Origin of the sequence: Tranquillimonas alkanivorans, assembly GCF_900115595.1 — a bacterium.
GTDB classification, from domain to species: Bacteria; Pseudomonadota; Alphaproteobacteria; order Rhodobacterales; family Rhodobacteraceae; genus Tranquillimonas; species Tranquillimonas alkanivorans.
Map to the genome: position 1 here is coordinate 55,068 of NZ_FOXA01000008.1, position 55,468 is coordinate 110,535.

The window sequence follows — 55,468 nt, forward strand, 5'->3', positions numbered from 1 at the left end:
GATCCGCGCGCTCGAGGAGTCGCTGAACACGACGCTTTTCCACCGGCACGCCCGCGGCCTGATCCTGACCGAACAGGGCGAGCTTCTGTTCGACGCGACCTCGGCCATGCGACGCCGCGTCGACGCCGCCGCCGCGCGCATCCGCGACAGCGAGGAAGAGGTGTTCGGCGAACTGCGGGTGACCACCACCACCGGCTTCGGATCGCTATGGCTCGCCCCGCGCCTGCCCGCGCTTTACGAGAAGTACCCCGATCTGAAGATCGACCTGATGCTCGAGGAACGCGTGCTCGACCTGCCGATGCGCGAGGCCGACGTCGCCATCCGCATGAAGGAGCCCAGCCAGGCCGACCTTATCCGCCGCCGCCTGATGACCGTGCGCATGCGGCTTTACGCGTCGCCCGAGTACTTGGCGCAGAACGGCACGCCCGAGCGGCTCGAGGACATGAACCGCCACCGGCTGATCTGCCAGAACACCTCGTCGGCGCAGGTTTCGGCCGGCGCCCGGATGGTGCAGGAGCTTCTGACCTACGACATCCCGTCGATGCTGACCGTGAACAACTATTTCGGGGCGCTTCAGGCGGTGATTGCCGGCCTCGGCGTCGGCGTGCTGCCCGACTACGTGATCGAGGATTTCCCCTCGATCGTCCGCGTCCTGCCCGACTACGAGTCGGGCGAGGTCCCGGTGTTCCTCGCCTATCCCGAAGAGCTGCGCCAATCCAAGCGCATCGCCGCCTTCCGCGATTTCGTCACCGAGGAGATCATCGCGCACCGCAAGCGCCTCAAGGATGAGCACGCCGTCGCCTGACCCTCCTCGCCATGCAGGACGCGCATAGCGGGCTTGCAGCACTGCCCGGTCTTTTTTCTTGAACCGCCCAGTTCGCAGGCATAAATCCCGTTTCGAAAGCGGTTCAGAGATTTCTTGCCGCTTTTTACCTCCCTGTTGGACTTAGGCCGGGCTTAGTGCTCGGCCTTTTTTTCGCGCGTCGCCGAATTGTCAGGCAGATGATGTCGCCTGTCGGAACCGCGACGGGCGCGGCGGGGCTTTTCCTTCAAACCCTCCCATGCGACTCCATGCCCATGACACGGAGAGACACGATGCACCTGCCGCTTGCCGCCACCGCCCTCCTGTTCGCGCTGGCCCTTCCGCTGTCGGCGCAGGACACCGCCGGCCCCGCCACCGAACTGGAGGCAGAGCCCGACGTCCCGGCCGAAGAAATCGCCGCGGCACGCAACGGCGCGCCCGTCTACACCTCGGACGGAGAGGCTGTCGGAACCGTCGACGGTCAGAACGCGCTGGGTCTGACAGTTCGGCTGGACGAGCCGCTTGAGGACGGGATGGACACGATCATCGTGCGCAGCGACATGGAGGCCGCCGCCGACGGGTCGGTGACGCTGCCCATGACGCGCAAGGTCTTCCTCGAGCGGGCCGCCGTCGACGGAAAGGTCGAGGATTAGACCGGGGTCGGAGTTGCCGCGGGGGCTTTCTTCCCCGCGCCACGGCCTCTAAAAGCCTCCTCGACATCGCCAGGGGGCACAGATGGACGAGCCGAGCATCACCGGAGACCTGATCGCCGCGCACGGGCTGAAGCCCGACGAATACCAGCGCATCCTCGATCTTCTGGGCCGTGAGCCGACTTTTACCGAGCTTGGCATCTTCTCGGCCATGTGGAACGAGCATTGTTCCTACAAATCCTCGAAGAAGTGGCTGCGCACGCTGCCCACCAGCGGCCGCCAGGTGATCTGCGGGCCGGGCGAGAACGCGGGCGTCGTGGATATCGGTGACGGACAGGCGGTGGTCTTCAAGATGGAGAGCCACAACCATCCCTCCTACATCGAACCCTACCAAGGGGCGGCGACCGGCGTGGGCGGCATCCTTCGCGACGTCTTCACCATGGGCGCGCGGCCCATCGCCGCGATGAATTCGCTGAGCTTCGGAATGCCCGACCATCCCAAGACGCGCCACATCGTTTCGGGCGTGGTTGAAGGGATCGGCGGCTACGGCAACGCTTTCGGCGTGCCCACGGTGGGCGGGGAAGTCCGCTTTCACCCTGCCTATAACGGCAATTGCCTGGTCAATGCCTTCGCCGCCGGCCTGGCCGAGACCGACAAGATCTTCTACTCCGCCGCCTCCGGCGTCGGCATGCCCGTCGTCTATCTCGGCGCCAAGACCGGGCGCGACGGCGTGGGCGGCGCGACCATGGCCTCGGCCGAGTTCGACGAGACGATCGAGGAAAAACGTCCGACGGTTCAGGTCGGCGACCCGTTCACGGAAAAGCGCCTGCTCGAGGCCTGCCTCGAACTCATGCAGACCGGCGCGGTGATCTCGATCCAGGACATGGGCGCGGCCGGCCTGACCTGCTCGGCCGTCGAAATGGGCGACAAGGGCGACCTCGGCGTGCGCCTCGACCTCGAAAAGGTCCCGACCCGCGAGCGCGGCATGACCGCCTACGAGATGATGCTGTCGGAAAGCCAGGAGCGGATGCTCATGGTCCTGCGCCCTGAGAAGGAAGACGAGGCAAAGGCGATCTTCGACAAGTGGGACCTCGACTTCGCGATCGTGGGCGAGACCATCGCCGAGGACCGCTTCCTCATCATGCACAATAACACGGTGAAGGCCGACCTGCCGCTCAAGGCGCTGTCGGGGACCGCGCCCGAATACGACCGCCCGTGGGAGCCCACTCCCTCGCCGGAAGGCTTCTCCGAGGCGCTCGAGATCGACCCGATCGAGGGGCTGCGCGCGCTCATCACCTCGCCCGACCACGCATCGAAGCACTGGGTATGGGAACAGTATGACACTCAGGTGGGCGCCGACACGGTGCGCGCGCCGGGCCTCGGCGCCGGCATCGTGCGCGTGCACGGCACCGGGAAGCTCTTGGCCTTCACCTCCGACGTGACGCCCCGCTACGTCCGCGCCAACCCGGAAGAAGGCGGCAAGCAGGCAGTGGCCGAAGCCTACCGCAATCTCGTCGCCGTGGGAGCCACGCCTTTGGCGGCAACCGACAATCTGAACTTCGGCAACCCCGAAAAGCCCGAGATCATGGGCCAGCTCGTCGGCGCCATCAAGGGGATCGGCGCGGGCTGCGCGGCGCTCGACATGCCGATCGTGTCCGGCAACGTCTCGCTCTACAATGAAACCGACGGCCAGGCGATCCTGCCTACGCCGACCATCGGCGCGGTGGGCCTGATCGAAACGTCTGACGATATCATCGCGGGCCAGCCCACCGACGGCTGCCTCGCGCTTCTGATCGGCGAGACGAAGGGCCATCTCGGCCAGTCCGCCCTTCTCCAACACGCCTTCGGGCGCGAGGAAGGCGACGCCCCGGCCGTCGACCTGGACGCCGAGCGGCGGAACGGCGAATTTCTTCTGGCCCACCGCGCCTGGATCACGGCAGCCAGCGATCTGTCTGACGGGGGTCTCGCGCTCGCCGCGTTCGAGATGGCCGAAGCTGCGGGCATTGGTGTGACCCTGGACGTCACCGAAACGGCACAGCTTTTCGGCGAGGACCAGGCGCGGTATCTCGTTGCCTGTTCCTTCGACGCAGCCGAGGCGCTGATGCTCGAGGGCGGACGCGCGGGCGTCGCGGTGACTATGGTCGGACGTTTCGGCGGCGACGAAATACGCATCGGACGCTCGGCGCTGCCGCTCGAAACACTGTCGGGCCTATACAGGACGAGCTTCGAACAGGCACTCGGGTTCGCGGGTCCCGGAGCCGCACTGGCCTGACCAACACTTGCGGCGCTTCAGCGCCGTATCTACATCTGGACCAAAGGACGGAGGGTGCACCCATGGCGATGCAGGCCCACGAGATCGAGGACCTGATCCGTGAAAGCTTCCCGCAGGCGAAGATCACCATCACGGACCTCGCGGGCGACGGAAACCACTATGCCGCCGAAGTGATTGACGAAAGCTTTCGTGGCAAGAACCGCGTACAGCAACAGCGTGCGGTCTATGCCGCGCTGAAGGGCAAGATGGACGGCGCCAACGGCGAGCTGCACGCGCTCGCGCTGACGACAAAGGCGCCGGATTGACGGATCACCGCGTCCTCATCATCCTTATCCTTCTTCCTTTCGTCGTCATTTTCGCCCGTGCGATGTATCTCGAAGTTCGACGATATCTGAAGTACGGAGCGTCTCAGAACAACCGCGCCTCGTTTCCCATCGACGAGAACGCGCCGAGCTACCAGCCTCCGCCCGAGGAGGCAGAAGAAGACACCGACCCGGACGCCCACCAGGCACCGGACAAGAAATAAAGGCCAGACACATGACCGCAGAAGACCAGATCAAGGAAACCGTCACCAGTAATGACGTGGTGCTGTTCATGAAGGGCACGAAATCGATGCCTCAATGCGGCTTTTCGAGCCGCGTGGCCGGCGTGCTGAACTTCATGGGCGTCGAGTACCAGGACGTGAACGTGCTTGCCGACGATGCCATCCGCCAGGGGATCAAGGACTATTCCGACTGGCCGACGATTCCGCAGCTTTACGTCAAGGGCGAGTTCGTCGGCGGCTGTGACATCATCACCGAGATGACGCTGTCGGGGGAGCTGGACAAGCTGTTCGAAGACAACGGCGTCGGCTTCGACAAGGACGCCGCCAACAAGATCCGGGAACACAACGCCTGATCTGTAAGACGTTTGTTCGAAAGGCCCTGCCGCCCTGCGGCGGGGCCTTTTGTGCTCCTGCACGTCGCCGTAAAACCCGGACATGCACCTCGCGGGCTTGAGCCGCAGACCGCCCGCCGCTATCTCAGGGCTTCGCGCCGACCGAGGACCTTCCGCTCATGCCGATCAAGCTGCCCGCCGACCTGCCCGCCTTCGACGTGCTCAGCCGCGAGGGTGTCATGGTCATGTCCGAGGAGCTCGCCGCGCGGCAGGACATCCGGCCTCTGCGCATCGGGCTGCTGAACCTGATGCCCAAGAAGATCCAGACCGAGAACCAGTTCGCCCGGCTGATCGGTGCCACACCTCTGCAGATCGACCTGCAGCTGATCCGGATGACGGAACATCAGACAAAGAACACGGCCGCCGACCACATGGAGGCTTTCTATCGCCCGTTTCAGGACGTGAAGGAGGAAAGGTTCGACGGCCTGATCATCACCGGGGCCCCGATCGAGCACCTCGAGTTCGAGGAAGTGACGTACTGGGACGAGCTGGTCGAGGTGATGAACTGGACCCAGACCAACGTGCACTCGACCTTCGGCGTCTGCTGGGGCGGAATGGCAATGATTAACCATTTCCACGGCGTGAAAAAGCACAGCCTTCCAGAAAAGGCGTTCGGCTGCTTCCGGCATCTCAATCGCGCCCCAGGCAGCCCCTACCTGCGCGGATTCTCGGACGATTGCATTATCCCGGTCAGCCGCTGGACCGAGATGCGGCAGGACGAGATAGATGCCGTTCCCGCGCTGAGGACGCTGCTGAGCAGCGACGAGGTTGGCCCGTGTCTTGTAGAGGATCCGGATCACCGCGCGCTCTATATCTTTAACCACTTCGAGTACGACAGCGACACGCTAAAGCAGGAATACGATCGCGATGTGGCCGGCGGCGCGCCGATCCGCGTGCCGCTGAACTACTATCCGGACGATGATCCTTCACGCACGCCGCTGAACCGGTGGAGAAGCCACGCGCACCTATTGTACGGCAATTGGATCAACGAAATTTACCAGTCGACGCCCTATGACCCTCTCCAGATTGGTCGCTAGCGCTCTTCTGACCGCCGCGCTCCTGCTGGGCGGATGCGGCATGATCGTCGACGGGCGCGCCGACCGGCGCGAGATCGCGGCGCACACGCGCTTCCCGCCCGGCGGCGCGTTCACCAGGGTCAACGGCCAGCGCGTACACTACGTGCAACGCGGAACCGGCCCCGACCTCGTCCTCATCCACGGCGCGAGTGGGAATACTCGCGACTTCACGTACCGCTTCCTCGACCGTCTAGCCAACCGTTACCGTGTCACGGTGTTCGACCGTCCCGGGCTGGGATACACGGACCGAGTGTCCGACGAATTTGGCGGGCCCTACAACACGCGGGCCGAGAGCCCCGCGGAACAAGCCGCATTCCTTGCCGCCGCGGCAGAGGGGCTGGGAATCGAGCATCCGATCGTCCTGGGCCATTCCTATGGCGGAACAGTTGCACTGGCGTGGGGGCTGAATCATGACCCGGCGGCACTGGCTCTGCTTGCTCCCGCCACGCATCCTTGGCCGGGCGGCCTTGGCTGGGTGTATGACCTTGCCTCCTCCTCATTTGGTGGCGCAAATGTCGTACCATTGGCGACGGCATTCGTCGGACAGAAGCAGATCGATACCGCTGTTCGCGCGATCTTCTATCCTCAGGAGCCGCCCGAAGGCTATTCAGATTATGTTGGCGCCCAGCTGACCCTGCGCCGCGGCAGCTTCCGCGCCAATGCGCGGCAGGTAAACTCGCTTCGGCCGCACGTCGTCGAGATGTCGAAGCGGTACGCCGAACTCGACCTGCCGGTCGAGATCGTCCACGGCACCGCAGACGACATCGTCCCGCTCAAAATCCATTCCGCGCGGCTTGCGCAGGACGCGCCCGGAGCAACCCTGACGAAGCTTGAGGGCATCGGGCACATGGTTCACCACGTGGCACCCGACCCGGTGGAACAGGCGATCGATCGGGCCGCAAGGCGGGCCGGATTGCGCTGATCCGGCCGCCCGCCTACCCTGCTTCGACCTGTACGGGAGAGCAAGAATGCCCCTGCCCTTCGACGGTGCCATCACCCGCTTCTTCGAGGAGGAGGCCCCGGACCACGTGCGCGCGGCCATTAAGGGAGCGGCGAAGCACGACATCCTGTCTGACACTTATCCATACGACAGACGTATGCACAGGGACCGCTACGACTCCGAGATGGAGGCGCTGCAACTCGAACTGGTGAAACTTCAGGCCGATGTGAAGGCGACGGGTAAGCGCGTGGTCGTGGTTTTCGAAGGGCGCGACGCCGCGGGCAAGGGCGGCACGATCGCGCGCTTTCGGCAGAACCTGAACCCGCGCGTGGCCCGCATCGTGGCGCTGTCGAAGCCATCGGATACCGAGAAGGGACAGTGGTATTTCCAGCGTTATCTCGAGCGGCTGCCCACAGCCGGCGAAATGGTGTTTTACGATCGCTCCTGGTACAACCGTGGGGTGGTTGAGCACGTCTTCGGCTTCACCTCGCACGAGCTGCGCGAGCAGTTCTTTCACCAGGCACCGCAATTCGAAGACATGCTGGTCAACGACGGGATCCGTCTGGTGAAGCTGTGGCTAAACGTCAGTCGTGCAGAACAGTTGCGCCGGTTTCTCAAGCGGGAGCGCGATCCGCTCAAGCAATGGAAATTGTCCGACATCGACGTGGAGGGGCTGAAGAAGTGGGACGCCTACACCGACGCCATCGGCGAGACGTTGGAGCGGTCGCACACCGAGCACGCCCCGTGGACCGTCGTTCGGTCTGACGATAAGCGCCGCGCGCGGATCGCCGCCATCCGGGCCGTGCTGTCGCAGCTCGACTATGGCGGGAAGATCGGCGCTGTTGCCGATGATCCGGATGCGAAAATCTGCGGAGGCCCCGACCGCTGGGATGCCTAAACGCGGTTATCACCACGGCAATCTCAGGCAGGCGCTGGTCGACGCGGCGCTGGAGCTGATCGAGGCCAAGGGTCCGACAGGGTTCACCCTGTCCGAGGCGGCGAAGCAGGCGGGCGTGACGCCGGCGGCCGTGTATCGTCACTTCGAGGGGCGCGAGGACCTGATCGCCGAGGCCGCGCGGCAGGGCTACGAGATCTTTGCCGATCTGATGGAATACGCCTACGAATCCGGCCAGCCCTCCGCGCTTGCCGCGTTCGAGGCGACGGGCCGCGCATACCTTGCCTTCGCGCGGCGACATCCGGGCCATTACGTCGCGATGTTTGAAAGCGGCATCTCCGTCAACAGAACGCCGGACCTGGCGCGTGTGGCGCGGCGGTCGTTCGACGTGCTCGAGAAGTCGGCGGTACGTCTGACAGAACATATTCCGGCGGAAAAGCGGCCGCCGCCGCAGATGGTGTCGGCGCATATCTGGGCGATGAGCCACGGCGTTGTCGAACTTTTCGCGCGTGGTTCGCCGGGCACCAAGTCGCCTTTCCCGCCCGAGGATCTGCTCGAGACCGGGATCGGCATTTATCTGCGCGGACTGGGACTCGTCCCGCCGGACGCCTAGAGCCCTGTCGGGAACAGGTCGGCGGCGCCGCCTTTCGGAGCAGCGTGTCCCGCGTCGACGGCGCGCGTCTCGTCGAACCAGATCCAGGCGTCGAACTGGCGATCGAGTTCCGCTTCGAAGTAGTGCGACCACCGTTCGGTCGAGGGGCGGTAGACGACCCCGATGGCGCGCTGCAGGTGGGGCCGCGAGAGCGCCGCACCCTCGGCGCGGTGCAGGTCCAGAAGGAACCGCGGCTGACCGGTGGCATGGGCGTGTGCTTCGTGGCTGTCGGCGAGCCCGGGGCGCACCCGCTTGATCTCCATCGGGTCGTCCCAGTCATCGGCCGCGGCGACCTCGCCCGTGTTGGTCGAGAAGCCGATCAGCGCAGCGCGGTCGCCGTAGGCCTCACACACCAATTGTCCGATGTTCAGTTCGCCGCGACGCTGTCCCATCTCGGTGGCCGCGGCGTTGCCGATGTGAGAGTTGTGCGCCCAGACCACCGCCTTCGCGTCGGGGCCCTCGCGCGCGAGCAGCCGCTGCAAAGTGTCGAACATATGCTCGTCGCGCAGGTTCCAGGAGCTGACATCGGAGTAGTACATGCTGCGGTAGTAGCGTTCGCCGTCGACGACGATGCGGGCGTTCTGCTCGGCGTCGAACAGCGCCATGCCGTCCATCCGCTCGCGCAAGAGGTCGGTCAGCACCTGGACCGCCCCGTCCTCGCAGTCGGAATGGCCGCGGGCCACCTCGTTGCGCAGGTAGGCGCCAGGGTCGCCACAATAGGGCTTGAGGCAACCATAGAGGCTGCGTGCCTCATCGGCCGCTGTCGGGTCCACCTCTTCGAGGTAATCCACCACCGCATCGATCGAGGCGCAGAGCGAGTAGACGTCGAGCCCGTAGAACCCGGCCCGCCGTGCGCTCGGGCGTTGGCGGTTGGCGTCGCGCAGGGCGTGCAGCAGGTCCCACGTCTCCTGATTGCGCCACATCCACCGCGGGAAGCGCGTGAAAGGGCGCTCGGCGTGCCGGCGCTGATGGTCGGAGCGGATCGCGGCGTCATAAACCGCCGCGTCCGGCCAATCGGCCTCGACAGCGACGATGGTGTAGTTGTGTTCGCGGACCAGGCGCTCCGTGATTGCGGCTCGTGCGGCGTAGAACTCGTGCGTCCCGTGGGTCGACTCGCCCAGGCAGATGACCTTCCGGTCGGCGAAGCGGTCGATCAGGCAAGCAAGGTCCGACATATCGTCGATTACCTCGGCGTAGCGTGCCATGATGTCTGACATTTCGCTCATGGTCACTCTCCCCCATCGTCGGCCACCGATGCGATCAGGGGCACGAAGCGCACCGGTTCGCCGCGCTCGACCTCCCACGTCTCCTCTCCGGTCCGGTGCAGGACGGTAAGCACCTGCCAGTCGCCCTCGGGCAGGGGAACGACGATGCGCCCGCCCACCGCCACCTGCGCCTTCAGCGCCTCAGGCAGATCGCCCCCGGCCGACACCACCACGACGTCGAATGGCGCCTGGTCGGGAAGGCCCTTCGTGCCGTCGCCGTGGATGAGGTGGACGTTGTCGCAGCCGATTTCCGCCAGCGTCTCCTGTGCGTGGCGCGCAAGCGGACCGTGACGCTCGATCGCTCAGACCTCCTGCGCAATCTGGCTCATGACCGCGGCGGCGTAGCCCGACCCACCTCCGACCTCGAGCACCCGGTCGCCGGGCTTGAGCTGGGCCGCCTCTACGAAGCGGGCAACGATGTATGGCTGAGAGATCGTTTGCCCGGACCCGATGGGCAGCGGTCGATCGGCATAAGCGTGGGTGCGGTGCTCGGGCGGCACGAAAGCGTGCCGGGGCACCTTGCGCATCGCGTCAAGCACCCGCTCGTCCTCGACCCCTCGCCGCGCGATCTGAAACGTGACCATCGCGCTGCGATCTTCGGCATACGGTGCGTCGTCCTGCATCGGGCCCTCCCTCAAGAACGCCTGAGGGAAACGAGCCCGTGTCGAGCCGGGTTCCGGATGGTCGGCAGGAGAAGGCGGTGTGAACGTCGTCCCGATCGTCAGGATGCACCAAGGCAAAGAAGTCGGGCGCCGGCAGCGTGCCTTCTCGCTCGGTGGCCTGCCGCCAGAAAAGTGGCCCTTCCTGAAGTAGGCTTTCGAGCCAGATCGAGGACGGCCAGATGCCCCAGAAGAAGCACGAGCCCGAAGAGATTGTCGCGAAGCTTCGGCAGGTCGATGTGTTGGTGTCGCAGGGTACGCCACCGCTTGTCCAACGGGCCTCAGGGATCGTGGAACGTCCAGATGGTGACGGTGGCCCGCCGGTCCTCGGCCGCCTCCGTTCCGTCGGGCCGGCCGGAGGCGAGTTCGCCTTCCGCCTTGCCGGTGAACGTGATTCCGCTCCCGATCTGGTCGGTCAGAAACGCCATGGCCGCTTCGCGCCGGTCGCGCGCCAGCGCCTGATTGTCCGAGACCGAGCCGGTGGTCGAGGCGAACCCGTCCACCACCACGGGCACCCGGCCTTGGCGTACCAGGTCGAGATCGGTGGCGGGGATCGTACCGATGAACGCCTTGAGCGCACGCGCCTGATCGTCCGAAATCTCCGCCTGCTTGGGCTTCTCGAACATCACGGCATGGGTGCGGCCGCGGCGGATCTTGGCCGGCAGCGGCCGTACCGAGATGCGCTTGGCACTCACGATGCGGACCACCTTGACCTTCTCGCTGCCGAAGGTGGAGCTGTCGGTATCGCTGCGCATCTGCTGGAAGTGCACCGAGCCGTCGGCCCAGACGTCGACCGTGCCATCGAAGGTGTAGTCGCCCGAGCCTGCGGGGTCCCACCGGCCTGCGAAGTCGTAGCGGATCTTGCACATCGCCTCCTTCGGCAGGCTGAGCTCGGAGGCGGTGAAGCCGACCGAGAAGGAGGAGGCGTAGAGCTCGTCTGACTCGTCGCCGACGAAGTTGATCTTGGCGGTCCGGATGTCGTTGTGGTTCACCTCCACGGTCAGGCGCATCTTGAAGCGCTGGTTGGAGACGCCCACGCGCGGATGCAGCGCGAGAAACACGAAATCGCTCACCACCTGGGTGAAGCGGCTGTCGGGCGGCGTGTTGGGATGGACGTAGCGCGACGGCTGGGCGGAAACCTCGATACTACCCTTCGTCACCTCGGCCCTGAAGGCCTCGAACACGGCGAGGCCGAGCCCGGCCGCCTCGATGCTCGCCCCTCGCGCGCCAAGCTCCTCCGGCGGCGGCACGACCGCGTTGAGGACCACAGGCGTCGCGTCGGGGGGCACGTCGTCGTAGGACGCCTCGGTGTCGCCCGCGCTCATCTCAACGATGTCGGCGATCACGTCGACCGGGTCGACCTCGACGGCGCGGCCCTCCAGCGCCTCGTCGGGGCCCGGCGGGGAGGGCGGACGGTAGGTGCGGTCGATCATCGCCAGGAACTCCTCCACCGCGGCGTCCCGGCGGTCCTCCTGGGACGGCGGGCGGCGGGGCTCGTTGATCAGGCTGACATCCTCCTCGAGGGAGTCCTCGCCGGGCATCGCGCCGCCGTCCTGAACGCTGAAGCTTCCCGCCTCCACGAGGGGCATCTCGTCCTCGGCGCGGTCCGCCTCCGGCGCGGCTCGATCGTCGGCGGTCGCGGCGGGGTCCGGGCCGGGGGCCGGATCGGGGGGCGGTGACGGCGCGGCGGCAGGTTCCGGCCCGGCATCGCCGGACGGTGCGGCGTCCCAGTCGCGGACCACCCGCTCGCGGAGCACGCTGCGGCCCTCGGGATGCGCCCGGTCGGCCGTGGCGGCGCGCGTCAGCGTCTCGACCGCGGTATCGTCACGGGCTTCCTCGCCGCCGTCCCCCGTTCCGTTCCCGCCCTCGCCGACGCGGGGGGCGCGACCGTATCGGCTCATCAGGCGGCGCGACCTCTCGCGCCGGTAGTGCGAGTCGAAACTCTCCAGCGGGCTGGGCGCGTCAGACTTGCCGAAGAGCCCGGACTTGTAGCGCGTCATTGCTTCCCCCTCAGTTCAGCGTCATCCTGATGCGCTCGCGGCCCCGGCTCCGGAACTCGAGCTCTCCGGCGGCCTTCGCGGCCCCGTCTGCCATCGCGTCGAGCGTCAGCATCCGGGCCTCGGCCCGGGCCGGTACCGGCCGCCCGTCCACGCGGACGCTGTCGGGCGCGACCTGGTCCATGTGGCGGCCGAACACCACGAGGCTCAGCCCGCCCCCGCGCCGGAAGCGCACCACCCGCTCGGGCTCGGGGCGTCGCTTGGGGGCGCTGGCCTGAGCCATGCGTCGGGCGAGATCGGCGAAGTCCACGCCCTCGACCCGCACCCCGCGCCGACCCAGTCGGGCCACGTCCTCGGCGGTGTCCACCCCGTAGCGGCGCAGGCGCCGGGCCTCCTCCGGGCGCATCGCCTCGGGCGCGACCTGCTCTAGCGGCGTGCGCTCGCGCAGCGCATCCTCGCTGGTGGTCTCGGCCACCACCCTGTCGGTGATGGAACCGAGTTTGAGATCCATCTTGGAGGCGCCTTGCTCGCCCGGCTGGGCCGTGCGGAAGCGCACCCGGTCGCCGTCGTAGTCGGCGAACACGTTGAGCGAGAGGCCCATGTCCTCCACCGTGTAAAGGCGCTTGCGCTGCATCGCCTTGACCCGCGCCACCTGGTGCACGCGCTCCAGTTCGTCGGCGAGCGACTCGATGAACTCGCGCAGGTCCCACGATGTGTGCCCGCCGTTCAATCGCCTGGGCCCTCCCCGTCCGGTGGAGCGCGCCGCGCCCCACGCCCGCCAGGCCGGCCGTGCCATCGGACCCGCAGCTCCAGCCGATGCAGAACCGGCATGACGCTCGTGCGGTAGTGCTGGCTCGTTGGCTCGCCACGAATCTCGGGCACGGTGCCGACCCCGCCCGGCCGGCGGACCGACATCTCGAGCGGCAGACCGAGGCGCAGCCGCTCGGTCTCGAAGCCTCGCGTCCCGGACTCGGCAAGGTCGAGCATCTCGGCCAGCACGTCCGAGAGCCGGCCGATCTCGGGAAGGTCAGTCACCGATCCGCATCCCGACCGGGACCGGAAGCTGGATTTTCCTGACCTCGCGGCGTGCCGGGTTCCCATTCTCGTCGATGTCGACGAAGCTGACGAGATGTACCTCCTGGGCGTGGAGCACCGGCTCCACGGTGAGCGGGCCCGTGCCTACGGGCAGGCGTTCGACCGTCTCGATCATCAGGCGGGCGCGCAGCGTCGGATCGGCGGCCAACGCGCCGGCGACCGCGGCGGCGGCGAGCGGATCGGTCGCCCCCGGGGCGCCGCGCCGCGTCAGCTCTGCATAGCCCTCGGGCGTGATCTCGACGCCGCCGGCGAGGTAGTCGCCGGAGGGGCCGGGGCGCGCCACGAGCGGCAGGTGGCGGGCGAGGCCCGGCCCCTCGGCCAAGCCGATGCGGTATCGCAGATGCGCGGCCCCGGACCGCGCCTCCGACGGAATCCGGAGCAGGAGGCCCGGCGCGTCCGTGGCGGTGTCCCGCTCCCTGAGCGGCTCGGCGCCGTCGAGGATGATGCGGTTGGGCGCGGTAACATGGGCGCAAAGGCGCAGCTCGTTGCCGAAGAAGGGCGGCCCCGAGCCCCCCTCGCGCCGCTGCACCAGCCGGATCGCAAGGCAGATGCGGCCGCCCGCGCGCTCGGCCTGCATCAGCACGTCCGGGTCAAGCTCGACCGCGGCGCCGGCCGAGGCGCCGGCCTCCAGCGGCGCCATACGCCAGACGCACCGCTTGAGCCCGGTCCGCGGGGTGCCGTCGCACGACACCCGAACGTCGAGGAACGGCGCGTCGAGACGCTCGGGTCCGGCAGTGAACGCGACGGGGATGCGGCAGGTCCGGTCGGACACGAAGATCCAGGAGGTCTCGCCGTCGCCCAGGTCGGTCAGGGCGCGGCGAGGCAGCGCGACCTCGATGCGCCGGTCGGCCTGGATCTGCTTGCGGCCCGGAACGAAGAGCTGGCCGACCATGCCGGCCGCGTCGCCGAGCGAGAGCACGGCCGACCAAGGGATCGTTGAGACGAACTGGTCGTGGTTGATCTCCGGCACCCAGGCGCGGGCGTCGAACATCTTCTCTACGGGCAGGCGCTCGACCACGGACTTGAGCAGCTCGTGGCCCGGCCCGCCGAGGAGCTGATTGATGCCGCCCGCGTTGCCGGCGATGCCCTGGATCAGCCCGGTGACGGCCTTGGGGTCGATATTCTTGAGGATCCCCGCGATCATCGCCGGGTCGAGCTTCACCCCGCCGCCGCCAGTCCCGGCGGCGGCTTCGGCCGCGCGAGCGCGCCAGCCTTGCGCCACGGCCGCTTCGGGGGCGTTGCCGGCGACGGCCGCGGGCTGCACCGGCACCACGGGGGCGGCGGGCGCCGCGGACCTGAGCGCGCCGACGAGCTGGCCCACGACGCCCGGGGCGGCATCGGCGATCATCTTGGCGAAGACGGGGGCCAGCTCGGGGATCAGGTCCATCAGGAGCTTCACCAGGCTCTCGACCGACTGCTCGCCGGCAATGCGGCCGTCCGGGCCGAGCCCGTGGGCGACGTCGATCCCGCCCATGGCCCGGCCCTTGAGCGGGGGCCCCACCGCCATGCTCTTGCCGCCCGCGAGCCCGCCCAGAAGGCTGCCGAGCAGCGGGGCCAGGGCGGGGATCAGGCTCGGCAGCAGGCCCTTGAGCATCGGTAGGAGCGCGACGAGGGCGGGGAACGCCTGCTCGCGCGCAACCGCAGCATTCAGGCGGCCATCGGGCGCGCGCATCCGCTCTGCGGCACGCATGATCGTGTGCTCCAGCGCGCGTCCGCCGGCGACCGGCGCGCGTCCGCCGCGGATGCGGGCGTTGAGCTCGGCGGCCAACGAGGCCCCGGACCGGCCGGGTACCTGGTCGAGGCAGTGGCTGAGGATACGCGCCATGGACCGCTGCGAAGGGCGGCCGGGGATCTCGGGGTCGCGGGCGCAGATCGCCTGCATCCGCGCGGTCAACAGCGCCAGCCCTTCGGCGAGCTCCGGCTCCGGCGCACGACCGCGCCGCCCTCCCGTCCCCGATCCGGCCGTCCGGCGCGCCGAAAGGGCGCCCGCGCGGCTGGCCGAGGTCGGCCCCAGATCCGCCAGCACGCCCTCGAAGTCGTCGCCGTGCCGGGACATCTCGTCCTCCATCATCTCTGCCACCGCCACGTCGACGCCCCAGCGGCGCTCCATGGCCCGTTCGATGGCCGGGCCGCCATCGCGCAGCGCGTAGGGCCGCCGGAGCTGCACCTGGATGTGCGGCCGCCCGCTCATGCCCGCGCCACCACTGCGCCCCAGTAGCCCTCGGACCAGACGGGGGTGTCGAGCGATGGGAAGTCCTGCGGTCCGCCCCAGCTCCAGACGCGCACCGGCTTGGTGTCGTCGGTGACAGGCTGGAGCAGCGGCGCCCAGTGGTTGGGGAACATGGCGAGGCCCTTGCCGATAATGCCCTGCGACTTCGCGGACTTCTTCTCGGCCCGCTTCGTCTTCTTGTCGCTCTTGCCGCGCAGCACGCCGCTGTTGACGAGGAGAACGGGCTGAAGGTCGGGCGCGACCTTGAGGCCCCGCAGGTGGTCCAGATCCTTGTTGAAGGCCAGGTTCGTCTGGGCGTCCGCCTCTGCGAAGCCCACGCCGTCCTTGAGCCAGTGCACCATCTCGCCGGGTGTGGTGATGGCCGAGAGGTCGTCGTCGGGGGTCCCGTCGAAGAAGGCGCTGTCGTTCTTGCGCAGGCTCGCCAGGATCATCCAGTCGAGCAGCAGATGGCCCGGCGTCGCGTTGCCCGCGAAGGCCTGAGGGTCGATCCCGTCGAGGTCGTCCGACCGGAGCCCGATCTTGCCGAAGGCGGCCTTGCCGTCGTCGTAGAGTGTCATCACCATGTTCGCGAACGCCGCGAAGTCGCGCGTGGCGTGCAGGTGCATGGCCGCCGCGGGCCCGCAGGCATTGAGGTTGTACTGCCGGATGTTGTCGGGCCTGCTCTGGAGCGCCGCGAGCCGCTGGGCGATGTTCGCGCGGGGCAGCTTGGGCCAAGCGCCGTTGCCCGTGCGGGCCCCGAAGGCGGCGATCCGCTGCGCCACCGTGCCGCTGAGCGAGCCTGCCCGGCGGCCCATGCCGCGCGGCGACGGCAGCAGCGTCTCAAACGGGTCGGTGCCCGGCCCGAAATGGGGCTCGAAGGGCTTGGGGCTCCGCGCGGTCCTATGGCCCGTCTGCATGGCTCATCCCCCTCACGCCGGCGGCGCGGCGCCGTTCTGGCGCTGCTCTGCCTCGGCGACCAACGCCTTGGTGCTCTCGTCACCGAACAGGTCGGCGAAATTGTCGAGCTTGAAGTAATCGCTCTTGAAGTTGACCTCGACGAAGCCGCTGATCTGGGCGTTGAGTTCCGTGTTGGTGACGAGCTCGCGCGAGGACACGGTGATCTTGGTGTTCTTCTTGCCGCCGCCGAAGCCTCCAAAGAACGGCAGGTTGAAGCCGCCCTGGCCGCCGCCCTGCTCAATGTCGGTCGTCCGATCCTTGGCCTGGCCTGCCTCGGTGCCGCGGACGTTGAACAGCAGCGCGGCGCGGATCGTGCCCTTGTCGACCACCAGCCGCTGCTGCCCCGCCAGCATCACCTCGCGCCGGGCGAAGCGCATCTCCTTGGCGAGCTTGAGCTGCGCCTCGTACATCAGGCGCTGGATCTCGTCATTGGACGTGTCGACGGACATGCCCGTCTCGGCGTCCTTGAGCTCGCCCTCGGGGCTCATGGTGAAGCGCAGGGGGTCACTCGCCGCCATCTCGGCCAAGGCGTCGAGCGAGGAGATGTGGTCGCGCGCGATCACGCCGAGCGGCTTGCTCAGCTCCTTGAACTGGCGGACGAAGGCGTCGGTCTGCTCGATGGTGGAGTCGACGATGGCGCCGTAGGTGCCGGTGATCAGGTCGCGCACGAAGTCGACGAAGTTCACCTCGGCCAGAAAGTCGCCCGCCAGAGGCGCCAACTCGTCGAGCCGGGTCGGGTCAGTGGCATCGGTGTTCAGGCCCCGCGCCCGCCGGCTCTGGGCCGTGGCCGGATCGGTGCGCCTGCAGGCCCTCTCGATCCCGCGGGAGAGCATCTCGCGATACATCTCGACCTGCTTGTCGCGCGGCAGGGACAGAAAGGTCGGGTTCTCGGAGAGGTACTTCTTGAGGTCGGTGCGGACCCGGTCCACGACCTCGCGGTCGATCTCTCTGTTCTTCCCCGGGGCTCGGCCCGTGCGGGGCGCGGTAATGGTGTCGGCGTTCGGCGTCATCGGCTCGTCCCCTCAGAGCATGTCGGCGTCCTGAAGCGCGTCGCGCTCAGCCTCGGCGGCGTACTCATCGCCGATGTCGGTCGGCGCGTCCTCGCCACCGTCATAGAAGCTGTCGTCATCGATCCAGTCGCCCACCGTGTCGGGGCGCCGGAACGCGGCGAGCCAGTTCTGCAGCACGGCCAGGCCGCGGTCGATCTCGGCATCGGGCGCGGTCTGCAGCGTGGAGGCGTTGTCGGCCAGCCAGTCGAACAGGTCGTGCCCGAAGACGGCCAGCGTACGCGCCCGGTCGGTGAGTTGGGTGCCGTAGACGCGGCGTCGGTCCTCGCGGCTGTCGCCGATGGCTTCGTTGAGCAGGCCCTCGACCACGGCCCAAAGGCCCGAGTTGAACCGCCCGCCCCAGTACTGCTGCACCTCGGGCCGCTCGAGAATCGAGAAGCAGAAGTGCAGCTGGTGCCAACAGCGATCGACAAGGTCGGGCATGTGGTAGCCACCGACGTCCGAGAGGAACCGCTGAAGGTTCATCCCCGCGCGCACGAAGCGGAAGCGGGCGTAGGAGTAGCCGCGCCCGACATCGCCCGAGAAGTAGGCACCGGCGTTGTTGACGCGCTGCAGGTCGATCCCGGCCTCGCCAAGCGCGCCCAGCAGGTTGCGGGATGCCTCCCCGCGCGGACCCTCCTCGAACACGGCTGCGAAGGTGCGTCGCCGGTCCTCTGCCGCCGGATAGACGATGCGATAGACCTGCCGGTAGTGTGACATGAGCGCGTTGGCCGGAGAGTTGCCCAGGTCGTAAGAGAAGCTGCGCTGACGGGCGATCAACTCCTCGACCATGTCGATGATGCCGAGCCGGTCGAACTGGTAGATGTAGTAGGCGCGCGCCATGGTGCGAATGCGGTCGCCCTCGATCCCGGCGGTGAACTCGTCCTCGAAGCGGCGCATCCGGACCGGCGGCAGGTGGGGCGGCGAGGCGAGCCCGCCGAGCACCCCACTGAAGGTGCCGCCCGAGCCGCCCGAGCCGTAGGCCCCGCCGGAGCCCACGCTCGACAGCGCCGCGCGCGCCCAGTCGTTGTCGAGCGTGTCGGGATTGACGTTGAGCGAGTTCAGCAACGAGATGGCCGAACGTTTGAGCCCCGGCGGCAGCGGCTGCCGGAAGTCCTGCATCGGCGCCGAGGGGCCGCTGTCGCGGAGTGTCGAAAAGAGCGGCTCGTAGTTCTCGTAGACGCGTAGCTCGGGCAGGCTCTCGATCAGCTTTTCGGCGAAATCGGGGTCGTTGAGCGGCACGCGCCGCTCACGCAGGAGTTCGTAGGCCGCGTCGACCCGCCCGGCGTCGGCATCGACGTAGCGCTCGGCGAAGACGGCGGCGATCCGGTCCTTGTAAAGCACGGCCTGGTTCTGGCGGAAAAACTCCTCCACGGCGGCGCGGACCGTCTCCTCCTCGACCTCGGCGGGCTTGGCCTCGCCCTTGAGGGCCTCGTAGAGCGCCGCGCCGGCGAGCTCGTCAAAGCCGTAGACGGCCAGCACCGAGGCGCCACCGTTGGCTGAAATGGCGTTCTTGGCCACCGTGAGAAGGCGGTGATAGGCCGTGGAAGGCAGGGTGGCGGCGATTGCCTCGCGCTGGATGGCGAGCGGGTTGACCACGCCGCGTGCGGCGAGGGCGGCGGCGATCTCGTCCTGGCGGCCCTTGCCGAGCGCCTTGACCGAGCCGACCAGGGGCCGGATGTCTGCGGCCTTGACCGGGCGGGTCACGGCGGAGGTCACGTAGTTCCCCGTGGCGTCCAGCGCATCGATCACGTGATCGGCGAAGTCGGTTCCGCCAGGCTGCGTGCCGGCGGCGTCGAGCCGGTCGAACACCCCCTCAACCGTGTCGGCGGCGGCGGTGAGGCCGCGGGCCTCCAGCGCGTCGGCGATCATGTCCTTGAAGACCGCGGCGCGGTGGCGGCGGAACAGGGTGGCGGCGCGTTGGGCGGCCTGGGCCGGCGTCTCGCTCTCGAGGTCCGCTTTCGACTTTCCCTTCATCAGCTCGAAGGCGAAGCTGGCGGCAAGCTCGGGCGATTGTGCCAGAAAACCCTGGCCGTTCTCGTCGCGGATGCCCTTGCGCGCGGCGGCCAGCAGCTTGCGGCGGATCCCCGTGTCTTCAACCTCGTCGACAATGAAGACGTGTATTCGGACGGGGGTGCGCAGGGTTTCGTCGCGCTCGGCCTCGTCCCGCGCCCCGTCCCGGTCAGAAAAGATCGCGGCGTCGATCTTCTCCACCTCGGCCCGCCGCGCGTCGCGGTCGAGCGGGCGCCTCATGATGGACCGTCTGTAGGCCATGTCAGTTTCCTTTCACGTGTCCATCCCGTTTATGCCGCCGCCGCGGCGCCCTCCGGGCCGAAGCCGAAAGGCCACGGCGGCCGCCGTTCGTCCGTGCCGCGCCCGCGCCGATGCGCCTCGATCAACGCCTCGGCCGCCCGCAGGGCGCGGCCCATATTGAGCACGCCCACGCCGCCGCGCGGATCGGGCGACCGCCCCTCGATCCGGGCCGAGTCCCGGATCAGGCGGCGGATGGTGCTCTCCCGGAAGGTCGCGCCCCGCTCGTGCCCAAGCGCCACGATCAGCGCCGCGGTGGCGCTCACGAAGGGAGCGGCGTGCGAGGTTCCGTCGCGGTAGCGGTAGCCGCCGTTCAGATCGGCGGAGTAGATGTCGGCGCCCGGCGCGGTGACGTCGAGATGCGGCCCCCAACCGGAGAACGGCGCCACGCGGCCGAACTGGTCGATCGCGCCGACGGTGATGACGCCAGGCACCGCACCCGGGTAGACCGGCGTGTCGCTGCCGTGGTTGCCAGAGGCGGCCACGGTGACAACGTTGCGCAGCCGCGCGTAGCGGATCGCCCGGGCATGGGGGGCCAGCCCATCCTGGGCGCCCAGCCCGAGCGACAGGTTGATCACGCTGGCACCGCGGTCGGCCGCCTCCTTGATGCCGGCTTGGATGTCGGCCTCGGAGCCCACGGCGATCCGTGCGCCATTCTCCAGCGCGGTGCCGAGCACGCGGTAGCCCAGGAGCGAACAGAGCCCGGCCGCGCCGACGGGCATAGCGAGGCCGAGCGCGCCGATGGTGCCGGCAACGTGGCTGCCATGGGCGGCGGGGCCGTCGTCCCAGTCCGGGTCGCGGCCGGTAACGTCGCCAATCAGGAGCCCGCCGCTGCTGCCCCCGTCCCCGAGCGACACGAAGTCGTAGCCGCCCGCGACCTTGCCCTCGAACTCGGGGTGGTCGCGGGAGATGCCGCTGTCGAGCACGGCGACGCGGATGGCGGGGTGGCCTGGCGACAGGGCGAGCGCTGTGCCCGCGTCGACCGCCTCGAGCGCCCAACTCCCCGGCCGGCCGCCGACCTTCAGAACGGGGTCGCTCCAACGATCGAGGCGGAACGCGAACGTCCGGACCGGGCTGATCTCCGCGACCATGCCACGGCTGCGGAGGCGTTGCAGCGCGTCGCGCGCCGCTTCCGGGTCGTGGGCTCTGAGGCGCACCATGCGGTCGAGCCCCGCCGCGTGCTCGGCCCGTGTCACGGCCTGGGCGGGCGACGTCGGATCGCCTGGATCGGCCCGCCGCGCGGCGGGCAGCGGCCGGGCCAGGCGGACCTCGGACGCCGCGCCGACCGCGGCCAAGGAGGACGAGACGTCGCGCATTGGAACGTCGTCACGCGCGGTCCAGTAGGGCAGCGCGAAGGCCCCTCGCCTATCCGGAAGCGTCCTCGTTAATGTGACGTCGAATGCGGGCATGAATGGTCCTCGCCCGAAAGCAGGACGTTCACGTCGCCTTCGAGGCTGCACACATGGCTTTTGGAGCTTGTTCCGATCGTAGCGGAATATTGACGTAACGGCAATGTAATTGCTCCCGAGCCGGTGGCCTGCCGGCGCTTCTGACGGTCGTGGGGCTGCTGGCGATCCGGCGTTCCCGCAGCCCTTGTTGCCGTCACCGGCGCGGGTTTCGCGGGTACCGTGCCGGGGTCCGAAGGGCTGATCTCACCTCATATGGCGAGCGGCCTGACCTTCAGCGGAACTAAGGGTGATAGTGGCGGAGAGACAGGGATTCGAACCCTGGAGACGGTTTCCCGCCTACACGCGTTCCAAGCGTGCGCCTTCGACCACTCGGCCACCTCTCCGTGAGGCGGGGCTTAGCCCAAAACCGGCGGGGGGTGCAAGCGCTGTCGGCCGCGAAAAACGCCGGTCGTGTCGCGGCCGTCGTGTCCCCCGGGTGCCACTTGCGAGGCGCGACCGGAGGAACCGACGCGCGGGCCGGTCAGCCGTCGAGGTGGATGGTCACCCGGCGGTTCTGCTTGCCCTTCTTCTCGATCTTGCCCAGCCGGACGGCGCCGATCTCGGCCGTGCGGGCGACGTGGGTGCCGCCGCAGGGCTGGAGGTCGACCTGCGCCGGCCCGTCGCCGATGCGCACCAGCCGCACCCGGCCCGCGCCGCGCGGCGGCTGCACCGACATCGTCTTGACCAGCGTGGGGTTGGCGTCGAGTTCTTCGTCGCGGATCCAGTCCTCGGTCACCGGCAGGTCGCGCGCCACCAGCTCGTTGAGCTCGGCCTCGACCGCGTCCCGATCCTCGGGCGCCTCGGGCATGTCGAAGTCCAGCCGACCCTTGCCCGCGCCGATGGACCCGCCGGTGACGGGCAGCGGAAGGACCACCGACAGCAGGTGCAGCGCCGTGTGCACGCGCATGTGCGCGTAGCGTCGGTCCCAGTCGAGCGTCTGCATCACCAGGGCCCCCTCGGGAGGCAGGTGCTCGCCCTCGGCCGGACGAAGGACGGACTGCCCCCCCGCGCCCTTCACCGTGTCGGCGACGCTCATCGCGCCGCCGTCCCATTCCAGCCGTCCGCTGTCGCCCGGCTGGCCGCCGCCGGTGGGATAGAACAGCGGCCGGTCGAGCACCACGCCGCCGTCGGCGTGGCTCAGCACCCGGGCGGGCGCGGTCTTGGCATAGGGTTCTTCGCGGTAAAGCGCCTCGATCATTCAACGTCCTCGAACACGGTGGGCAGGATACGCGACTCCCCGTCCAGCCATTCGGGCACGGGCAGGCCCTTTTCCTTCAGGAAGGCGGGGTTGAAGAGCTTGGACTGGTAGCGCGTGCCATAGTCGCAAAGCACGGTGGCGATCGTGTGCCCCGGCCCCAGCTCGCGCGCGAGCCGCATGGCGCCGGCGACGTTGATCCCGGACGAACCTCCCAGGCACAGCCCCTCGTTCTCCAGCAGGTCGAAGACTACCGGCAGCGCCTCGGAATCGGGGATGCGCCAGGAATGGTCCGGCGTGAAGCCCTCAAGGTTCCTGGTGATGCGCCCCTGCCCGATCCCCTCGGTGATCGAGCTGCCGGGCGAAGCGAATTCGCCCGTCGTGTAATACGAGTGCAGCGCCGCCCCCTCGGGGTCGGCAAGGCCGATCTTCACGCCCTTGGGCTGAAGCGCCGCCGCCACGCCCGCAAGCGTGCCGCCGGTGCCGACGGCACAGATGAAGCCGTCGACCTTGCCCTCGGTCTGCGCCCAGATCTCGGGCCCGGTGGCGTCGATATGCGCCTGCCGGTTGGCGACGTTGTCGAACTGGTTGGCCCAGATCGCGCCGTGATCCTCGGTCTCGGCCAGCTTTTTCGCCAAGCGCTCGGAGTAGCGGACGTAGTTGTTGGGGTTCTTGTAGGGTACCGCCGGGACCTGGACGAGCTCGGCACCGGCGAGCCGGATCATGTCCTTTTTTTCCTGGCTCTGCGTCTCGGGGATCACGATCACCGTCTTGAAGCCCATCGAGCAGCCGACCAGCGCGAGCCCGATGCCGGTGTTGCCCGCCGTGCCCTCGACGATGGTGCCGCCGGGTTCGAGCAGCCCGCGCTCGACCGCGTCGCGGATGATCCAGAGCGCGGCGCGGTCCTTCACCGACTGGCCGGGGTTCATGAACTCGCACTTGCCGAGGATCTCGCATCCCGTCGCCTCGGACGGACCGTGCAGGCGGATCAGGGGGGTGTTACCGATGGCCGAGGCCAGGTCGCTGTGTATCGTCATGTTCTCGCTCCGCGGCTTTGGCCCAATGTCTAGGGCGCGGGGCGGGGGAACTCAAGCGAACGCACCCGGCGTCCCGCGCCGCATCGCCAGCCACAGCGCCGTGGACAGAAGCGGGCCGTTGTCCACCTCCCCGGTCTCGACCAGCCCCATCAAGGTGTCGAAGGACAACACGTGGCTGCGGATGTCTTCACCCTCGTCGGCACTGCCGCCAATGCCATCACTGCCGTCCGGCAGGTCGCAGAGACCGACGTAGGAATAGAGATATTCCGTAATCGCGCCGGGGCTGGGATAGTAGCTGGCCACCGGCAAGAGCCGGCGCAGGGTCAGGCCCGCCTCCTCCTCGGTCTCGCGCAGCGCCGCTTCCTCGGGCCCCTCGCCCGGATCGATGCGGCCGGCGACAGGCTCGAGCGACCAGGGATGCGCGTCGCCGCGGGCATAGGGACCGACGCGGAACTGTTCGACCAGCAGCACGCGGTCGCGGGCGGGGTCGTAGGGCAGCACCGTTACCGCGTCGCCCATCATGAAGGCGGCGCGGGTCAGGCGGCCGCTTTCCCCGCCGTCGAAGGTCGGGTGGCGCAGGTCGAATTCCTCGACCGCGAAGAAGCTGGCATAGGGGCGGCGCGCGGCGTCGACGCGCACGTCGTCCCGCCGCTGCCCGGAGCGCAGTCCGACCGGGGCATGCGCCGCCCCGGCCCGAAGGTGCGAGCAGGCGCGCACGCGGATCGTGGGCATCATCGCCCGCAGCGTCGCGCCGTTCACGCCGCCGAACCACGCCATCGCCTCGCCCGCCGCGCGCCGGGTCATCGGGCCCCAGTCCCGCTGCCATTCCGCCAGCGACCAAGGCTCGCCGCTCGCCTCCGGCCCACCTCCGCGCGGGCGATAGACGTCGACCTCGCGCAGGCCGTCCAGGTCGACCGACCAGCGGCGGCGGACATAGCCGAAGCCTTCCTCGTAGAAGTCGAAGCGCGCCAGCGCCGCCGGGTCGGGGTCCTCGATCAGCAGGCCTTCGGCCACGTCGCCCTCGACCAGCACCGGGTAATCGCCGTCCGCCGCCCTCTTCACGGCGCGGCCGGGCACGCAAACCGGGCGGGCGTACTGCGGCGTGCCGGCCACGATGGCGCGCAGATCGGGGTCGAGAAGCGTGCCGAACAGAAGAAGCGCTGCCATGGATCAGGCGGCGCGGCGGGCGACGAATTCGACCAGCATCCCGCAGAGCGCAGCGCCGACTGCCGCCGACACGGCAGGCGTCGCGTTCAGTAGGAAGCTGCCGTACCCGATCATGAGCAGGACCATCGCCTCGATCGCCTCCATCGGGCCGTCATAGAACAGGCGGACCGCACGTTCGACCATCTCGTAGCCCGCAAGCGCCAGCAGCGTCCAGAGCACCACCGCGACAAGCGTCGTCAGGCCATAGCCCATGGCCGCGACGTATCCCCCGCCGACAAGCCGCCCCATCACCCGCCATCCCATCAGCAGGCCGAAACCGGCTGCCACCTCGTTCAGCCCGCGCGCCGGCTGCTGCTCGGGCAGGTAGGGCCGGACCAGGTCGCAGACCCACCAGGCGAGCGCCGCGAAGACGAGGGCGGCGATCAGCTTCGGTGCGGTGGGAAACATGCGTCAGGCGGCCTTGGTGAGCGTCAGGTGGAACACGTCGGAGTTTCCGCCCCTGAAGCTGGCCGCGCAAGAGGTGAGGTAGAGGTTCCACATCCTGCGGAAGCGATCGTCGAATCCGAGCAACGCGATGTCGTCCCAGCGCGCGTTGAACGCTTCGTGCCAGCGCCGCAGCGTCTGGTCGTAGCTGTCCCCGAACCCGGTCTCGCGCACCACCCGCAGCTCCGCGCGCCCGATCTCGGCCCGCAGCGCCGTGGGCGCGGGCAGCAGGCCGCCCGGGAAGATGTATTTCTGGATGAAATCGACGCCGCGGCGATACACCTCCCACCGGCGGTCCTGCACCGTGATGACCTGAAGCGCCGCGCGGGCCCCCGGGCGCAGCCGATTACGCAGCGTGTCGAAGTAGACGGGCCAATATCGTTCTCCCACCGCCTCGAACATCTCGATAGAGGCGACGCCGTCGTAGGCGCCGGTCGCGTCGCGGTAATCGCAAAGCTTCACGTCGACCCGCTCGGCCAGCCCGGCCCGCTGTATCCGCCGCGCGGCATAGTCGCGCTGCGCCTCCGAAATCGTCAGCGCCGTGACGCGCAGCCCCCGCTCCTTCGCCGCATACTCGGCGAAGCCGCCCCAGCCGCAGCCGATCTCGAGCACGTGGTCGCCCGGCCGAACGTCCAGCTCGTCGGTCAACGCCGCATACTTGTTGCGTTGCGCGCGCTCCAGGCTCTCTTGTCCCGTCTCGAACAGCGCGGAAGAGTAGGTCATCGTCTCGTCCAGCCACAGGGCGTAGAAGTCGTTGCCCAGGTCGTAGTGCCGCGCGATGTTGCGCTTGGCCTGCCGCCGGGTGTTGGACACCAGCCGAAAGCGCAGCCGTTCCCAGGCGCGCAGAAGCCCGAGGCCGGGGAAGCCGTCGTACAGGTCGTCGTTGCCCGCGTGCAGAAGGTCCATGAACGCCTGCAAGTCCGGACTCGACCACCATTCCTCGACATAGGCTTCGCAGAAACTCAGGTCGCCCTCGCGGATCAAGCGGGCGAAGATCTCGGGGTTGTGGACGTGCAGATCGGCCACCGGACCGGGGTCGCGTCCCTCGGCGCGGAAGCGGCGACCGTCGGGCAGCACGAAATCCAGTCGGCCGCGGGCCATGCCGCGGGCTGCGGCGAAAACCTGCGGAAAGTACCGAGGCAGGTTCGCCTGCCCCGTGGTCGTCGTCAGCACTCGCACCCCCGGTCCGCGTAAGGTCCGGCGACCCTAGCGCCACCATCGGCAAGAGCAAAGGCCGCGCGCCGTCAGAAATCGCGGTTTCCGTAGACCTCGAGCGCCCTCTGCCGCCCCTCCTGCGGCGAGACGACGGGTTCGGGATAGGCGTCGTCGGGCGACATGTTCCAGCTGCGCGGGATCGCGTCGAAGTATTGCAGCGCCTCTTTCGGCGGATTGCGCTGCCCCTCGGCGATCCAGCGGGTGACATAGGCCCGTTCCTTGTCGAAGCGATCGAGCTGCGTAACCGGGTTGAACACCCGGAAATACGGCGTAGCGTCTGGACCGGAGCCCGCGGACCACTGCCAGCCCAACGCATTCGACGCCGGGTCCCAATCGATCAGACAATTCTCGAACCACTTGAGCCCCACCCGCCAGTGCGTCAGCAGGTGCTTGGTCAGGTAGCTCGCCGCGATCATGCGGGCGCGGTTGTGCATGGTGCCGGTCACGTACATCTCGCGCATCGCGGCATCCACGAAGGGGATGCCGGTGCGCCCGCGCTTCCAGGCCTTCACCTCGGCGCGGCGCTCGTCCTCGTTCCAGGGAAAGCGGTCCCAATCCTCGCGCCAGTTCGACGCGGTGATGTGCGGCGTGTGGTAGACGAGGTGATAGGCAAAATCGCGCCAGATCAGCTCTTTCAGGAAGGTTTCGGCCCCCCGCTTGCCCTCTTCCAGCGCACGGACGCCCGCGTGCCAGCAGGTGCGCACACTGATCTCGCCATACGTCAGGTTCTCGGACAGGCGCGACGTGCCCTCGACCGCCGGAAGGTCCCGCGCCTCGCCGTAGCCGTCAATGCGGTGCGCGATGAACGCGGCGAGCCGTCCCTGCGCCGCCTGCTCGCCCACATTGACGTATTGTCCGACGATTTCCGCGCCACGGTTCATCGCGGCGCCCAGCTCCCAGTCCTCCAGCCGGTCCGAGCGTGGCCAAGCGTCGGGCGCCAGAATGCGGCCCGGGGTCGAGACCGGCGTCGCCACGCTGCGCTGCGCCACCGCCCGGCGGAACGGGGTGTAGACCTTGTAGAAGCCCCCCTGCTTGGTCTCGACCGCGAAGGGCTCGTGCATCAGGTGCCCCTCGAAGCTGCGCGCGTCGAGCCCATCCTCCTTCAGCCCCGCCTTCACCGCCTTGTCCCGGGTCAGCGCGTCGGGATCGTAGGCGCGCGTCCACCACACCGCGCCCGCGCCCGTCTCGGCCACCAGCGCGCGCAGGGTGGCAAGCGCCCCACCCCGCCGCAGGATCAGGCGGCTGCCCTTTGCCCCCAGCGCATCGGCCAGCGCGCCGACGCCCAGCCCCAGCCGCCACTTCGGACAGGCACCCTGCGCCTCCACCACCTCGTCGTGCAGGAAAACGGGGATGACGGGACGGCCGCTATGGGAGGCCTCGCGCAATGCGGGATGGTCGCTCAGCCGCAGGTCGCGACGGAACCACAACAGGATCGGGGAATTGTCTGACACCCTCGCTCACCTTCGCCGGCGCGGGTCTGCCGCCCGCGTTACAGCAGGTGATCTAGGGCCGTAATCAGCCGGTCAACCTCGGCCGCCTCGGTGTAGTGCACGAAGCTCAAGCGCAGCACGCCATGGTCCGGATCGATCCCCAGCGCCTCCAGCGCGCGGACGGCATAGAAGTGCCCGCCCCCGGCCATGATCCCGTGCGGCGCCAGCCGCGCCGCCATCTCGGCCCCCGGTACGTCTAGCGCCACCGCCACCGTCGGCGCCCGCCGCTCCGCCCGCCGCGGCCCCAGCAGGCGCACGCCCTTGCAGCCTTCGAGGTAGTCGAGCAGCCGGTCAAGCAACCGGCACTCGTGCCGGCGCATCAGGTCGTGCACCTTCGCCCCCCGCTCGCGCGGGCCGGCCTCGGTGTCGAAGTGATGGTGATAGAGCTGGTCGAGGTAGTCCACCATACCCGCGCACGCCGCCACCTGCGCATGGTCCGGCCCGGCCGGCGTGAACCGCTTCCACAGCGTGTCAGCGTTGAAATAGTGCCCCTGCGCCGGCAGCGCATGGCCCAGGTCGCGCCGGATGGTCATGATCCCCTGGTGCGGGCCATAGGTCTTGTAGGCCGAGAACAGGTAGATATCCGACCCCAGCGCGCCCACGTCCGGCAGCCCGTGGGGCGCGTAACTCACCCCGTCGACGCAGGTGTACGCCCCCGCCTCGCGCGCCATGCGGCAGATGGCGGCCACGTCGTTGACCTCGCCCACCACGTTCGAGCAATGCGGGAAGCACAGAAGCTTCGCCCCGTCGAGAAGAGGCTCCAGCGTCTCCGGGTCCAGACGCCCGGTCTCCGGGTCCATCCGCCATTCGCGCACCTCGATTCCCTCGTCGGCGAGCCGGCGCCAAGGGCCGGAATTCGCCTCGTGATCCTGGTTCGTCACCACGATCGCGTCGCCGGGTTTCAGCCAGCCGGCGAAGGCGCGGGCCAGGACGAAGGTGTTGGCGCTGGTCGAAGGGCCGAAGCTGACCTCGTCCTCCTCCACCCCCAGCATCGCGGCGAGCCGGGTGCGCGCCTCGTCCATCTCCTCGCCCGCGACGCGGCTGGCCTCGAACGGGCCATAGGGCTGCACCTTCGTCTGGCGATAGAAACGGTCGAGCCGGTCGATCACTGGACTGCAGGCATACGAGCCACCGGCGTTGTCGAAGAACGCCTGCTCGGCCAGGCAGGTCTCGGCGAAGGCGGGGAAGTGGCTGCGGACGAATTCGGTGTCGAGGGTCATGGCGCGAGCCTCTGCCGGATCGGGCGGGGCGTCAAGCCGCCGCCGGAACCCCGGCGGGGCGGCGTGCCTTGGACCGGCGAAACCCGAAAAGGAGCAGACACATGGAACCCACACGCCTTAGCCGGGAATTGCGCACGGGCCGCAGCCCCGATCTCAGACGCCGCCGCTGGGTGATCGGCCTGTCGCTGTTCGGCGCGGCGGTCGGTGGCATCGTCGGCGCCTACCAGACCGGCATCACCCGCCGCCTGCCCGACCCACCTGTCGGACCTTTCGACAGCGAACGCGTCGATGCGTCGGACTATGCCTATAAGCGTATGGAAACGCCGGACGGATTGCAGATGACCGTCACCCTCGCCGCCACCGCCGCGCTCGCCGGCGCGGGCGGAGAGGACCGCGCGCGCACCAAGCCGCACCTGCCCGTCCTGACCACGGTCAAGGCGCTCTACGACGTGGGTACGGCGATGAAGCTGGCGCAGGAGGAATGGAACGAAAACCGCGCGCTCTGCGCCTATTGTCAGGCAGCCACGGTCTCGACCGTCGCCGCCGCGGCGCTGTCATTGCCCGAAACCGTCCGTGCACTGAACACGATCCGCGATTACGGACTGCGGGGTGCGCCGCCGGTCGAGCGGCTGCTGCCGGCCTGACCCGGCGACCGGCCCCGGGCGATGCCGGGGCCGGCAAATCGTCAGACGCGGCGTTCCTGCTGAAGCCCGCGGAAAATCGTCCAGCACATCAACAGCAGCACCACCGTGAATGGCAGCCCGGTCGAGATCACCATTGATTGCAGCGACTGCAGGCCCCCGGCCGACAGAAGCAGCACGATTGCGATGGCGCCTTCGAAGATGCACCAGAACACCCGCTGCGGCACCGGCGCATCGACCTTGCCGCCCGCCGTGATCGTGTCGATGACCAGCGAGCCCGAGTCCGACGAGGTCACGAAGAACACGATCACCAGCACGATCCCGATGAACGACGTGATGCCGGCCAGCGGCAGCGCGTCGAGCATGCGGAACAGCTGGATCGGCAGCTCGGCGTCCTGCGCGGCGGTATAGCCGTCGCGGATCACCTGTTGCACCGCCGTGCCGCCGAAGACTGCCATCCACAGCACGCAGACGAGGCTGGGGATCAGCAGTACGCAGACCAGGAACTCCCGGACGGTGCGGCCACGGCTGACGCGGGCGATGAACATGCCGACAAAGGGTGACCAGGAAATCCACCAGGCCCAGTAGAACGAGGTCCAGCCCTGCATGAAGTTGACGTCCTCGCGCCCGACCGGGTTCGCCAGCGCCGGCAGGTACTCGATATAAGCCCAGAGGTAGTCGACGAAGCCGGTCAGGATGGCCACGGTCGGGCCCACGAACAGCACGAAAAGCAGCAGCAGCGCCGCCAGGCCCATGTTGAGCTCGGACAGGATCTTCACACCGCCGTCCAGGCCCCGCAGGACCGAGATCAGCGCCACGCCGGTGATCGCCGAGATCAGGATCACCTCCGTGGTCTCGCCCACCGGAATGCCGAACAATTCATACAGACCCGCATTCGCCTGCGTCGCCCCAAGTCCGAGCGAAGTCGCGAGGCCGAACAGCGTGGCGAACACCGCGAGCGTGTCGATCACGTGTCCGACCCATCCCCAGACGCGCTCGCCGAAGATCGGGTAGAAGGCCGAGCGGATGGTGAGCGGCAGGCCCTTGTTATAGGTGAACAGAGCCAGGCTCAGCGCCACGACGGCATAGATCGCCCAGGGGTGCAGTCCCCAGTGGAAGATCGTGGCGGCGAACCCCAGGCGCACGGCCTCGGCCTCGCTGCCCGCGGCCGCGCCCAGCGGCGCCCAGTCGGTGCGCGCGCCCTCCTCGACGCTGGTGCCGCCCAGCGCGGTCGAGAAGTGCGTCAGAGGCTCGGACACGCCGTAAAACATCAGACCGATGCCCATGCCCGCCGCGAACAGCATCGCGAACCAACCGACATATGTGTAATCGGGCGTGGCGTCGGCGCCGCCCAGCCGCACGCTGCCCAGCGGCGTGACGATCAGAAGCAGGCAGAACAGCACGAAGATGTTCGCCGCGCCGAGAAAGAACCAGTCGAAACCCTGGGTGACCTGCGTGAACAGCCAGCTGAAGGCCGCTCCCGCCTGCTCGGGCAGCGCAAGCGTGTAGAAGACGAAGGCGATCACGGCCAGGCCCGAGATCGCGAAGACGGGGTTGTGGATGTCGAATCCGATGGGCCCCAGCGACCCTTCGACGTTGTCCTGACCGATTTCGTAATCGGTCTCGATCAGCCCCGCGGTCCCCTCAGGTTCGGGGATACCTTGGGAGTCGCTTGTATCGGCCATTCGGGGTCTCCCTTTATGGTCGTTTGTTATTGTCAGACATTGGGCGCGCGCTCACTCGCCGCGCACGAGGAACACGGACGCATCGGCCTGCTTGGCGAGCGTGCCGCCATGCGACGACCAGATCCGGTCGGACAGATTGGGGATGTGCGTCGCCATTACCACCAAGTCCGCCTTCAAGTCCTCGGACGCCTGGATCAGACCCTCGTCCAGTTCCACCGCCGGGTCGTGGCTGGTGATGACATGGGCCCGGCCGCGCACGCCATGGGTGTCCGCCTGAGTCTCGGCGAAAGCTGCAAGCTTCTGCTTGAACTCCTGCGGCGTATGCGCGACCGAACTGGGCTCGTTCGTCGTGACGCCGACATAGACCAGTTCGGCCTCGTAATGCCGCGCCAGATCGGCGGCCACTTTCAGCGCCTTCTCCAGTCGCCCGGCATGCGCCAGATCAACCGGGATCATGATCCTGCTGAACATCTTACCTCCTGTCGCACCGGCTGGATCTTGATCAACCGGATCGGGCCGGCGCGGTTCCATCGTCTACTCCGGTGCGACGCCCTTCCGGCGCCGCATCCTCAGACGGTAACAGCCGCGTGACCGGAATCCCACCGGGACCGGCACCTTGGGGTCAGTTTGCGACAGGCAAGCGTCGCTTCCGGGAAATGTCAGGCATTCACGTCGACGATCACCCGGCCCTTCACCTGTCCCTTCAGGATGCGTGCGCCTAGCTCAGGCAAATCCTCCAGCCGCGCCGTCTCAACCATCGTCTCAAGCTTCTCCAGCGGCAAATCCCGCGCGATGCGGTCCCAGGCCCGGCGGCGATTGTCATACGGCTGCAGGACGCTGTCGATGCCCAGCAGGTTGACGCCGCGCAGCAGGAAAGGCGTGATCAAGGCTCCCTCGATCGCTGCGCCCCCGGCCAGGCCCACCGCCGCGACCGAGGTTCCGTACTTCATCTGCTTGAGCGCGCGGCCCAGAATCGCTCCAGCCACGGCATCGACGCATCCCGACCAACGCTCGCCCTCCAGCGGCTTACGCGATGGCTCCGCCAACTCGTCGCGGGCCACGATCTCGGTCGCACCGAGGTCCTTCAGATAGTCCGCGTTCTCCGGCCGCCCCGTCACCGCCGCCACCTCATGCCCCAGCCGGGCCAGCAGAGCGATGGCCACCGATCCCACGCCGCCCGAAGCTCCTGTCACCAGCACCGGCGCCTGCTCCGGCGTAAGGCCATGATCCTCCAGCGCCATTACCGCCAGCATCGCCGTCAACCCGGCCGTACCAACCGCCATCGCCTGCCGTGTGTCGAGCCCGTCGGGCAGTGGCACCAGCCAGTCGGCCTTTACCCGCGCCTTCTGGGCGTATCCGCCCCAGTGCGCCTCGCCCACGCGCCAGCCCGTCAGCACGACCTTGTCGCCAGGCCGGAACCGGGAATCGTCAGACGTTTCGACCGTACCGGCGAAGTCGATCCCGGGCACGTGCGGGTAATTGCGCACGAGCCCGCCGCCCGGTCCGATGCACAGCCCGTCCTTGTAGTTCAGCGTCGAGTACTCGACAGCGACGGTCACTTCGCCTTCCGGCAGACGGCTCTCATCAATGTACTGAACCGACGCTTGCGGCGCGCCGTCTTCCGACTTCTCGACCAGTAGTGCTCTCATTCTTCGCCTCCTTGTCCTCAGGCCTACCGCCAGCCAGCGCCTTCGGGCATGGCGAAAAGATCAGTCGCTTCCGGGGTCGCGCCGGCCGCCGTCAGCATCGCGTGCACTTGGCCCCGGTGATGTGTCTGATGATTGAACATGTGCACGACGCACAGCACTCGCGGCGTCTCGGCATCTCGGCCCAGCGCACCCGAATACCAGGAAAGAGACCCATCCAGCCCCTGATCCGTCAGACCGCCCGCCCAGTCACGTATATTGGCGTCCGCCGAACGCCGTCCCTCGACCAGCGCCGGCCAGTCAGAGACGAAATCCGTGCTCCGATCCAGTCCCACCGGCGGCTTCGCCCATTCCGCAAGCCGGCTCATCCAGACATGATCCGCCCAAAGCAGGTGGCTAAGCGTGGCGCGGATCGAGGCGAAATGTGCACCTCGATCTGCCTCTCTCTCGGCAGGGTCCAGCTCGTCAGCGGCGGCGTAGAGGCTGGCGTTCTGCCAGGCGTTGTACTGCGCCATGAGGCGGCAAAAACCGGCAGTAACCATTCGTTTTCCTTTCTCGGGTTGAGTGTTCCCCGCGGCAACAGGAGTGTCAAATGGCGATCTCGGACACAGGCGACGAACGCGATGCGGTCGATCTGCCGACCGGCATCGCGGAAGAGGTTCGCGACAGGATCATGGCAGGCGCTCTCTCGCCCGGCGACCGTCTGCCGTCCGAAGCGCGGATGGCCATATCTCACGGCGTTTCGCGCGCCACGGTGCGGGAAGCGCTGAAGCAGCTGGCAGCGCAGGGCATTCTCGACATACGCCGCGGCTCTCGCGGCGGGCCCTTCGTCCGGGCGCCTTGCTTCGTCCAAGCAGCCCGCGCCCAAGCCTCGGCCAGTGCGCTGCTTTACGCGGCACATCGCGTCGACGCCTGCCAAGCTCTGGCCGCCCGCCACAGGCTCGTCGCCGCCTGTCTTCCTTTGGCGGTCCGCCGGGCCGAGGCGCGGGACCTGGATCAGCTGGAAGCCGGGATTTCGCTGCAAAAGCGCGCGCACTTGCCGGACGGCGCCTTTCACGACAGCGCCACACGCTTTCTGCGGAATGTCGTAGACGCGACGGGCGACCGCCTGCTTTCAAGCCAGTTGGCCGGCGTGCTCGAGGGGCTGGGACGACTGCTGCGCAACTGCCCGCTTTCGCCGCGCCCCCGCGTCCGACTCATCGTGCTTCACCAAGAGATGGCGGCGGCGCTTGCGGCCCGCGATCTGGCTCGGCTGCACGAGGATCTGGAGGTGCTGGCAGAGGTTTACGCAGACGTGGTGCAGTTGGTAAGGGCCGATAAGTCAGACACTTCTTCATCCGTGTCACTTCGGACGATTCAATCTTGAGACGCGGAAACGCGCGACATAGCGTCGGAAGGCAACCGCCCAACGGAGGGATCACATGCACCTCACCGCACGCCTGATCGGCGCCACGGCCCTTACGCTGACCGCCGGCGCCGCCTCGGCCCAGGACGAGGACCTTCTCGTCTTCGATTACCCGGGTTTCGAGGACCCCGCCTTCCACCAGCCCTATGTCAAACAATACGGCGAGAGCCCGGAATTCGCCTACTTCGGCGACGAGGAAGAGGCGTTCCAGAAGCTGCGCTCGGGCTTCCGGGCCGACGTCAGCCATGTCTGCGCCGGCTCGGTCACGAAGTGGAGCGAGTCCGGGATACTCGAGCCGTGGGACACCTCGCGCATCGACGCCTTCGCGGACCTGAACGCCGACCTGACGGGCCAGGACGTCACCGAAGGCAGCGAGGATGTCTATTTCATCCCGACCGACTTCGGCTCCACCGCCGTCGCCTACAACACCGAGGAGGTGCCAGAGGAGGATGTTTCGTCGCTCGACGTGTTCCTGAACCCCGACTACAGCCAGCGGGTGACGCTGCCGGACAATGTCGACGACGCCTATGCCCTCGCCTACCTCGCCACCGGCACGACCGACTGGACCGACGTGACGGACGAGGAATTCGAGGCCGCGTCGGACTGGCTGCGGCAGGTGCACGGCAATCTTCGGACATATTGGACCGACCCTGCCGAGCTGGCCCAGCTTCTGGCCACCGGCGAAGTGCTGGTCGGCTGGGCCTGGAACGAGACCCTGCCGACGATGTCGGAGCAGGGCTTCCCCATCGGCTTCCAGCGCGAGGCCGAGGAAGGATCGTCGCTGTGGCTGTGCGGCTACGTCAACCTGGCCGAGGGTGAAGGGTCCGAGGAGAAGGCCTATGACTTCATCAACGCCATGCTGTCGCCGTCGGTGACCGAACCGCTGCTCGAGGCCGGCTACGGCCACTCGAACGCGGCGTCGATGCAGGGCGTCGGGGAAGAGGCGTTGACGGCCTCGGGCCTTGGGCCGATCAGCGCGCCGGTGCTGGCGCAGCTCCCGATGCCGAACGAGCAGCGCGAGCGGCAGAGCGCGGAGTTCGAGAAGATCAAGGCCGGCTTCTGATACGTCAGACGATTCCAATAAGCCGCGTCCCGATACCCGGGTCGCGGCGAACACCCTTCTGGTGCCGAACCTCTGAAAACTCGAGACGTTTTCCAACGTGCCGCCCCTTGCGAAGGGCGCCGCGGCCCCTTATCTTCGGGGTGTTCCCGCAAGGGAACTATGGGCATAAACGCGCACGTAATAAGCGGACTGGACCCGGGGGCGGTACCCGGCGGCTCCACCAAATATCCGGTCGTTGGCGGATCATGGGGCCGAAACAGGATCGACAGACGTGTAAAGGTGTAGCTTTGTCCCGGTGAGGTACCACCGTTATCGGTCCGAAACAGCATAATTGCCAACGACAATCGTGCTCCGGTTGCGGTTGCCGCTTAAGCGGTAACCAAGACCGAAATCTGAAGTCCTTGCCTCTAGCAAGGTAAGGCGGGGTTCGCAGGCACCTGGCAACAGAAGCCTGCACTTTCCCCCCATGAATGTGCTTTATGCCCCTGCGGACCGGTTTTCCTGAACACGCGGACGGAGGGGACATGACGCACGCATCGGCATCCGACCCGTCGGATTGCGACCATCCCACGCTGACCACCCTCTCGCGGGTCTTCGGCCGGATCGGCGTTATGTCGTTCGGCGGCCCGGCCGCGCAAATCGCGCTGATGCATCGCGAACTGGTGGACGCGCGGGGCTGGCTGAGCGAGCGCGGGTTCCTCAACGCCTTGTCCTTCTGCATGCTGCTTCCGGGCCCGGAAGCGATGCAGCTTGCGACTTTCTGCGGCTGGCGCTTGCGCGGCGTGCCGGGCGGCTTGATCGCGGGGCTGCTGTTCGTGCTGCCCGGCGCGGCGGTGGTGCTGACGCTGGCCGCGCTGTACGTCGCGGTCGGGGACGTTCCGCTGGTCGAGGCGCTGTTCCTTGGCGTGAAGGCCACGGTCGTGATCATCGTGATCGAGGCACTGCTGCGCCTGGCGCGCCGGGCGTTGACACGGGCGGATCACCGGGCCGTCGCGGCTCTGGCCTTTGTCGGCATCTTTGCGCTGCACCTGCCGTTTCCCGCGATCATCGCACTCTCCGCGCTCTACGGCGCGTTGACACAGAAAGGTCAGACCGAAGCTCCGCCGGCCCAGGTGCGTCCGCGCACCGGGGCGACGGTCGCGGTCTGGCTGGGGATCTGGGGGGCGCCGGTCGCCCTGCTCTGGGCCGCCGGCGCGACCTTTCTGACCGAGGTCGCGCTGTTCTTCTCGAAGCTCGCCGTCGTCACCTTCGGCGGGGCCTACGCCGTGCTGGCCTACATGACGCAGGAGGTCGTGCAGGAGCGCGGCTGGCTCACCCCCGACCAGATGATGGACGGGCTGGGCCTGGCCGAAACGACGCCCGGCCCGCTGATCCTGGTGACGGAGTTCGTGGGCTACGTCGCCGGGGCCACACAGGGCGGCCCGGGGCTGGCGTTGGCGGCGGCCGGCGTGACGTTGTGGGTGACCTTCGCGCCGTGTTTCCTGTGGATCTTCGCCGGGGCGCCGTACCTCGACCAAATCATGGCGCGCCCGCGGCTGACCGGCGCGCTGGCCGCCATCACCGCCGCCGTGGTGGGCGTGATCGCGAACCTGTCGATCTGGTTCGCCGCCCACGTGTTCTTCGGCAAGGTAGGAGAACTGCGCGCGGGTCCCGTCGCGGTCATCGCGCCCGAGCCCGGCGCGGCCGATCCGGCGGCGCTGGCACTGGCGGGGGTCGCGGCGGTCCTGCTGCTGAGGCTCAAGCGCGACCTTCTGACGGTGCTTGCGGTCTGCGCCGCGCTCGGCGCGGGGCTGGGCGCGGTGGGATTGGCTTGAGCGAAAAGCGGCCCGCCCGCCCTTTCCTTCGGAGTCGAATCTTCTATGCTGGCTGACACGTCACAGGGGCAGCGAATGGCACGCACGATCGACTATGGAAACCTCATGCACCGGGCCATGCGCGGCCTGATCCAGGAGGTATTGTCGGACGTTGCCGAGAATGGCCTGCCCGGCCAGCACCATTTCTTCATTACGTTCGACACAATGCACCCGGATGTCGAGATCGCGGACTGGTTGTCAGACAGATACCCCGGCGAGATGACGGTGGTGCTTCAGCATTGGTTCGACAATCTCGAGGTCGGGGACGAAGGTTTCTCGGTCACGCTGAACTTCGGCAACGCGCCCGAGCCGCTTTACATCCCTTACGACGCCATCAAGACCTTCGTGGACCCGTCTGTCGAGTTCGGCCTGCGCTTCGAGACGCAGGAGAGCGAAGACGACGACGACGAGGCGCCTATGGAGGAGATGGCCGAGGACGACGAGGACGACACGCCGAAGGGCGATGCCGAGGTCGTCAGCCTCGACTCCTTCCGCAAGTAAGACGTTACCGCTCTCACCCGATTGTCTTGTCCGCGCCCTGGGGCTATCCCCTGCGGCAACAGACACCGCCGGAGGAGAGAGCGCATGACCGCCACCCGCACCGAGACCGACAGCTTCGGACCGCTCGAGGTTCCCGCCGACAAGTATTGGGGCGCGCAGACGCAGCGCTCGATCATGAACTTCCCTATCGGCTGGGAGAAGCAGCCCGTCGCGATCGTGCGCGCACTCGGCGTGATCAAGCAGGCCTGCGCTCAGGCCAACAAGGAACAGGGCACGCTCGACCCGAAGCTCGCCGACGCCATCGTGCAGGCGGCCTCCGAGGTCGTGGCCGGCAAGTTCGACGACAACTTCCCGCTGGTGGTCTGGCAGACCGGGTCGGGCACGCAATCGAACATGAACGCCAACGAGGTCATCGCCAACCGCGCGATCGAGATCCTGGGCGGCGAGATCGGCACCAAGGACCCGGTGCACCCGAACGACCACTGCAACATGGGCCAGTCGTCGAACGACACTTTCCCCACGGCCATGCACATCGCGACCGCGACGACCGCGCATGACGTGCTTCTGCCGGGGCTGGCCAAGCTGCACGCCGCGCTCGAGCAGAAGGTCCGCGAGTTCGACGGCATCATCAAGATTGGCCGCACCCACACGCAGGACGCCACGCCGCTGACGCTGGCGCAGGAATTCTCGGGCTACACCCACCAGGTCGCCATGGGCATCGAGCGGGTGAAGGCTGCGTTGGGCCGCATCTATGAGCTCGCGCAGGGCGGCACCGCTGTGGGCACCGGGCTCAACACCCGCGAGGGCTGGGCCGAAAAAGTCGCCGCCAACATGGCCGAGATCACCGGTCTGCCCTTCGTCACCGCGCCCAACAAGTTCGAGGCGCTCGCCGCGCACGACGCGATGGTCGAGATGTCGGGATCGCTCAAGACCGTCGCCGCCTCGCTCTTCAAGATCGCCAACGACGTCCGTCTGCTGGGCTCCGGCCCCCGCTGCGGGCTGGGCGAACTGGTCCTGCCCGAGAACGAGCCCGGCTCGTCCATCATGCCGGGCAAGGTGAACCCCACCCAGGCCGAGGCGATGACGCAGGTCTGCGCCCACGTCATGGGCAATGACGCCGCCGTGGGCTTCGCCGGCAGCCAGGGGCATTTCGAGCTCAACGTCTACAAGCCGATGATGGCCTACAACGTGCTCCAGTCGATGCAGCTTCTGGGCGACGCGGCCTCGGCCTTCACCGACAACTGCGTGGTGGGCATTCAGGCCAACACCGACCGGATCGAGAAGCTGATGCGCGAGTCGCTGATGCTGGTGACGGCGCTCGCGCCCGAAATCGGGTACGACAATGCCACCACGGTCGCCAAGACGGCGCACAAGAACGGCACAACGCTGAAGGAAGAGGCCGTCAAGCTGGGCTTCGTGGACGAAGAGACGTTCGAACGAGTCGTCCGGCCCGAGCAGATGATCGGCCCCAAGAAGGGCTGAGCTGTGGCGAAGGTTGTCAACCTCAACAAGGCCCGCAAGGCGCGCGCGAAAGAGCGCGCGCGGGCCGAGGCGGACGCCAACGCCACGAAGTTCGGTCTGACAAAAGCACAGAAGGCGATCGAGCGGGCGGAGGCCGAAAAGGCCAGACAAATGCTCGATGCCCACCGCCGTGAAGACGACGACGACACATGAACGGCCGGCCCCGGAAACGGTCCCTGACGCTTCGGGGCCACCGCACCAGCGTGTCGCTCGAGGACGAGTTCTGGTCCGCCTTCCGCGACATCGCAGCCGCCCAGCGGCGGCCGCTCAACGACCTCGCCGCCGAGATTGATGAAAGCCGGGGGACCGAGTGCGGCCTGGCCTCGGCCATCAGGCTTCACGTGCTGCGCTGGTACCGGCAGCAATGAAGCCTTAACCGTTGTGCGCGAAGTTCGGGTGCATGTCCGATATCTGCACCCTCATCGCCCCCGAGGGCTGGCTGTTCCAGATGTTCAGCGCCAAGGCGGCGCGCGAGGGCGGCATCGTGCGCCGCAGCGCGCGTTCTCGAAAGGATCGTCGACCGCAAGGCGTTCGAAGACGAACTGCCCGCCGCGGCTATCACGCAGTGGAGAATTGCGGCCAGATCGTTGTCTTCAGCAACGATGTCTCCGTGACCGTGATCCGTTGACCGAAGTTCATTCAGAATGATCTTCGGAAGGCCTTTCTGAAGGGCCTTCCGCCCTTGGTTGCACCTGCAACCAAATTCCGTCCCGCGCACGCACGGTCAGGTGCGCCACCGGCACCGGCACCCGGCCCGCCACCGGCGCCACCTGCCACTTCGCCAGCAGGCACGCCAGCAGTAGCGGCCCCTCGACCATCGCGAACCCCGCCCCCGTGCATACCCGCGCACCGGCGGAGAAAGGAACGTACGCGTCGCGCAGACACGCCTTACCGCTCTCGGTCGCGAAGCGGTCGGGATCGAAGGCATCCGGCGCCTCCCATAGCCGCGACTGGCGGTGCAGGTGCCACGGGCTTACGACGATCTGCGCGCCCGAGCGCACGTCACGGCCCCGGAAGCGTTCGTCCCGCGTCGCCTCGCGCACCATCATCGGCACCGGCGGGTAAAGGCGCAGCGCCTCGCGGAAGACGTCGCGCGTGAAGCGCAGCTTCGACAGATTGGCGAAGGTCGGCTCGGCCGCGAAGTCCTGCGCCTCCGCCGCCACGCGCGCCTGCGCCTCGGGGTGCGTGGCCAGCAGGTAGAGCGCCCACGCCAAAGCCGAGGCGCTGGTCTCGTGCCCGGCGAGGAAGAAGATCGCCACTTGATCGATCATCTCGCCGGTGCCGAACCGCTCGCCCGTCTTCGGATCGGGCGTCGTCATGATCTTCGTCGCGAGGTCGTCGGGCGCCGTGCCGTCGGCGATCCGTCTCTGCCGTGCCTCGGTCAGCTCCGCGATCAGCCTCCGGATTGCACCTGCCGTCGCCCGTGTCCGGCGCGAGAAGCCGCGCGGCATCCAGCGCGGCAGGGGCACGAACGCGGCAAGGTTCAGGATCGGCTGGCTGCGCTGGTACTGGCGGAACTGTTCGAACACCTGCGACGCGACACGGTGCTCGATGGGGATCGAGAACAGCGTGCGGAAGATAACGTCGGCGGCGGCGTGGCTCGTCTGCGCCTCGATCTCGACCTCACCCGGGGCTAGCCGCGCGGCCGCTGCCTGGCCCGCCGACAGCATGGCAGGGAAGGTGTCGCGCAGGCGGCCGCCCTCGAAGGCCGGGTCGATGATGCGGCGCTGGCGCTTCCACTGTTCCCCATTGGTCAGGAACACCGAGTCGCCCAGCAGTGGGCGCAGGCCTTCCGAGACGCGGGCGGATTTCGGGAAGTCCATCGGCCGCTCTGTCAGCACCCGCCGGACGAGCGGCGGGTCGTTGATCAGGTAGCTGCGGAAGAACGGCGTGCGAAACTCGGCCATCCACGCGCGGTAGAGCTTCGCCGGCTGCGCGGACAGTATGTCCTGCCGGAAAAGCCTGACGTATCGCCAGAGCGCGACCCGCTCGGGCCGGGCGGCGGGCTTCGGCGGGATCATGCGGCGGTCGAGGTGTGGCCGGAGGCCGGGCGCACGATACGCGACCGCGACGGCCTCCGCCCGGCGAAGCGGTCGCCCAGGGTGCGCGGACCGGCGGTGATGGCGAAGTAGTCGTAGTCGCCGGGCCGGTCGAAAGCGCACAAGTACTGGAAGTGCAGCCGGAAGAAGCGCCAGCGCAGGCGCCGCCATGTCTCGGGCCCGAGCGTGCGTGTGAACGCCGCCGAGAGCACCAGCGGCCAGCGTTGTCCCGCGGGTGCGACACCGCTGACGGCGACGGGATCGCACAGCGCGAAGGTGCAGCCGTCGCCCGGCGCGGTGACGTCCACCCACGCCAAGTCCTCGCATCCCGACAAGTCCCGCAAATCGGCGCGCAGGCGGTGGGCGTCGGGCAGGAAGCTGGCCATTGGCACCACCTGCCCCAGCGTCAGTAGCGACAGCGCGGGTCCGTTTGCCGGAACCCGGCCCGCACGCACCAGGTCGGCCAGGGCCGAGACGGCGAAATGCGCGCCGGTGGAATGTCCGACAATGAGCACTTCGTCGACCTCGTCGGACAGCGCACCGGCGATGGCGGTCGAAAAGTCTGACAGTCGCGCCTCGAGTTCGGACGAGTATGCTCCACGGTGGCGGGCGGTGAAGGCGTAGTCGTTCAGCAGATAGTGCACGAAGAACCGCCCGTCGTGCTGGCGGAACCAGCGCAGGACGGCCCAGCCCACCGGCAAGCCGAGCCCCACCGCAAACGCGACCGGCACCACGTCCGCAGAAAGCGTGGCCACCGTCCAGACCGATAGTCCAGCCAGAAACAGTTGCAGAAGCAACATTCCCGCCGGGTACAGCGCCGCGATCACCGGGCCCTTGCGCAGGCGCATCAGCCGGAAGAGCGCGCCGGTCGAGATATAAATCCACGCCGTTCGAACCAGCCGCAGGTAGCTTGCCGCGATGCCGCACCGCATCGAACGCTGCACGAGGTCCGACCAGACCAGCACCTCGACCTCAGCTTCGATCTCCGCACCCTCGATCCGCGCCTCCACGTGCCAACCGAAGCGGTCGCCGCGCCGGGGGCCGAGCGTGATGCGATGGCCCGAAACCGCCGCCTGCACGGCGGCCTCGCGCCGGTAAAGCTCGCGGTAGCGGCGCGGCGGCATCGGGTCGTAGCCGGGGATATAGAGCACCCGGCGGCGGTGCACTCTGCGGTCGGTGTCGGTCATCGCGTTCCCTTGCTCCCGGCGCAGGCTAGACGGGGAAGCGGGCGGAATTAAGCCTCAACCGAGCACGGCAAGTGACGGAAATGTTTCCAGAAGCCACCACGAGAAGGCGCTGAACGCCCCGGTCACCAGCGCCAGGCCGACGACGATCAGTAGCACGCCCATTCCCATCTCGATCAGGCGCATGTGCTTCTTGAGCCGGTTCATCACGCCCATCGCCCGCTGGATGAATATCGCGGCAAGGAGGAACGGGATGCCCAGGCCGGCGGCGTAGACGGCCAGCAGCGTCGTGCCCCGGGCCACGTTGGCCTCGGAGGCCGCCAGCGACAGAATCGCGCCCAGCTGCGGACCGATGCAGGGGGTCCAGCCGAAGGCGAAGGCCAGCCCCAGGACGTAGGCGCCGAAGGCCGATCCGCCCCGGTCGCCGGCGTCCAGCCGGGCCTCGCGATCGAGGATGGGAATGCGGAAGACGCTCAGGAAGTGCAGGCCGAAGATGATGACCACGACGCCGGCGATGCGCCCGAACAGGACCTGGTTCTTGAGGAAGAACGCGCCGAAGGCCGAGGCGGTGAAGCCCAGGAACAGGAAAACCGTCGACAGCCCCAATACGAAGAACACGGCCGAGATGATCGCCTTGCGCCGCGCCGCCACCGCACCCGTCATCTCGTTCATCGAGATGCCGCCCATGTAGGCGAGGTAGGGCGGGACGATGGGCAGAACGCACGGACTGAGGAAGGACAAGAGCCCCCCGAGCAGCGCCACCAGCATCGCGGGAATGAGGCCCGCGTCCATAATCTCGATCCCGAACATGATGCCGTCTTATGACATGGCGAAGGCGGCGTCACGCCGTCGCCCGTCACGTTGGCGTGGACAAAACGTAGCGGCCGGGCTATCGGCCAGGCCATGGAATACGATCAGGATCTCGATGCGCTGGGGCTTCTGTGCCCCCTGCCCGTTCTCAAGGCGCGCAAGCGGATGCAGGCGATGGCCGCGGGCCAGGTTCTGCGGGTGCAGGCGGACGATCCGGCGGCGGTGGTCGATATCCCGCACTTTTGCGCAGAAGCGGGGCATGACTTCCTTGGCGCCGAGGCGCAGGGCGACACGCAGCACTATTTCATCCGCAAGGGCTGAGAAGACCACATTCGGCAATGAGAAAGGGCCGCGGAGTATTCCCGCGGCCCTTTTGTCTTTGGTGTGCGAACGCCTCAGCGCCCCAGCGACCACCAGCCGCGGCGCTTGGGCTTCGGCTTTTCGTCGGCCTCGCCCTCGGCCAGCGCGGGTTCGCGCGGGGTCTCGGGCTGCGGCGCGGGCTGCGGCGCGGGCTGTTCGGCCGCCACCGGCGGCTCGGGTGTGGCTGAAGGCTGCTCCGGATCGGCCGGTTTTGCCGCTGCCTCGGCGGGGACTTCCTCTTGCGTCGTCTCGTCCGAGGATGCCGCCTCGGCCGCCACGACCTCGGGTGCTGTCGGAGCGCCGCCCGCGGCGTCCTCGGATTCGGCGACCGGCTCGGCCGGCTTCGCCTCGGCGGGCTCGGGCTGCGGCTCGGAGGATTGCACCGGTGTCTCGGCAGCCTCGGGCGTCTGCGCCAGCACGCCGTCGGTGGCGGCGCTGCCGGCGGTGCCGTCCTCGGACTCTGCGACCACCTCGGTCTTGGGCTCCTCGGGCTGCTGCGTCTCGGCGGTCTCCGCCTCCGGGGTCTTGCGCTTGCGGCCCCCACGCGAACGACGGCGCTTGGGCTTCTCGTCGCCCTGCTCGTCCGACGCCTGTTGCGCCTCGGCCTGCTCGGGCTGCGGCTCGTCCGCCGGCTGTCCGTCGACGGGCTGCGCTTCGCCTTCGGAGGGCTGCGAGGTCTGCGCCTCGTCGCCGGTGCCGTGGCCTTGCGCTTCGTGCCCGTTCTCACCGTTGCCCTTGCCGCGACGGCGGCGGCGGCGGCGGCGCTTCTTGGGCTGCGGGGCCTCGTCCTGCGCCTCGGGCTCGGGCTTGGCTTCGGTCGCGGTTTCCTGCGCCTCTTCCTCGTCCGGCTCTTCCTCGACGGTGGCGTCGATGTCGTCCATCAGCGACGCCGTGGCCGAGATCACCGGCGCCGTCTGCTCGACCACGCGCGTGGCGGTTTTGAACTTCTCGAGCGAGAAGTCGGGCGGGATCAGGGCCGGGTCGGCTTCGATCCGGACGGACAGGCCGTAGCGCGCCTCGATCTGGGCGATGTGCTCGCGCTTCTGGTTCATCAGGAAGTTGCAGATGCCGACCGGCACCTTGACCAGCACCTCCTTGGTGCGCCGGCGCGTGCCCTCTTCCTCGATCTGGCGCAGGATGCCGAGCGCGAGGTTATCGTCCGAGCGCAGCAGGCCGGTGCCATGGCACGACGGGCACGGCTGCGTCGTCGCTTCGAGCATGCCGGGACGCAGGCGCTGGCGCGACATCTCGAGCAGGCCGAAGGCAGAGATCTTGCCGACCTGGATGCGCGCGCGGTCGGTCTTGAGCTTGTCCTTGAAGCGCTTCTCGACCGCGGCGTTGTTCTTGCGCTCTTCCATGTCGATGAAGTCGATCACGATCAGGCCGGCGAGGTCACGCAGACGCAACTGGCGCGCGATCTCTTCCGCCGCCTCGAGGTTCGTCTCGAGCGCAGTTTCCTCGATCGAGCCCTTCTTGGTCGCCCGACCCGAGTTCACGTCGATGGCCACCAGCGCCTCGGTCACGCCGATCACGATGTAGCCGCCCGAGCGAAGCTGCACGACCGGGTTGAACATCGAACTCAGATAGCTTTCGACCTGGTACCGCGCGAAGAGCGGCATCTGGTCCTGGTAGTTCTTCACGTTCTTGGCGTGGGACGGCATGATCATCTTCATGAAGTCCTTGGCCGTCCGGTAGCCTTCGGTCCCTTCGACCCAGACTTCGTCGATCTCGCGGCTGTAAAGATCGCGGATCGAACGCTTGATGAGGTCGCCCTCCTCATAGATCTTCGCGGGTGCGATCGACTGGAGCGTCAGCTCGCGGATCTGCTCCCACATGCGCTGGAGGTACTCGTAGTCGCGCTTGATCTCGGTCTTGGTGCGCTGCGCGCCGGCCGTGCGGATGATCAGCCCGGCGCCCTTGGGCACGTCGATGGACTGCGCGATGGTCTTCAGCTTCTTTCGGTCGGTGACGTTGGTGATCTTGCGGCTGATGCCGCCGCCGCGGGCGGTGTTGGGCATGAGCACGCAGTACCGGCCGGCCAGCGACAGGTAGGTGGTCAACGCCGCGCCCTTGTTGCCGCGCTCTTCCTTGACGACCTGCACCAGCAGGATCTGGCGGACCTTGATGACTTCCTGGATCTTGTACTTCCGGCGGGGCTTGCGCGGGCGGCGGATCTCGTCGCTGACGTCCTCGTCGGCGACGGACTCGATTTCCGAGTCGCGCTCGGCGGCGTCGTCGATGGCGCGGTAGGGGCCTTCAACGTCACCATTGCCATTGCGGCGCTTGCCGTCCCGGCCCTCGTCGCCATTGGCTTCGGGATCACCGTTGTCGTCGTGGTCGTCCTCGCCCTCGTCGAGGTCGACCACGCCCATGCCGGGGATGTCGGCCTCGGCCACGGGCGTATCGGCAGCGCCGTCATCTGCGGTCGCCGCGTCGTCATCGGGCGCATCGGCAGTCGCGACGGCGTCGTCGGAATGGGCGTCGGCGGCCTTGGCCGCGGCCTTGCCGCCGCGCGACCGGCGGCGGGGCTTCGGCTTTTCTTCCTCTTCGTCGATCTCCTCGGCGTACTCTTCCTCTTCGGCGAGCAGAGCTTCGCGGTCGGCGACGGGAATCTGGTAGTAGTCCGGGTGGATCTCCGAGAAGGCGAGGAAGCCGTGGCGATTGCCGCCGTAGTCGACGAAGGCCGCCTGAAGCGACGGTTCGACGCGCGTTACTTTGGCGAGATATATATTACCGGCGAGCTGACGCCGGTTTTCGGATTCGAAGTCGAACTCCTCGACCTTGTTTCCGTCAACCACCACGACGCGGGTCTCTTCCGCGTGGGTGGCATCGATGAGCATTTTCTTTGCCATGTTGCCGTTTCTCTCACCGCGACCGGACAGCCGCCCGGGGGCGCCAGTCTCTGCGGGTGTTGTCTGGTATGGGCGATGGGTCCGACGGGGTGCGGCAGGTCGCGGAGCCTGATGGCCCCTGCTCTATCCGTTTCTGCCGTCGCGCGCCTCATCGCGTTTCTTCTCCGACGCCCTTCGTGGGGCGCCCGTTCACGGCCCGGCCTTTTTCAGGCGCTCGGGCGGTCGTTTTGGCCGAAATGGCCGGTCGGCTGTCCGGAACTCGGCGCGCGGTTTTGCGGTCGGAGGTTCCGAAACAGTGAAACTCAAGCGGGACGCAGTGCCGCCCTGACGGCGGCACCCGGCCCGTTGCCGCAGGATAAGGGGAGCGGGCGGTGAAATACAATGCGGAAAATCCCGCACCGCAGGAATCCGCATCCGGCGCGCCCCGCCCGCGCCGTCAGATATAGTCCGCGCGGCTGAGGCCGTACTTGGCCATCTTCTCGTTCAGGGTCCGGCGCGGCAGGCAGAGTTCCTCCATCACCGACACAATTGACCCCTTGTGCCGCCGCATCGTGTTGTCGATCAGCATCCTCTCGAACGCTTCGACGTATTCCTTGAGCGGCTTTCCTTCCGTCGTCATACGCGGCTCGGTGTCGTCGTTATCCTGCATCAGAAGCGACGAGATCGTGCCAGTGCCCCGGCGGTTCTGAAGCACCGCGCGCTCGGCCACGTTGACGAGCTGGCGGATGTTGCCCGGCCACGGCGCCTGGAGAAGCTGCGCGGCCTCCTGTGCGCTGACCTCGGGGGCGTCGCAGCCGTATTCCTCGGAATACTGCTCGGAGAAGCGGTTGAAGAGCGTCAGGATATCCTCGCCCCGCGCGCGCAGCGGCGGCAGGGTGATTTTCATCGCCGCGAGCCGATAATAAAGGTCGGGCCGCAGCACGTCCTCGCAGGTCTTGCCCTGCTCCTGCAGGTTCGAGATCGCGACGATCCGCGTCTCGGCCGGGGTGCCCTGCTCGTTCATCCAGGCCAGCAGCCGCGCCTGAAGCGACGGCGGCAGCGCGTCGATGTCCTCGAGCACCAGAGTGCCGCCCCGTGCCTCTTCGAGAAGCGGAAGCTGCTCGCCCTCTTCCATCGGGCCGAAAAGCCGCTTGCCGATCGTTTCCTCGTCCTGGCCGGCGCAGGCGAACAGAACGAACTTCTTGCCCGCCTTCGCCCCCACCGCATGGAGCGCGTGGGCCACCAGCGTCTTGCCGGTGCCCGTTTCGCCGTCGATCAATACGTGGCCGTCGGCCTGGCCGAGGTCCAGGATATCCTCGCGCAGCCGCTCCATCACCGGGGACGAGCCGATGAGCTTCTTCATGATGCCCGAGCCATCCGACAGCTCGCGCCGCAGCGCACGGTTGTCGAGCGTCAGGCGGCGCTGCGTCGTGGCGCGCTTGGCGAGTTCGGTCATCCGGTCGGGGTTGAACGGCTTTTCCAGGAAGTCGAAGGCGCCCACGCGCATCGCCTCGACCGCCATGGGCACGTCGCCATGGCCGGTGATCATGATAACGGGGAGCGCGCTGTCCACGCTCATCAGCCGCTTGAGGAAGGCCATGCCGTCCATGCCGGGCATCTTGATGTCGCTGACCACGACCCCCGGATAATCCTGCCCGACGGATTTCAGCGCGTCCTCGGCGCTCGAGAAGGTTTCGGTGTCGAAGCCCGACAGGGCCAGCCACTGGCTGATCGACTGCCGCATGTCCTGCTCGTCGTCGATGATCGCGATCTTCATGTGCTGTGCCATGCTGGCATCCTCACTCGGCTGCGGTGCGTTGTTCGGCGTGAAGCGGCAGCTGCATCTCGAAGACGGCCCCTCCGTCGGGCGCGTTGCGCGCCGTCAGGCGGCCGCCGAGGTCGCTGACGATCCCCGACGAGATGGCGAGGCCGAGCCCCACCCCGTCGCCGGGTGCCTTGGTCGTGTAGAAGGGTTCGAACAGGCTTTCGAGATCCTCGATCCCGGTGCCGTTGTCGCGGACCGTGAGCGTGGCGGTGTCGCCGGTGGACAGAAGGATCTCGATCTCGGGGCGCTCGGCCTGCTTGGTGGCGTCCACGGCGTTGCGCAGCAGGTTGATGATCACCTGCTCGACGCGGATGCGGTCGGCCCGCACCGTCACCGGGTGCGACGGAAGCGAACGGGTGACAGCGATATCGCGCGTCTTGAGCTGCGGCTCCATCATCGACAGCGCCGACGACACGCAGTCGCGCAGATCGAGCGTCTCGAACGCCTCGCCGCCCTTGCGGGCATAGGACTTGAGCTGGCGCGTGATCGCGCCCATCCGCTCGATCAGGTCGTCGATGCGCTGGAACGACGACAGCGCCTCCTCGGGTCGCTTGCGCTGAAGCAGCAGCTTCGCGCCGGCCAGATAGGTCTTCATCGCCGCGAGCGGCTGGTTCAACTCGTGGCTAACGGCCGCCGACATTTCGCCCAGGGCGGCCAGTTTCGAGGTCTGCTCGACCGTCTGCTCGGCCACTTCCAGGTTCTTCTCCGCCTTCTCGCGCTGCGCGATCTCGCGCTGAAGGCGGTTGTTGAGCTGGCGCAGCTCGACGGTTTCGCGCTGGAAGAACAGCGAGCGCGACAGCGCCTTGCGCGTCATCAGGTAGAAGGTGCCGGCCAGCAGCAGCGCAAAGCCCATGATCTCGAGCGCGAGCACCCCGTTCACCCGCTCGCGCACGCTGGCATAGGTGGTGAAGGAGGTCATGCGCCAGCCCTGGAACGGGATGCGCGCGTCCTGACGCATCACCGCCTCGCCCGACAGATACGCGTCGGGCGGCAGGGCGCCCCAGTCGGTCGTGGCCTTCAGCGCCCGCTGGATGGCATTCGGGGCCGAACGGGCGGCCAGCGCCTCTTCCTCGGTGCGCCCGCGCCAGCGGCTTTCGGTGGCCAGGATGATCTGGCCCTCACTGTTGGTGACGAACACGGCGTCGGAAAAGCCCGCCCAGTTCTGCTCGAACTTCTGAAGGTCGACGCCCACCACGATGGCCCCCATCAACTCGCCGCCCACGGTGATCTTTCGCGAGTAGAAGAAGGCGAAAGCGCCGGAGTCGGTGCGCGTGGTGGTGAAGATCGTATCGTTCGAGCGCAGCGCCTCGATGAAATAGGCGGCGTTGCGGTGGGACGAGCCCAGCCGGCTGCGGTCGGTCGCGGCCACGGCGCGCCCGTCCTTGTCCAGCAGCATGAGCGAGGCTGCGCCGATTTCCTCGAGGTACGAAATCAGCCGCTGTGTGGTCGGGGTGTAGTCGCCCGAGTTCAGCGCGCCGATCAGCGCCGGATCGCGCGACAGCAGCAGCGGCACGACAGAGGCGCGCTGAAGCTCGCTGCGCAGGTGGCCGGAATACAGCGCCAGCCGCACCTCGGCACGATTTCTCGTGCTCTCGGTGAACCGTTCGGTCAGAAACTGGTTCGTCACCCAGACGACCGCCACCGCGAAGGCGACGAACCCGGCCAGAAGGACACGGACCCGCCAAGGGCGGGCCGGGCTCTTGACCGGAAGTTTGGGTGCTGCGCGCTCCGTCATGCCGGCAAGTTAAGCCCGGCGCTCTCCGGCAACAAGCTTACGCAGCGGCAAATGCACCACACAATGCGCGGAACAGCGCCGAGCCATCGGGCTGTCCAAGCGCCGAATCCGCCGCCCGCTCGGGGTGCGGCATCATGCCCAGCACGCGCTTGTTCGCCGACAGCACGCCCGCGATGTCGGCGACGGACCCGTTGGGGTTGTCGACATAGGTGAAGGCGATGCGCCCCTCGTCGCGCAGCCGCGCCACGCCGTCGGCGTCCAGCGTGTAGTTGCCGTCGTGGTGCGCGATGGGCAGCGCGATCTGCTGCCCCTCGGCGTAGCCCTCGGTGAAGGCGGTGGCGGCGGTCTCGACCCGCAGCGGCACCGTCTTGCAGATATAGCGCAGCCCGCGGTTGCGCATCAGCGCACCCGGCAGCAGCCCTGTCTCGGTCAGCACCTGGAAGCCGTTGCAGACGCCGAGGGCGAAGCCCCCCTTCTCGGCATGGCGCTTGAGCGCCCCGCAGATAGGCGAGCGCGCGGCGATGGCGCCGCAGCGCAGATAGTCGCCGTAGGAAAAGCCGCCGGGCACGCCGACGACATCGGTGCCGGCGGGAAGCTCGGTGTCCTTGTGCCAGACCATCTCGACCTCGGCCCCGGCCTGCCGGAAGGCGGTGGCGAGGTCGCGGTCGCAGTTTGATCCGGGAAAGACGATGACGGCGGCTTTCATGGGCGGCCCCTCAGTTCAGGAAATCCGTGACGACGGCCACGCCCGGCGGCGTCGGCCCGTTCATGGCGCGCAGTTCGGCGCTGACGTCGGACAGCGCGATCTCGCGCGCGATCAGCGGGCTCAGGTCCACCGCGCCGCTCTCGATCAGGCTCAGCAGGCTGGGGTAGCGCCACGACGGCATCCCGCGCGAGCCGTAGAGGGCGAGGTTGCCCATGTAGACCGCGTTCATGTTGATATCCATGCGCGCCTGGTGGCCCACCGGCATGCCCAGTTGCACGTGACGCCCCAGAGGTCGGAGGCACTCGACCGAGGCATTCACCGTCGCGTCGATCCCCAGCGCCTCGACCGAGACATGGGCGCCGCCGCCGGTGATCTCGCGGATGCGCGCGGCGGTCTCGCCCTCGCGCGCGTCAATGGCGGCCTCGGCCCCCAGGGACAGCGCGTGATCGAGCTTCTCTTGCACCACGTCCACCACGACGACCCGCGCCCCCAGCGCCCGGCCCAGCAGCATCGTCGACAGGCCAAGCCCGCCGGTCCCGTGCACCGCGAGCCATTCGCCGCCCTTGAGTGCCGCGCGCCCCGTCAGCGCGTGCCAGGCGGTCGTCACCCGGCAGCCGAGCCCGGCTGCCAAGGTGGGCGACATGCTCTCGGGCAGGCGCGTGAGGTTGTGGTCGTAGGGGACGGCAACGTACTCGGCGAAGGCGCCCGGCTCGACGAAACCTGGCAGCCGCTGGTTCGGGCAAGTCGTCTGTTCGCCCGACTGGCAGTTCGGACAGGAGCCGCAGGCCAGGATGAACGGCGCGACCAGCACGTCGCCCACCCGCCAACGCGACCGCGGCCCGGCCTCGACAACCTCGCCGCAGTATTCGTGCCCGCCGATCTGGCCCGGCTTGACCCGCGGATGCTCGCCCGACCAGCCGTGCCAGTCTGAGCGGCAGACGCCGCAGGCCAGCACCCTGAGCACCACGCCGTCCTCGGGACACGCCGGCTGCGCCACGTCCTCGAGCGACAGGTCGGCGTTGTACTCGCGCAGCACCGCGGCGCGCATCACAGCACCTCGACCCGGTAGCTTTCAATCACCGTGTTGGCGAGCAGCTTCTCGCACATCTCGCGCACCTGCGCCTCGGCCTTGCCGGCGTCGTCTTCGGCCAGGTCCAGTTCGATCACCTTGCCCTGGCGCACGCCCTCGACCCCCTCGAACCCCAGCGATCCCAGGGCGTGGCGCACGGCCTCGCCCTGCGGGTCCAGAACGCCGTCCTTCAGCATCACGTGCACGCGCGCCTTCATGCGCCACTCCCCTGTTTCTTCTTCGCGAAAATGCTCACGACACCGCTGCCGCCCGCGTCACCCTTTCAATTGATGAGCGTGGGCTTCGCCGCATGCGTGACGTTCGAGGGCAGCACCCCCAGGCGCCGCGCGACCTCGGTATAGGCATCGGCCAGATCGCCCAGGTCGCGGCGGAACACGTCCTTGTCGAGCTTCTGCCCGCTCTCGATGTCCCACAGCCGGCAGCTGTCGGGGCTAATCTCGTCGGCGACCACGAGCCGGGGGAAGTCGTTCTCCCAGATGCGGCCGATCTCGATCTTGAAGTCCACCAGCTTGATGCCGACCGCCAGGAAGCAGCCCGACAGGAAATCGTTCACGCGCAGCGCCAGCGCCACCATGTCGTCGAGGTCCTGCTGCGCCGCCCAGCCGAAGGCGATGATGTGCTCTTCGCTGACCAGCGGGTCGCCCAGCTTGTCGTCCTTGTAGCAGAACTCGACGATCGGGCGCGGCAGCGGCGTGCCCTCGGCCAGTCCCAGCCGGGTCGAGATCGAGCCGGCGGCGAAGTTGCGCACGATGACCTCGAGCGGGATGATCTCGACCGAGCGGATCAGCTGCTCGCGCATGTTGATGCGCTTGATGAAGTGGTTCGGGATACCGACCTGAGTCAGCCCCTTCATAAAGAACTCGCTCAGGCGGTTGTTGAGCACGCCCTTGCCGTCGATGGTCGCCTTCTTCTGCGCGTTGAAGGCGGTGGCGTCGTCCTTGAAATACTGCACGAACGTGCCCGGCTCGGGGCCTTCGTACAGGATCTTCGCCTTGCCTTCGTAGATCTTCTTGCGACGTGCCATGTAAGCTCCAATGCCATCGCCCGCGGATCCGCCCCCGGTCGGGCGCCGCGGTCGCGTGTTGCGCGCTCCTATAGGGCAGATGGGGGCTCTCGGCAAGAAATGTAACGTCCATGCTGCCCGGGGCCGCGATGCCGCACCCAGGTGGCAGATCTTGCGGGAGCGTCGGACCGGCGGCATACCGAAGACACGGATAGTGACGCGGGGAGGATTCCATGACCACCTTCGACGAACGCGAGCGCGCCTTCGAGAACAAGTTCGCCCACGACGCCGAGATGCAGTTCCGCGCCGAGGCGCGGCGCAACAAGCTTCTGGGCCTGTGGGCGGCTGAACTGATGGGCAAGACCGGCGACGACGCCGAGAATTATGCCAAGGAGATCGTGAAGGCCGACCTCAGCAAGCCTGAGCACGAGGCCGTCGTGCAGCGCGTCGCAATGGACCTCGGCGGCGACGCCGACGAGGCCACGGTGCGGCGCAAGATGGACGAGCTTCTGACAGTCGCCAAGGCCCAGCTGATCGACGAGGTCTGAGACCTGCGCCGGCCCGCCCCGCGGGGTCGGCCGGCGGCACGTCCCGGACGCCGCAAATACGACTTCCATTCACCGCATGCGAAGACGTCGCATGCGGCTGCCTTCAACGGCTTGTCCGTCCTCGGCCGATAGACCCGCCGCGAGCGGGTAACGGGGTTTTCCAAAGATGAGGACTGCGCCGGTTCAAGCAGGCCTTTGCGCCCGAGTGGGAGCGGCTGTACTTCGCCGCGCCGGGGCGCCTGTCGCTCCTGCTCGCGGAGCTCGACATCGCGCGGGCCATTGCGCGGCCTGCGCTCCTGCCTCATGAAGATCATGAAGGCTCGCCATTTGCGCCGCCACCGCAGACGTGGCATCACCCGCCGCAACCCGAGCCCGAGGGCTCTATCCCAGAGGCGATTTCCGATGACCGACCTTCTTTCCCGCCTGCTGTCCGAGCGTGAGTGGCTGCTCGCCGACGGCGCGACGGGCACGAACCTGTTCAACATGGGGCTGCAATCGGGCGACGCGCCGGAGTTCTGGAACGTCGACCACCCCGAGAAGATCCGCGACCTCTATCGCGGACCGGTCGAGGCGGGCAGCGACCTTTTCCTGACCAACTCGTTCGGCGGCAATGCGTCGCGGCTCAAGCTGCACAACGGGCAGGACCGGGTGCGCGAGCTGAACCGCGCCGCCGCCGAGCTGGGGCGCGAAATCGCGGACAAGGCGGGCCGGCCGGTTGTCGTCGCGGGCTCGGTGGGTCCGACCGGCGAGATCATGGAGCCGATGGGCACCCTGACCTACGCCGACGCGGTCGAGATCTTCCACGAACAGGCCGAGGGCCTGAAGGAAGGCGGCGCGGACGTGCTGTGGATCGAGACGATCAGCGCCGCCGACGAGTACAAGGCCGCCGGAGAGGCCGCCGAGCGCGCGGGCATGCCCTGGTGCGGCACCATGAGCTTCGATACGGCCGGGCGCACGATGATGGGCCTGACCTCGGCCGGGATGGTCGACATGGTCGATAAGCTGAAATGCGCAAAGCCGCTGGCCTTCGGCGCGAATTGCGGCGTCGGCGCCTCGGACCTTTTGCGCACCGTGCTGGGCTTCGCGGCGCAGGGATCGGAGCGACCGATCATCGCCAAGGGCAATGCCGGCATCCCGAAATACGTGGACGGCCACATCCACTATAACGGCACGCCCGAGCTGATGGCGGATTACGCCGAGCTTGCCCGCAACTGCGGCGCGACCATCATCGGCGGCTGCTGCGGCACCACGCCCGAGCACCTGCGCCTGATGCGCGAGGCGCTCGAGACGCGGCCGAAGGGCGCGCGCCCCACGCTCGACGAGGTGGTGGAACGGCTTGGCGGTTTCTCCTCGCCTCAGGACGGGACCGAGGAAGGCGGCGGCGCGCCCGTACGCACTCGCCGCCGGCGCGCGCGCTAGAACAGCAGAAGCTGGTCGCCCGGCTGCGGCGGCACGCGGAACAGGTCGGTGCGCAGGGGCGGCAGCTTTCCGTCGAGCCCCAGCCGCCTGGCCGCGATGTCGAACCGCCGGGCGATCATCTGCGCATGCACGCCCTCGCCCCGCATGCGGTGGCCCCACTCGGCCGAGTACTCCTGCCCGCCGTGCATCTCGCGCAGGCGGGCCATCACCTTGGCCTTGCGGTCGGGATAATGCTCGGCCAGCCACTCCTGGAACAGCGGGCTGACCTCGAGCGGCAGGCGCAGCATGATCCAGCTTGCCCCCGCCGCGCCCGCGTCGCGCGCGGCCTGCAGAATCGCCTCCATCTCCGGATCAGTCAGCCCCGGGATCACCGGCGACACCATCACCCGCACCGGCACCCCTGCCCGTGCCAGCGTCTCGATTGCCTTCAGCCGGCGCTGGGGTGACGGCACCCGCGGCTCGAGCTTGCGCGACAGGTCCCGATCGAGCGTGGTGACCGAGATGCCGACCGCCGCCAGCCCATCGGCCGCCATTTCGGACAGTATGCCGGCGTCCCGCTCGACCATCGCGCCCTTCGTGGCGATGGT

53 protein-coding genes, 1 tRNA gene, 1 other RNA gene and 1 pseudogene (2 of these 56 only partly in view) are annotated in these 55,468 nt (G+C 68.0%); 23 read left to right on the plus strand and 33 right to left on the minus strand.

Annotation, left to right across the window (positions count from 1 at the left end; translation table 11 throughout):
- The 10 genes from BM162_RS11265 to BM162_RS11310 all read left to right on the plus strand — a co-directional run.
- Nucleotides 1–805, plus strand: the 3' portion of a protein-coding gene (locus BM162_RS11265) for a LysR family transcriptional regulator (RefSeq protein ID WP_093421800.1). The gene continues 104 nt to the left of window position 1, outside the view; only the last 805 of its 909 coding nucleotides appear in the window; its start codon lies off the left edge, out of view; its stop codon occupies nucleotides 803–805.
- Nucleotides 806–1,095: 290 nt separating this feature from the next.
- Complete coding sequence (locus BM162_RS11270) at nucleotides 1,096–1,455, plus strand: hypothetical protein (protein ID WP_093421803.1); 360 nt, start codon at nucleotides 1,096–1,098, stop codon at nucleotides 1,453–1,455.
- An 82-nt stretch (nucleotides 1,456–1,537) separates the two neighbouring features.
- Nucleotides 1,538–3,724: a phosphoribosylformylglycinamidine synthase subunit PurL gene (gene purL / locus BM162_RS11275; protein WP_093421805.1), complete on the plus strand. Its 2,187-nt coding sequence runs from the start codon at nucleotides 1,538–1,540 to the stop codon at nucleotides 3,722–3,724.
- Nucleotides 3,725–3,786: 62 nt separating this feature from the next.
- The gene (locus tag BM162_RS11280; RefSeq protein ID WP_093421808.1) at nucleotides 3,787–4,029 is read left to right on the plus strand and encodes a BolA/IbaG family iron-sulfur metabolism protein; all 243 of its coding nucleotides are present in this window, start codon (nucleotides 3,787–3,789) and stop codon (nucleotides 4,027–4,029) included.
- Complete coding sequence (locus BM162_RS11285) at nucleotides 4,026–4,250, plus strand: hypothetical protein (protein WP_093421811.1); 225 nt, start codon at nucleotides 4,026–4,028, stop codon at nucleotides 4,248–4,250. Before BM162_RS11280 ends, BM162_RS11285 begins: the two co-directional genes overlap by 4 nt.
- A gap of 11 nt (nucleotides 4,251–4,261) precedes the next feature.
- Nucleotides 4,262–4,621 (plus strand): Grx4 family monothiol glutaredoxin, encoded by a 360-nt coding sequence (gene grxD / locus BM162_RS11290; protein WP_093421814.1) that lies wholly within the window; start codon nucleotides 4,262–4,264, stop codon nucleotides 4,619–4,621.
- A gap of 158 nt (nucleotides 4,622–4,779) precedes the next feature.
- On the plus strand, nucleotides 4,780–5,697 hold the full coding sequence (gene metA, locus BM162_RS11295) for a homoserine O-acetyltransferase MetA (RefSeq protein WP_093421816.1): 918 nt from the start codon (nucleotides 4,780–4,782) through the stop codon (nucleotides 5,695–5,697).
- Entirely contained in the window at nucleotides 5,672–6,658 is a 987-nt protein-coding gene (locus tag BM162_RS11300) for an alpha/beta fold hydrolase (protein WP_093421819.1), read from the plus strand. The genes metA and BM162_RS11300 overlap by 26 nt, the downstream gene beginning before the upstream one ends.
- Before the next feature lie 46 nt (nucleotides 6,659–6,704).
- Complete coding sequence (ppk2, locus tag BM162_RS11305) at nucleotides 6,705–7,574, plus strand: polyphosphate kinase 2 (protein ID WP_093421822.1); 870 nt, start codon at nucleotides 6,705–6,707, stop codon at nucleotides 7,572–7,574.
- Nucleotides 7,567–8,184, plus strand: a complete 618-nt coding sequence (locus BM162_RS11310; protein WP_093421825.1) for a TetR/AcrR family transcriptional regulator — start codon at nucleotides 7,567–7,569, stop codon at nucleotides 8,182–8,184. The genes ppk2 and BM162_RS11310 overlap by 8 nt, the downstream gene beginning before the upstream one ends.
- Here the strand turns inward: BM162_RS11310 and BM162_RS11315 are convergent.
- The 18 genes and pseudogenes from BM162_RS11315 to BM162_RS11400 form a co-directional block, all read right to left on the minus strand.
- Nucleotides 8,181–9,449: an erythromycin esterase family protein gene (locus tag BM162_RS11315; RefSeq protein ID WP_093421828.1), complete on the minus strand. Its 1,269-nt coding sequence runs from the start codon at nucleotides 9,447–9,449 to the stop codon at nucleotides 8,181–8,183. The genes BM162_RS11310 and BM162_RS11315 overlap by 4 nt on opposite strands.
- Before the next feature lie 2 nt (nucleotides 9,450–9,451).
- Nucleotides 9,452–10,111, minus strand: a pseudogene (locus BM162_RS23240) (protein-L-isoaspartate(D-aspartate) O-methyltransferase).
- Nucleotides 10,112–10,428: 317 nt separating this feature from the next.
- Entirely contained in the window at nucleotides 10,429–12,147 is a 1,719-nt protein-coding gene (locus BM162_RS11325; protein WP_093421831.1) for an OmpA family protein, read from the minus strand.
- Between the two features lie 10 nt (nucleotides 12,148–12,157).
- Entirely contained in the window at nucleotides 12,158–12,874 is a 717-nt protein-coding gene (locus BM162_RS11330; protein ID WP_093421834.1) for a hypothetical protein, read from the minus strand.
- Complete coding sequence (locus BM162_RS11335; protein ID WP_093421836.1) at nucleotides 12,871–13,179, minus strand: hypothetical protein; 309 nt, start codon at nucleotides 13,177–13,179, stop codon at nucleotides 12,871–12,873. Before BM162_RS11335 ends, BM162_RS11330 begins: the two co-directional genes overlap by 4 nt.
- On the minus strand, nucleotides 13,172–15,430 hold the full coding sequence (locus BM162_RS11340) for a hypothetical protein (RefSeq protein WP_093421840.1): 2,259 nt from the start codon (nucleotides 15,428–15,430) through the stop codon (nucleotides 13,172–13,174). Before BM162_RS11340 ends, BM162_RS11335 begins: the two co-directional genes overlap by 8 nt.
- The gene (locus BM162_RS11345) at nucleotides 15,427–16,365 is read right to left on the minus strand and encodes a hypothetical protein (protein WP_093421842.1); all 939 of its coding nucleotides are present in this window, start codon (nucleotides 16,363–16,365) and stop codon (nucleotides 15,427–15,429) included. Before BM162_RS11345 ends, BM162_RS11340 begins: the two co-directional genes overlap by 4 nt.
- Nucleotides 16,366–16,377: 12 nt before the next feature.
- On the minus strand, nucleotides 16,378–17,415 hold the full coding sequence (locus BM162_RS11350) for a hypothetical protein (protein ID WP_093421845.1): 1,038 nt from the start codon (nucleotides 17,413–17,415) through the stop codon (nucleotides 16,378–16,380).
- Between the two features lie 12 nt (nucleotides 17,416–17,427).
- Nucleotides 17,428–19,725: a hypothetical protein gene (locus BM162_RS11355; protein ID WP_093421847.1), complete on the minus strand. Its 2,298-nt coding sequence runs from the start codon at nucleotides 19,723–19,725 to the stop codon at nucleotides 17,428–17,430.
- A gap of 29 nt (nucleotides 19,726–19,754) precedes the next feature.
- On the minus strand, nucleotides 19,755–21,170 hold the full coding sequence (locus tag BM162_RS11360) for a S8 family peptidase (protein ID WP_093421850.1): 1,416 nt from the start codon (nucleotides 21,168–21,170) through the stop codon (nucleotides 19,755–19,757).
- A 293-nt stretch (nucleotides 21,171–21,463) separates the two neighbouring features.
- Nucleotides 21,464–21,553: transfer RNA gene (locus tag BM162_RS11365), tRNA-Ser, on the minus strand.
- 137 nt (nucleotides 21,554–21,690) lie between these two features.
- Nucleotides 21,691–22,407 (minus strand): alanyl-tRNA editing protein, encoded by a 717-nt coding sequence (locus tag BM162_RS11370; protein WP_093421852.1) that lies wholly within the window; start codon nucleotides 22,405–22,407, stop codon nucleotides 21,691–21,693.
- The gene (locus tag BM162_RS11375; RefSeq protein ID WP_093421855.1) at nucleotides 22,404–23,441 is read right to left on the minus strand and encodes a cysteine synthase A; all 1,038 of its coding nucleotides are present in this window, start codon (nucleotides 23,439–23,441) and stop codon (nucleotides 22,404–22,406) included. The genes BM162_RS11370 and BM162_RS11375 overlap by 4 nt, the downstream gene beginning before the upstream one ends.
- A 51-nt stretch (nucleotides 23,442–23,492) precedes the next feature.
- A complete protein-coding gene (locus tag BM162_RS11380; protein ID WP_093421857.1) occupies nucleotides 23,493–24,608 on the minus strand; it encodes an NUDIX domain-containing protein in 1,116 nt (371 codons plus the stop codon).
- A gap of 3 nt (nucleotides 24,609–24,611) precedes the next feature.
- Complete coding sequence (locus tag BM162_RS11385; protein ID WP_093421860.1) at nucleotides 24,612–25,055, minus strand: TrgA family protein; 444 nt, start codon at nucleotides 25,053–25,055, stop codon at nucleotides 24,612–24,614.
- Nucleotides 25,056–25,058: 3 nt separating this feature from the next.
- The gene (locus BM162_RS11390) at nucleotides 25,059–26,270 is read right to left on the minus strand and encodes an SAM-dependent methyltransferase (RefSeq protein ID WP_177215134.1); all 1,212 of its coding nucleotides are present in this window, start codon (nucleotides 26,268–26,270) and stop codon (nucleotides 25,059–25,061) included.
- Nucleotides 26,271–26,335: 65 nt separating this feature from the next.
- Nucleotides 26,336–27,757, minus strand: a complete 1,422-nt coding sequence (locus tag BM162_RS11395) for a cryptochrome/photolyase family protein (RefSeq protein ID WP_093421862.1) — start codon at nucleotides 27,755–27,757, stop codon at nucleotides 26,336–26,338.
- A gap of 38 nt (nucleotides 27,758–27,795) precedes the next feature.
- Nucleotides 27,796–29,016 carry an aminotransferase class V-fold PLP-dependent enzyme gene (locus BM162_RS11400; RefSeq protein ID WP_093421865.1) on the minus strand — a complete coding sequence of 407 codons (1,221 nt, stop codon included), beginning with the start codon at nucleotides 29,014–29,016 and terminating at the stop codon, nucleotides 27,796–27,798.
- A gap of 101 nt (nucleotides 29,017–29,117) precedes the next feature.
- On the opposite strand from BM162_RS11400, the gene BM162_RS11405 reads away from it, so the two are divergent.
- Nucleotides 29,118–29,660 (plus strand): vitamin K epoxide reductase family protein, encoded by a 543-nt coding sequence (locus BM162_RS11405; protein WP_093421867.1) that lies wholly within the window; start codon nucleotides 29,118–29,120, stop codon nucleotides 29,658–29,660.
- Between the two features lie 41 nt (nucleotides 29,661–29,701).
- Here the strand turns inward: BM162_RS11405 and BM162_RS11410 are convergent, their stop codons facing one another.
- The 4 genes from BM162_RS11410 to BM162_RS11425 form a co-directional block, all read right to left on the minus strand.
- Complete coding sequence (locus tag BM162_RS11410) at nucleotides 29,702–31,342, minus strand: BCCT family transporter (protein WP_093421870.1); 1,641 nt, start codon at nucleotides 31,340–31,342, stop codon at nucleotides 29,702–29,704.
- Between the two features lie 51 nt (nucleotides 31,343–31,393).
- Complete coding sequence (locus BM162_RS11415) at nucleotides 31,394–31,813, minus strand: universal stress protein (protein ID WP_093421871.1); 420 nt, start codon at nucleotides 31,811–31,813, stop codon at nucleotides 31,394–31,396.
- Between the two features lie 188 nt (nucleotides 31,814–32,001).
- Nucleotides 32,002–32,991, minus strand: coding sequence for an MDR family oxidoreductase (locus BM162_RS11420; RefSeq protein WP_093421874.1), 990 nt, complete (start codon nucleotides 32,989–32,991; stop codon nucleotides 32,002–32,004).
- A 23-nt stretch (nucleotides 32,992–33,014) separates the two neighbouring features.
- Nucleotides 33,015–33,530, minus strand: a complete 516-nt coding sequence (locus tag BM162_RS11425; RefSeq protein ID WP_093421876.1) for a DinB family protein — start codon at nucleotides 33,528–33,530, stop codon at nucleotides 33,015–33,017.
- Nucleotides 33,531–33,580: 50 nt separating this feature from the next.
- On the opposite strand from BM162_RS11425, the gene BM162_RS11430 reads away from it, so the two are divergent.
- The 9 genes from BM162_RS11430 (at nucleotide 33,581) to BM162_RS11470 (ending at nucleotide 39,959) form a co-directional block, all read left to right on the plus strand.
- Nucleotides 33,581–34,354 carry a FadR/GntR family transcriptional regulator gene (locus BM162_RS11430; protein ID WP_093421879.1) on the plus strand — a complete coding sequence of 258 codons (774 nt, stop codon included), beginning with the start codon at nucleotides 33,581–33,583 and terminating at the stop codon, nucleotides 34,352–34,354.
- A gap of 55 nt (nucleotides 34,355–34,409) precedes the next feature.
- Nucleotides 34,410–35,456, plus strand: coding sequence for an extracellular solute-binding protein (locus BM162_RS11435; protein ID WP_093421881.1), 1,047 nt, complete (start codon nucleotides 34,410–34,412; stop codon nucleotides 35,454–35,456).
- A 103-nt stretch (nucleotides 35,457–35,559) separates the two neighbouring features.
- Nucleotides 35,560–35,914, plus strand: a transfer-messenger RNA (tmRNA) gene (gene ssrA / locus BM162_RS11440).
- 66 nt (nucleotides 35,915–35,980) lie between these two features.
- On the plus strand, nucleotides 35,981–37,270 hold the full coding sequence (gene chrA / locus BM162_RS11445; RefSeq protein WP_093421884.1) for a chromate efflux transporter: 1,290 nt from the start codon (nucleotides 35,981–35,983) through the stop codon (nucleotides 37,268–37,270).
- 75 nt (nucleotides 37,271–37,345) lie between these two features.
- On the plus strand, nucleotides 37,346–37,810 hold the full coding sequence (locus tag BM162_RS11450) for an SspB family protein (RefSeq protein ID WP_093421886.1): 465 nt from the start codon (nucleotides 37,346–37,348) through the stop codon (nucleotides 37,808–37,810).
- 84 nt (nucleotides 37,811–37,894) lie between these two features.
- Entirely contained in the window at nucleotides 37,895–39,292 is a 1,398-nt protein-coding gene (fumC, locus tag BM162_RS11455) for a class II fumarate hydratase (protein ID WP_093421889.1), read from the plus strand.
- 3 nt (nucleotides 39,293–39,295) lie between these two features.
- The gene (locus tag BM162_RS11460) at nucleotides 39,296–39,484 is read left to right on the plus strand and encodes a DUF4169 family protein (protein WP_093421891.1); all 189 of its coding nucleotides are present in this window, start codon (nucleotides 39,296–39,298) and stop codon (nucleotides 39,482–39,484) included.
- On the plus strand, nucleotides 39,481–39,699 hold the full coding sequence (locus tag BM162_RS11465; protein WP_093421894.1) for a ribbon-helix-helix domain-containing protein: 219 nt from the start codon (nucleotides 39,481–39,483) through the stop codon (nucleotides 39,697–39,699). Before BM162_RS11460 ends, BM162_RS11465 begins: the two co-directional genes overlap by 4 nt.
- Before the next feature lie 32 nt (nucleotides 39,700–39,731).
- Nucleotides 39,732–39,959 carry an N-(5'-phosphoribosyl)anthranilate isomerase gene (locus tag BM162_RS11470; RefSeq protein WP_245759245.1) on the plus strand — a complete coding sequence of 76 codons (228 nt, stop codon included), beginning with the start codon at nucleotides 39,732–39,734 and terminating at the stop codon, nucleotides 39,957–39,959.
- 7 nt (nucleotides 39,960–39,966) lie between these two features.
- Here BM162_RS11470 and BM162_RS11475 read toward each other — a convergent pair whose 3' ends face one another.
- The 3 genes from BM162_RS11475 to BM162_RS11485 are packed head-to-tail and all read right to left on the minus strand — an operon-like array spanning nucleotide 39,967 to nucleotide 43,364.
- A complete protein-coding gene (locus tag BM162_RS11475; RefSeq protein ID WP_093421897.1) occupies nucleotides 39,967–41,352 on the minus strand; it encodes a cytochrome P450 in 1,386 nt (461 codons plus the stop codon).
- The gene (locus BM162_RS11480) at nucleotides 41,349–42,557 is read right to left on the minus strand and encodes a hypothetical protein (protein WP_093421900.1); all 1,209 of its coding nucleotides are present in this window, start codon (nucleotides 42,555–42,557) and stop codon (nucleotides 41,349–41,351) included. The genes BM162_RS11475 and BM162_RS11480 overlap by 4 nt, the downstream gene beginning before the upstream one ends.
- A 54-nt stretch (nucleotides 42,558–42,611) precedes the next feature.
- Nucleotides 42,612–43,364, minus strand: coding sequence for a cytochrome c biogenesis CcdA family protein (locus BM162_RS11485; protein WP_093421903.1), 753 nt, complete (start codon nucleotides 43,362–43,364; stop codon nucleotides 42,612–42,614).
- 93 nt (nucleotides 43,365–43,457) lie between these two features.
- Between BM162_RS11485 and BM162_RS11490 the strand changes: the two genes are divergently transcribed.
- Nucleotides 43,458–43,685: a sulfurtransferase TusA family protein gene (locus BM162_RS11490; RefSeq protein ID WP_093421906.1), complete on the plus strand. Its 228-nt coding sequence runs from the start codon at nucleotides 43,458–43,460 to the stop codon at nucleotides 43,683–43,685.
- A gap of 74 nt (nucleotides 43,686–43,759) precedes the next feature.
- Here BM162_RS11490 and BM162_RS11495 read toward each other — a convergent pair whose 3' ends face one another.
- The 7 genes from BM162_RS11495 to purC all read right to left on the minus strand — a co-directional run bounded on the left by BM162_RS11495 (nucleotide 43,760) and on the right by purC (nucleotide 52,935).
- Entirely contained in the window at nucleotides 43,760–46,576 is a 2,817-nt protein-coding gene (locus BM162_RS11495) for a ribonuclease E/G (protein WP_093421909.1), read from the minus strand.
- 436 nt (nucleotides 46,577–47,012) lie between these two features.
- Complete coding sequence (locus BM162_RS11500; RefSeq protein ID WP_093421911.1) at nucleotides 47,013–48,344, minus strand: sigma-54-dependent transcriptional regulator; 1,332 nt, start codon at nucleotides 48,342–48,344, stop codon at nucleotides 47,013–47,015.
- Nucleotides 48,345–48,354: 10 nt separating this feature from the next.
- Nucleotides 48,355–50,115: a sensor histidine kinase gene (locus tag BM162_RS11505; protein WP_093421914.1), complete on the minus strand. Its 1,761-nt coding sequence runs from the start codon at nucleotides 50,113–50,115 to the stop codon at nucleotides 48,355–48,357.
- Nucleotides 50,116–50,152: 37 nt separating this feature from the next.
- Nucleotides 50,153–50,821, minus strand: coding sequence for a phosphoribosylformylglycinamidine synthase subunit PurQ (purQ, locus tag BM162_RS11510; RefSeq protein ID WP_093421917.1), 669 nt, complete (start codon nucleotides 50,819–50,821; stop codon nucleotides 50,153–50,155).
- Nucleotides 50,822–50,831: 10 nt separating this feature from the next.
- A complete protein-coding gene (locus BM162_RS11515; protein ID WP_093421920.1) occupies nucleotides 50,832–51,869 on the minus strand; it encodes a zinc-dependent alcohol dehydrogenase family protein in 1,038 nt (345 codons plus the stop codon).
- Nucleotides 51,869–52,108, minus strand: a complete 240-nt coding sequence (gene purS / locus BM162_RS11520; RefSeq protein ID WP_093421923.1) for a phosphoribosylformylglycinamidine synthase subunit PurS — start codon at nucleotides 52,106–52,108, stop codon at nucleotides 51,869–51,871. The genes BM162_RS11515 and purS overlap by 1 nt, the downstream gene beginning before the upstream one ends.
- Before the next feature lie 65 nt (nucleotides 52,109–52,173).
- A complete protein-coding gene (gene purC, locus BM162_RS11525) occupies nucleotides 52,174–52,935 on the minus strand; it encodes a phosphoribosylaminoimidazolesuccinocarboxamide synthase (protein WP_093421926.1) in 762 nt (253 codons plus the stop codon).
- A gap of 212 nt (nucleotides 52,936–53,147) precedes the next feature.
- Here purC and BM162_RS11530 point away from each other — a divergent pair, with 212 nt between their 5' ends.
- Both BM162_RS11530 and bmt read left to right on the plus strand, forming a co-directional pair.
- Complete coding sequence (locus tag BM162_RS11530; protein ID WP_093421929.1) at nucleotides 53,148–53,462, plus strand: DUF1476 domain-containing protein; 315 nt, start codon at nucleotides 53,148–53,150, stop codon at nucleotides 53,460–53,462.
- Between the two features lie 402 nt (nucleotides 53,463–53,864).
- Nucleotides 53,865–54,881: a betaine--homocysteine S-methyltransferase gene (gene bmt, locus BM162_RS11535; protein ID WP_093421931.1), complete on the plus strand. Its 1,017-nt coding sequence runs from the start codon at nucleotides 53,865–53,867 to the stop codon at nucleotides 54,879–54,881.
- Here the strand turns inward: bmt and BM162_RS11540 are convergent.
- Nucleotides 54,878–55,468: the 3' portion of a PA0069 family radical SAM protein gene (locus tag BM162_RS11540; RefSeq protein ID WP_245759246.1), read on the minus strand. Its footprint extends 504 nt past the window's final position; the window shows 591 of its 1,095 coding nt (coding positions 505–1,095); the start codon falls outside the window, past its right edge — the gene reads right to left on this strand; it ends in the stop codon at nucleotides 54,878–54,880. The genes bmt and BM162_RS11540 overlap by 4 nt on opposite strands.

What these genes read in the sequence shown, in the direction of transcription:
- BM162_RS11270 (WP_093421803.1), top strand. Translation starts at nt 1,096, where the DNA reads ATGCACCTGCCGCTTGCCGCCACCGCCCTCCTGTTCGCGCTGGCCCTT.
- purL (WP_093421805.1), top strand. Translation starts at nt 1,538, where the DNA reads ATGGACGAGCCGAGCATCACCGGAGACCTGATCGCCGCGCACGGGCTG.
- BM162_RS11280 (WP_093421808.1), top strand. Translation starts at nt 3,787, where the DNA reads ATGGCGATGCAGGCCCACGAGATCGAGGACCTGATCCGTGAAAGCTTC.
- grxD (WP_093421814.1), top strand. Translation starts at nt 4,262, where the DNA reads ATGACCGCAGAAGACCAGATCAAGGAAACCGTCACCAGTAATGACGTG.
- metA (WP_093421816.1), top strand. Translation starts at nt 4,780, where the DNA reads ATGCCGATCAAGCTGCCCGCCGACCTGCCCGCCTTCGACGTGCTCAGC.
- BM162_RS11300 (WP_093421819.1), top strand. Translation starts at nt 5,672, where the DNA reads ATGACCCTCTCCAGATTGGTCGCTAGCGCTCTTCTGACCGCCGCGCTC.
- ppk2 (WP_093421822.1), top strand. Translation starts at nt 6,705, where the DNA reads ATGCCCCTGCCCTTCGACGGTGCCATCACCCGCTTCTTCGAGGAGGAG.
- BM162_RS11310 (WP_093421825.1), top strand. Translation starts at nt 7,567, where the DNA reads ATGCCTAAACGCGGTTATCACCACGGCAATCTCAGGCAGGCGCTGGTC.
- BM162_RS11315 (WP_093421828.1), bottom strand. Translation starts at nt 9,449, where the DNA reads ATGAGCGAAATGTCAGACATCATGGCACGCTACGCCGAGGTAATCGAC.
- BM162_RS11325 (WP_093421831.1), bottom strand. Translation starts at nt 12,147, where the DNA reads ATGACGCGCTACAAGTCCGGGCTCTTCGGCAAGTCTGACGCGCCCAGC.
- BM162_RS11340 (WP_093421840.1), bottom strand. Translation starts at nt 15,430, where the DNA reads ATGAGCGGGCGGCCGCACATCCAGGTGCAGCTCCGGCGGCCCTACGCG.
- BM162_RS11345 (WP_093421842.1), bottom strand. Translation starts at nt 16,365, where the DNA reads ATGCAGACGGGCCATAGGACCGCGCGGAGCCCCAAGCCCTTCGAGCCC.
- BM162_RS11350 (WP_093421845.1), bottom strand. Translation starts at nt 17,415, where the DNA reads ATGACGCCGAACGCCGACACCATTACCGCGCCCCGCACGGGCCGAGCC.
- BM162_RS11355 (WP_093421847.1), bottom strand. Translation starts at nt 19,725, where the DNA reads ATGGCCTACAGACGGTCCATCATGAGGCGCCCGCTCGACCGCGACGCG.
- BM162_RS11360 (WP_093421850.1), bottom strand. Translation starts at nt 21,170, where the DNA reads ATGCCCGCATTCGACGTCACATTAACGAGGACGCTTCCGGATAGGCGA.
- BM162_RS11370 (WP_093421852.1), bottom strand. Translation starts at nt 22,407, where the DNA reads ATGATCGAGGCGCTTTACCGCGAAGAACCCTATGCCAAGACCGCGCCC.
- BM162_RS11375 (WP_093421855.1), bottom strand. Translation starts at nt 23,441, where the DNA reads ATGACGATACACAGCGACCTGGCCTCGGCCATCGGTAACACCCCCCTG.
- BM162_RS11380 (WP_093421857.1), bottom strand. Translation starts at nt 24,608, where the DNA reads ATGGCAGCGCTTCTTCTGTTCGGCACGCTTCTCGACCCCGATCTGCGC.
- BM162_RS11385 (WP_093421860.1), bottom strand. Translation starts at nt 25,055, where the DNA reads ATGTTTCCCACCGCACCGAAGCTGATCGCCGCCCTCGTCTTCGCGGCG.
- BM162_RS11400 (WP_093421865.1), bottom strand. Translation starts at nt 29,016, where the DNA reads ATGACCCTCGACACCGAATTCGTCCGCAGCCACTTCCCCGCCTTCGCC.
- BM162_RS11405 (WP_093421867.1), top strand. Translation starts at nt 29,118, where the DNA reads ATGGAACCCACACGCCTTAGCCGGGAATTGCGCACGGGCCGCAGCCCC.
- BM162_RS11410 (WP_093421870.1), bottom strand. Translation starts at nt 31,342, where the DNA reads ATGGCCGATACAAGCGACTCCCAAGGTATCCCCGAACCTGAGGGGACC.
- BM162_RS11415 (WP_093421871.1), bottom strand. Translation starts at nt 31,813, where the DNA reads ATGTTCAGCAGGATCATGATCCCGGTTGATCTGGCGCATGCCGGGCGA.
- BM162_RS11420 (WP_093421874.1), bottom strand. Translation starts at nt 32,991, where the DNA reads ATGAGAGCACTACTGGTCGAGAAGTCGGAAGACGGCGCGCCGCAAGCG.
- BM162_RS11425 (WP_093421876.1), bottom strand. Translation starts at nt 33,530, where the DNA reads ATGGTTACTGCCGGTTTTTGCCGCCTCATGGCGCAGTACAACGCCTGG.
- BM162_RS11430 (WP_093421879.1), top strand. Translation starts at nt 33,581, where the DNA reads ATGGCGATCTCGGACACAGGCGACGAACGCGATGCGGTCGATCTGCCG.
- BM162_RS11435 (WP_093421881.1), top strand. Translation starts at nt 34,410, where the DNA reads ATGCACCTCACCGCACGCCTGATCGGCGCCACGGCCCTTACGCTGACC.
- chrA (WP_093421884.1), top strand. Translation starts at nt 35,981, where the DNA reads ATGACGCACGCATCGGCATCCGACCCGTCGGATTGCGACCATCCCACG.
- BM162_RS11450 (WP_093421886.1), top strand. Translation starts at nt 37,346, where the DNA reads ATGGCACGCACGATCGACTATGGAAACCTCATGCACCGGGCCATGCGC.
- fumC (WP_093421889.1), top strand. Translation starts at nt 37,895, where the DNA reads ATGACCGCCACCCGCACCGAGACCGACAGCTTCGGACCGCTCGAGGTT.
- BM162_RS11465 (WP_093421894.1), top strand. Translation starts at nt 39,481, where the DNA reads ATGAACGGCCGGCCCCGGAAACGGTCCCTGACGCTTCGGGGCCACCGC.
- BM162_RS11470 (WP_245759245.1), top strand. Translation starts at nt 39,732, where the DNA reads ATGTCCGATATCTGCACCCTCATCGCCCCCGAGGGCTGGCTGTTCCAG.
- BM162_RS11475 (WP_093421897.1), bottom strand. Translation starts at nt 41,352, where the DNA reads ATGATCCCGCCGAAGCCCGCCGCCCGGCCCGAGCGGGTCGCGCTCTGG.
- BM162_RS11480 (WP_093421900.1), bottom strand. Translation starts at nt 42,557, where the DNA reads ATGACCGACACCGACCGCAGAGTGCACCGCCGCCGGGTGCTCTATATC.
- BM162_RS11485 (WP_093421903.1), bottom strand. Translation starts at nt 43,364, where the DNA reads ATGTTCGGGATCGAGATTATGGACGCGGGCCTCATTCCCGCGATGCTG.
- BM162_RS11490 (WP_093421906.1), top strand. Translation starts at nt 43,458, where the DNA reads ATGGAATACGATCAGGATCTCGATGCGCTGGGGCTTCTGTGCCCCCTG.
- BM162_RS11495 (WP_093421909.1), bottom strand. Translation starts at nt 46,576, where the DNA reads ATGGCAAAGAAAATGCTCATCGATGCCACCCACGCGGAAGAGACCCGC.
- BM162_RS11500 (WP_093421911.1), bottom strand. Translation starts at nt 48,344, where the DNA reads ATGGCACAGCACATGAAGATCGCGATCATCGACGACGAGCAGGACATG.
- BM162_RS11505 (WP_093421914.1), bottom strand. Translation starts at nt 50,115, where the DNA reads ATGACGGAGCGCGCAGCACCCAAACTTCCGGTCAAGAGCCCGGCCCGC.
- purQ (WP_093421917.1), bottom strand. Translation starts at nt 50,821, where the DNA reads ATGAAAGCCGCCGTCATCGTCTTTCCCGGATCAAACTGCGACCGCGAC.
- BM162_RS11515 (WP_093421920.1), bottom strand. Translation starts at nt 51,869, where the DNA reads ATGCGCGCCGCGGTGCTGCGCGAGTACAACGCCGACCTGTCGCTCGAG.
- purS (WP_093421923.1), bottom strand. Translation starts at nt 52,108, where the DNA reads ATGAAGGCGCGCGTGCACGTGATGCTGAAGGACGGCGTTCTGGACCCG.
- purC (WP_093421926.1), bottom strand. Translation starts at nt 52,935, where the DNA reads ATGGCACGTCGCAAGAAGATCTACGAAGGCAAGGCGAAGATCCTGTAC.
- BM162_RS11530 (WP_093421929.1), top strand. Translation starts at nt 53,148, where the DNA reads ATGACCACCTTCGACGAACGCGAGCGCGCCTTCGAGAACAAGTTCGCC.
- bmt (WP_093421931.1), top strand. Translation starts at nt 53,865, where the DNA reads ATGACCGACCTTCTTTCCCGCCTGCTGTCCGAGCGTGAGTGGCTGCTC.